Origin of the sequence: Stenotrophomonas maltophilia group sp. Smal17 (assembly GCF_030237045.1) — a bacterium.
GTDB classification, from domain to species: domain Bacteria; phylum Pseudomonadota; class Gammaproteobacteria; order Xanthomonadales; family Xanthomonadaceae; genus Stenotrophomonas; species Stenotrophomonas forensis.
The window spans coordinates 1-49,932 of the sequence record NZ_JASJSU010000028.1 but is presented as its reverse complement, the minus strand read 5'-3'; the positions used below and the strand labels follow the sequence as shown (position 1 = coordinate 49,932).

Genomic DNA, 49,932 nt, shown 5'->3' with positions numbered 1-49,932 from the left:
CACCATGACGTTGCGCTCCTTCTCCGCAACGGCCTTGGGAGCCACGGCGGGAATGAGGAGCATCATGAAGGCGGCCAGATGCAGGGCAATTACAAACGCGATGCCGACGATGCGAGGCCAGCTCAGCCCCTTGTCATCGGGTTGTTCGTACCGGTGAACGACTAGTTGTTCCGTCATGCGCCAAGAGCTCAATAGTGGGGCCGGGATGCCGGGGGCGGAATCCCTGATCAGCGGTGCATGACACCGCAGGAACCTCCAAGCTTATACCAATCCTGAGCGCCTGCGCATCAACTGAGCAGGCATTCAGGCGTTATTCCTACTTACTTCAGGTTGATGATTTTTTTGGCATCAGCCTGGTTCTTCACACCCTTCGCCAGCGCCTGCTGGGCGGCCTGCTTGGCCTCCGGGATGCGACCTTCGGCATGCAGGACGCGTGCCAGGTTCAGGTAGGTCTCACCGTCCTTGGAGAGCGGGGCAGCCTTCTGCCACGCATCGATCGCCTGCGGCACCTGGTCGGAGTAGTAGTAGGACTGGGCCAGCGCCAGGTAGACCTGGTAATCCGGCTTCAGGATGCCCTTCTGCAACCCTTCGTTGATGACCGCGATGACGTCCTTTTCCTTGTGCTCGGTGTTGGCATAGATCGAGTACAGCTGCTTGTACTCGCGCTCGTCGGTGAGCTGGCCGCTGCTGCGCAGCTTGTCCATCACCGCAGCCGCCTTGTCCATCTGGTCGGCCTGCATGTACATGCTGGCCAGGTTCAGCTGGGTCTTCTTGTCGTTCGGGTTCTTGGCCGCCAGTGCTTCGGCTTCCTTGACCGCCTCACCGGACTGGCCGGCTTCGGACAGGGCCGCCATCAGCAGCTGGTTCCAGTTGTCCTTCGGCTCGGTGGCGCCGGCGATGGCCTGCTTCAGCACCGGGATCGCTTCCTGGTAGCGCTCCAGCTGGTACAGCGCCTGGCCCTTGGCGATCAGCTCTTCCGGCTTGGTCGACTTGCTCTCGGCGAAGTACTTGTCGAGGGTGGCCAGGCCTTCGGCGGTCTTGTCTTCCTGCAGCTGCAGCTGGCCCAGCATCAGCATCGACTGGAAGTGGCCGTTGTTGTCCAGGCCGTTGAACTGCAGGACCTGCTTCAGGTAGGCGATCGCCGCCGGGGTGTCGTCGGTCTGGTAGGCGGCCTGCGAGGCCAGCTGCGCGGCCAGCGACTTGTCGTACTCGTTCGAGGCACTGTCGGCCAGGATCGCGTCAGCCTGCGTGCGCGTCTCCGGGAACTTTTCCTTGTTGTAGCTGTCGATCATTTTCTGCAGCTTGCTGCCCATCTTGGCCGAGGCCTTGACGGTCGGCTCCTCGCGGGTCGCGTTCGGGTACAGCGCCTCGGCCTTGGCCTGCTTGCTGCTGCCGCCACGGTTGCCGCGCTCGGACGAACGCGAGGACTGCGCGAAGGCATCGGTGACCACGGCGCCGGTCAGGGCGGTCGCGACGAGGACGGAAAGCACAGCTTTGTGGTTACGGAAAATCATCGTTCACCTCGATCGAACCGCCGGTTAGCGGCAAAGTCGGACTGTCAGAAAAATCTGAGCCGCCAAACGTATCAGAAACAGATGGCGTGAGAAATCGTTTTATGTGCTGCAATACAGCATAGAAGTGCGCACTCATCCGCACTTTGGCCGCAGCCCGGCCGCCTGCGCCTGCTGGTAGACCGGCGTCAGCGCCGGTGCGTCGCGTCGCAATTCCTGGATCCGGTTGGCCGGGTCGGGGTGGGTGGACAGCCATTGCGGGCTGCGACCGCCACTGGCGGCCATCATGTTCTGCCACAGATCGACCGCCTGCGCCGGGTTGAAACCGGCCTGGGCCATCAGCCGCTGGCCTAACTGGTCAGCCTCGGTTTCCTGGACGCGTGAACCCGGTAACAGGAACATCGTTTGCGCGCCCATCCCACCAAACTGGTTTAGTACGTTGGCTGCCGACTCACCTGCATAAGCTCCAACCAAGGCACCAGCAACCGCTAAGCCGGTCTGCGCGCCCATCTGGCGGGTAATGCGCTCTTCGTGGTGGCGCGCGATGACGTGGCCGATTTCATGGCCGATCACGGCAGCCAGCTGGTCCTGGTTCTTCGCCACGGTGAAGATGCCCGTGTTCACGCCCACCTTGCCACCGGGCAGTGCGAACGCATTGGGTTCCTTGTCGACGAACACCGCGGTCTCCCACCGTACGCCACGGTATTGAGGCGGCAGCTGCGCGACCAGCGCGTTGACCACGCACTGCACGTAACCGTTCTGGCGGCCGTCGGTGCTGATCTTTTCCTTCTGCTTGGTTTCAGCAAACGCCTGCGCTCCCAGCTGGTCCAGCTGGGCCTGGGAGACGCCGCCCACCATCTGCCGGCGCCCGGTCGGGGACGTGGTGGTCGCGCAGGCGCTGACCAGGGTGGTGATGACAAGGGCCAGCAGCAGTTGTTTCATGGAAGCTCCCCCGTGTTCATGTCCGCAGTGTGTAGGGTACCGGCTTAATCTTTCGTCAAGCGGACACGGCGTTACGTTGACCCCAGGAACACCATCGCGGCAAGCGCAACGGCGTTGTTCAATGCATGTGCGGTGATGGCCGCCCACAAGGTGCCGGTACGCTGGTAGAGCCAACAGAACGCGGCCCCCATGCCTCCATACACCAGCCACAACTGGAGCATGCCCAGCAGGGAGTTCTTGCTCAGACCCGGCACTTCGTGCACGAGGGCAAATGCCAGGCTGCTGAGGATGATGCCCAGCCAGGGACGTCCCGCCTTCCACAGGCGCCCGAACAACACGCGGCGGAACAGCAGCTCTTCGTAGGCCGGCGCCAGCACCACGGCGAACAACACGAGGAACAGCGGGAAACGCGCAATCGCGTTCTGCATCAGTTCCACGTTGGTCGGCACCGGTTCGATGCCGAACTGCCTGGCCAGGAAGGCGATGCCATTGCTGCCGATCACGATCAGCGCAGCCACCAGCACGGTCCAGCCCCAGGTCGAGGGCCGCCGCAGCGCCTGGCGGGAAGTGGAGCGCTCGTCCGGCGTGGCCGGACGCCGCCAGAAGTACACCACCAGTGCGGCGCCGCCGGTGGCGATCAACGCCATCAGGATCTGCGCCAGTGCACCCGGCTGGCCAACCGCCGCGCTGATCGCGTCGGGCGACAGCCCGCCACCCTGGGCCTCCGCATTGGCACGGCCGACCACGATCGCGCGGTAGAACCCCCAGAACAGCCCGGTGATCAGGCTCAGGCTGAACAGGGTGACGATGGCGATGCCCAGGTCGATGAAGAAACCCGCCAACGGGGAACCGGCGCGCGGCGCGGCCGAGGCCGGCGGAATCGGGGGCGGGGCGGAAACCGGGGCGGAAGCGGACATCAGGTACCTGCGTTCAAGGGTCGAAGGCCGGCGCGCCTCCCCGCGCACCGGCCGTGTCCCGATTGTGTCAGATATCCAGGTTGGCGACCTTCAGCGCGTTGTCCTCGATGAAATCGCGACGCGGTTCAACCACATCGCCCATCAGGGTGCTGAAGATCTGGTCGGCGGCAACGGCATCTTCGATGCGCACCTGCAGCAGCCGACGGGTTTCCGGATTCACGGTGGTGTCCCACAGCTGTTCCGGATTCATTTCACCCAGACCCTTGAATCGCTGGATCTGGCGGCCGCGCTTGGCCTCTTCGAGCAGCCAGTTCTGCGCCTTGGCAAAGCTGTCCACTTCGATCGACTTGGCGCCGCGGGAAATGGTTGCACCTTCGCGGATCAGGCCATGCAGCAGCTTGGAGGCCTGGTGGATCGCGCGCAGTTCGCCGCTTTCGAAGGCCGACATCGGCAACACCTGGATGTGCTGCTCGCCCATATGGCGACGGGTCACCAGCACGGCGGCCGGGCGCTCGTCGTTGGCTTCCTGCAGTTCCAGGCTGAAGCGCGGGCTGCCCAGGCTGCCCTGGTTGAGGCGCTTGGCCAGTGCATCCAGGCCTTCGCCTTCGCCGGCAGTGCGCAGGCTGTCCATGTCCATCGGCACGAAATCGACCAGCGCCTCGAGCAGGTTGCGGTCGTAGCGGTGCGCGTTGCGTTCGATCGAATCCAGTGCAGCAGCATAGGCCAGCAGCAGCTTTTCCAGCGCCAGGCCTTCGATGCCCGGCTCGCCAGCGGCCGGCACCAGCGCCGCGTTTTCCACCGCGCTGCTGGCCAGGTAGCTGTCCAGCGCCGGGTCGTCCTTCAGATACAGCTCCTGCTTGCCCTGCTTGATCTTGTACAGCGGCGGCAGGCCGATGTAGACATAACCGCGCTCGATCAGCTCCGGCATCTGACGGTAGAAGAACGTCAGCAGCAGGGTGCGGATGTGCGCGCCGTCGACGTCGGCGTCGGTCATGATGATGATCTTGTGGTAGCGCAGCTTGTCCGGGTTGTACTCGTCACGGCCGATGCCGGTGCCCAGCGCGGTGATCAGCGTACCGACCTGGTCCGACGACAGCATGCGGTCGAAGCGCGCGCGTTCCACGTTGAGGATCTTGCCGCGCAGCGGCAGCACCGCCTGGTTCTTGCGGTTGCGACCCTGCTTGGCCGAGCCACCTGCCGAGTCACCCTCGACGATGAACAGCTCGGACAGCGCCGGATCCTTTTCCTGGCAGTCGGCCAGCTTGCCCGGCAGGCCGGCAATATCCAGCGCGCCCTTGCGGCGGGTCAGGTCGCGGGCCTTGCGCGCGGCTTCGCGTGCACGCGCGGCATCGACGATCTTGCCGGCGATGGCCTTGGCTTCGTTCGGGTTTTCCTGCAGGAACTCTTCCAGGCGCGCACCAAAGGCGTTTTCCACCGCCGGGCGCACGTCGGAGCTGACCAGCTTTTCCTTGGTCTGGCTGGAGAAGCTCGGATCCGGCACCTTAACCGACAGCACCGCGATCATGCCTTCGCGCATGTCGTCGCCGGTCAGGTTGATCTTGGCCTGCTTGGCGATGCCGTTCTGCTCGATGTAGTTGTTGAGCACGCGGGTCAGCGCACCACGGAAGCCGGCGAGGTGGGTACCGCCGTCCTTCTGCGGGATGTTGTTGGTGAAGCAGTACATCGTCTCCTGGTAGGAGTCGGTCCACTGCAGCGCCACGTCCACCACGATGCTGTTGTGCTCGCCGGTGACCGAGATGACGTTCGGGTGCAGCGGGGTCTTCAGCTGCGCCAGATGCTCCACGAAGCTGCGGATGCCGCCTTCGTAGTGGAAGTCGTCGCGACGACCGTCGCCGCGCTCATCGGCGAGCACGATCTTGACGCCGGAGTTGAGGAACGACAGTTCGCGCAGGCGACGGGCCAGGATGTCGTAGTGGAATTCCACGTTGTCGTGGAAGGCCACGGTCGACGGCCAGAAGCGCACGGTGGTGCCACGCTTGGTGGTGGTTTCCAGCTTGGCCAGCGGAGTCACGGCCGCACCGTTGCTGAATTCCTGCTGGTAGTGGAAGCCGTTCTGGAACACATCCACCAGCAGCTTCTGCGACAGCGCGTTGACCACGCTGACACCCACGCCGTGCAGGCCGCCGGACACCTTGTAGCTGTTGTCGTCGAACTTGCCGCCTGCGTGCAGCACGGTCATCACGACTTCGGCTGCCGAAACCTCACGGCCCAGCTTGGCGCTCATCTGCTCATGCTTGCCGGTCGGGATACCGCGACCGTTATCGGACACCGAGACCGAGCCATCGGTGTGGATCGTCACTGCCACGTGGTCGGCGTGGCCGGCCAACGCTTCGTCGATCGAGTTGTCGACGACCTCGAACACCATGTGGTGCAGGCCGGTGCCGTCATGCACATCACCGATGTACATGCCGGGACGCTTGCGGACAGCCTCCAGGCCTTCCAGGGCGGTAATGCTGTTGGCGTCGTAATTGCCGTTGTTTGCCGGGGTGTTCTGTTCGTCGCTCATTGCGCTTGCCGTAGGCTCCGCAGGTCGGTCACCGCGTGGAGCGATGCGCCGAGAATGAAAGGATTCCAACCCGAATTATACCAGCCGGGGTCGAGCGGCCCTGGTGTGACCACTATGGCACAGCCACGATCTGTGCATGTTCCACGTGGAACCGGGTGATGTCGGCCAGGTCCTGCAGTGCCGACGGGGTTTCGGTGGCCGTAATGAAGATCTGCGCCGGGCCATCAAGCAGGCGCTGCAGCACACGCGCCTGGTGGGTGCGGTCCAGCTCCGAGGCCAGGTCGTCGAGTGCGATCACCGGCCACTCGCCGCGCTGTTCCGCATAGTCCTCGGCCTGCGCCAGCAGGCACGCCAGCGCGGTCAGCTTGGCCTGACCACGTGACAGTGCGTCGCGACCGGGAATACTGTGGAAATCCACGCTCCAGTCCGCGCGGTGCGGGCCCACCGAGGTGTAGCCGGCCTGGCGGTCCCGCTCCCGGGCCAGAAGCAGGGCGTCGGCCAGAGGAAGTTCGTGGCGACGCCAGCCTGGGCTCAGTTCCAGCCCCTGGATTCCGAGTTGCGGAGCAAGGGTGGCTGCCAACGACACCGTGCGCTGCTGCAGTCGCTCCAGGTAGTGCTGGCGGCGGCTGGTCAGCGGTTCTCCCGCCTCGGCCAGCTCGTGATCCCAGGTATCGAGCATCCGCGACGGCCCGCCCTGTTTGAGCAGCGCATTGCGCTGCTTCAGTGCCCGCGAGTAGCGGCGCCACAAAGCGAGGAAATCAGGTTCCACGTGGAACAGGCCCCAATCGAGGTAGCGACGACGGGGTTCACCTCCACCGCTCACCAGCGCATGGCTGCCTGGCTCGAAGGTCACCACGGCCAGGGCGGCGCAGAGATTCCCGAGCTGCGCGACATCCTCGCCGTCCAATCGCCCTTTCCAGTCCTGACCGCTGTGGCGCAGGCCCGCCTTGCGGCGATGCGGCGGGTGATTGGCGCGCTGCTCGTCCCATTCAACGAAGATTTCCAGCGCCTCCTGGCCCTGACGGACCAGGCCATCGCGAACCCGGCCGCGAAAGCTGCGGCCATAGGCCATCAGGTGCAGGGCCTCGAGCACGCTGGTCTTACCGGCACCGTTGTCGCCGGTCAGCAGATTCAATCCTGGCTGCGGCAACAGGTCCACCGCGCTGAAGCGACGCAGTTGGTGCAGGGCGAGGCGGCGGATCTGCATGGGGCGCGAAGGACCATCCGCACTGGGCGGTAGAAGGGTGGGTAATCCATCAGCTTACTGCATCGGTCAAGCCGGTCGTGTTGCGGGCACCATCCGCCCCGGAACGCGACGGCTGCCGGCCACTGCTCGCTCGTTTCACGTGGTGTGCGGCTCATGCCTGCGGCCCCGCCGCAATCGGGAAGGGCGCGAATTCCTTCAAATCTGGGCACGGCACCACTCCGTAGGCCCACAGATTTCAGCAGTTTCACGGCCATCCAGTGGGAATCGCGGGATGCCTCAACGGCGATGCCAGCGGCAAACCACCCGGATTCCTTCAATTCTGCGGTCCAGGACCCTGGAGGGTTCCACAGAATTCAACGAATTCAGACCGACAGTTCCACGCTATCCACAGCGGGACGGTATGACTTATACACAAGGTATGGGCAATCTGTGGATAAAAAAGCCCTTCTACCGTGCCGGCGAAACTATCCACAGGTTCCCCCCCAGCCCGAAGGCCCTCTATACAGGGGGTTTCAGCCTCATAAACCTTTTTAAAATCAAACAGATAAGGCGTTTCTCCACGAAATCTGGCCCTACCATCACCACCATGCTTAAGATTTATACCCAGATTTAGAAGCTAGGCCCAGCCCGATCTGCCTCGAACGGGCCCTGTGGACAGTGGCGTCTGCAGCAACTGCAGTCATTCCTTCGCAGACGATCGCGAGGCCTGCTTCACCTGGGACAAGAAGGCCATTCGACTGAGCATGACGATCCAGCAGCCGGAATCCTGATTGCCTCCAATCCGAGAGCCCACTCGCACCGTCAATGTTGGAACCCAACGACGGGACAGCAGAGGTCCCCGTTCCAAGGCGTCGAATCTGCGCCTGTAGCAGGACGAACACTCATGCTCCACGTGGAACAAAAAAACGCCCGGGAAAATCCCGGGCGTCATTCGGTTCCACGTGGAACAGCGCTGGTGTCAGAGACGCAGCGGCATCACCACATGACGCGACTTCTCGCTGCTGGATTCACGCACCAGCGCCGAGGAGTTGGAGTCGCGCAGCTGGATGATGACTTCCTCGTCGCGCAGCGCCGAGAGGGCATCCAGCAGGTAGTTCACGTTGAAGCCGATGGCCAGATCGCTGACCGTGGTGTCGGCTTCGATCTCTTCCTGGGCTTCTTCCTGTTCCGGGTTGTGCGCGCTGATCTTCAGGTTGCCCGGCGAGACCTCCACGCGGATACCGCGGTACTTCTCGTTGGACAGGATCGCGGCACGCTGCAGCGAGGCACGCAGGGCTTCACGGTCAACCTTCACTTCGCGGTCGGCGCCGATCGGGATGACAGCCTCGTAATCCGGGAAACGGCCGTCGATCAGCTTCGAGGTGAAAGTGACATCGTCGCGCTTGACGCGCACGTGGCTGCGGCCGACTTCCAGCTCGATCTCGCGATCACCGCTTTCCAGCAGGCGCTGCAGTTCGGTCACGCCCTTGCGCGGCACGATGATCTGGCGCTTGGACCCGCTGGGCTTGGCCAGATCGGTTTCACACAGCGCCAGGCGATGACCGTCCGTGGCGACGGTACGCAGGGCGTCACCGCGCAGATCGAACAGCAGGCCGTTGAGGTAGTAGCGCACATCCTGCTGGGCCATCGCGAACGCGGTGCGTTCGATCAGCTCCTTCAGGGTCGCTTCGCCGATGGCGACGCGCTCGGTGGCTTCCACTTCGTCCACCGACGGGAAGTCGTTGGAGGGCAGGGTTGCCAGGGTGAAGCGACTGCGACCGGCCTGCACGGTGATCTTGTCACCGGTCTGCGAGACGGTGATCCGGCTGCCATCGGGCAGGGCGCGGATGATCTCGAACAGCTTGCGGGCGGGAATGGTGGTTTCGCCGTCCTGGGCATCTTCAACCGCGATCCGCGACACCATCTCCACTTCCAGGTCGGTACCGGTCAGCGACAGCTGGCCGTTCTGCACCTGGACCAGGAAATTGGCCAGAACCGGAAGGGTCTGGCGGCGTTCGACCACGTTGACGACCTGTGCCAACGGCTTGAGAAAGGCTTCGCGCTGCAGTGTGAAACGCATGTGGTTCCGTGCCCCTATGCTTTAAAAAATGTGGAATAAATCAAAAGCTTGGTGGTGCTGGTAGAGACAGAATCGCTGGAAAACAACGCTAAGTCTTTGTAAATAAAAGAATTTCAGACCTCGAAACCCTCTGTATTACCGCCCCCCAGGGGGTGGGGAAAGTTGTGGATAGAATCGGCGCGATTTCAGACGCCATTTTTATCCACAACGTGTCCCGCGCTTGCTACCGGATTCTGCACCGTTTTGTGCGATGACGCCTCATCGGCATCCGTGCATCATTCGCTCAGCTTCCGGATCAGCTTGTCCCAGTCCTCGCGGAGCTTGCCGTCGGTTTCCATCAGGGTCCGGATCTGGCGGCAGGCATGCAGCACCGTGGTGTGATCGCGACCGGCAAAGGCATCGCCGATCTCGGGCAGGCTGTGCTCGGTCAGTTCCTTGGTCAGGGCCATGGCGACCTGGCGCGGGCGGGCCAGCGAGCGGGTCCGACGCTTGGACAGCAGATCCTTGATCTGCAGGCCGTAGTAGTCGGCAACGGTTTTCTGGATGTTGGGAATGCTGATCGCCTGCTGCTGGGCACGCAGCAGGTCGCGCAGGGTTTCCTGGGCGAATTCGGTGGTGATCGCGCGGCCGGTGAAATTGGCGCGGGCGGTCAGGGTATTGAGCGCGCCTTCGAGGTCGCGCACGTTGGAGCGCATCTTCTTGGCGATCAGGAACGCAACGTCATCGGGAATCTCGGCACCGCGTTCGCGCGCCTTGGCCAGCACGATCGCGGCACGGGTCTCGAAGTCCGGCGGTTCGATCGCGACCGACAAGCCCCAGGCAAGCCGCGACTTCAGGCGCGCTTCCAGGCCTTCGACTTCGCGCGGATAGCGGTCGCAGGTCAGGATGATCTGCTGCTTGCCATCGAACAGCGCGTTGAAGGTGTGGAAGAACTCTTCCTGGGTGCGGTCCTTGCCGGCGAAGAACTGGATGTCATCGATCAGCAGCGCGTCCACCTGCTGGAACTGGCGCTTGAACTGATCCATGGTCTTTTCCTGCAGGGCCCGGATCATCGCGCTGAAGAACTGCTCCGAACGCAGGTACAGCACCTTCGCCCCTGGGTTGGCCTGGCGCATGGCGTTGCCGGCGGCGAACATCAGGTGGGTCTTGCCCAGGCCGGTGCCTCCGTACAGCAGCAGCGGGTTGTGCGCACGGTCGCCCGGCTTCTGCGCCGCCTGGAAGGCAGCGGCCAGGCCCAACTGGTTGCTGCGGCCTTCGACGAAGTTGGCGAAGGTGTAGTGGTTGTCCAGGTTGCCGGCGAACGGCACCTGCGGTTCGCTGGAGACGTGCGCCGACGGCGTGGAAACCGGCGCGTTCTGCGCCTCCACCGGGCGTGGGCGCGAGCCGATTTCAAGAAAAACGTCGCTGAAACCGGCGAAATGAGCCAGCAGTTCGCGGATCCGGGCCAGGTACAGCTCGCGGACCTGGTCGACGATGAAGGCATTCGGTGCATACAGCACCAGGCTGTCCACGCGCAGATCGGCCTGCAGCGGCTTCAACCAGGTATGAACGTCTTCCGGCGGGAACTCCGCTTCGAGGCGCTCGAGACTACGGGACCAAGCATCCATCAGCAATAATCGTCCGGTGGCCGGGGCGTGGACGCGACAAGGCGCCCAAACACAGGCCGGAAAGGGGGGAAATGGATGGCTCAGACTACCACCGAGCGCCCGCCTTCGGAATGCTTGTCCCCTACTTATTCACAAAAACATCCACAGCTATTGCACAGGGCAGTGAATTGGCGTAGCTGCCAGGGCTTGACTTGGGGCGGGGTACCTCTCTAGAATTTCCGGTTCTTTCCGTCCCATTCATACGAGAGGCCCCCAATGGCCACGAAGCGCACCTACCAGCCCAGCAACCTCAAGCGTAAGCGCGACCACGGCTTCCGTGCCCGTATGAAGACCGCTGACGGCCGCAAGATCCTGTCGCGTCGCCGCGCCAAGGGCCGCAAAGTCCTGAGCGCCTGATTGCCATGCCGCACCTCGCGGCAGACGCAATCCCTTCGACAGTGAATACTGCAGACCCGCGCAAGCGATTCCCTCGCTCTGCGCGGGTTCGCACGCGTGCCGAATACTCAACGGTCTTCAACGGCGCCCGCCGTGTGTCCGATCCGCTGATGACCCTGCACTGGCTGCCGGCTGACCGGCCGGCCAGGCTGGGTCTGGCGGTTTCCCGCAAGGTTGATCCGAACGCCGTCGGGCGTAACCGGATCAAGCGCGTCCTGCGCGACATCCTGCGTCAGACACGTACCGAAATCCAGCCAGGCGACTTCGTCGTCGTGGCTCGTAGTGCTGCGCGTTCCGCCAGCAACGACGAGATCCGCCAGGCCTTCCTGCGCCTGCTGCGTCGCCTGCGTGCATTGCCCACGCCGGGCGTGGACGGCACAATGCCGCCGCCTGATGGCATCGCAACTCCTTCTTTGACCGAGCCGGCATCGCGTCCCGGCCCCGCCGAGCCTGCCCGCTGATGAACCAGACCCGCGTATTCCTCATTTTTGCCTGGCTGATGGTGGCCGTGCTGCTGTGGATGGAGTGGAGCCGTGAAAAGGCTGCTCCGACCCCGGCCCCGACGACCACGTCGGCCCCGGCCGCCGCACAGAGCGTTCCGGGTGCAACCCCGGGCGCCATCCCCAGTGCCCAGGTTCCGGGTGCCCCCGGCCAGGCCGCCGTGCAGGCCCAGGCCAGTGCCACCCCGGCCAGCCAGCGCGTGACCGTTACCACCGACGTGCTGCGCATGGTGCTCGATGGCGGCCGCGTGCTCGATGCCGAGCTGCTGCAGTTCCCGCAGACCAAGGACGAAGGCAGCCCGCCGGTGCGCCTGCTGACCGAAGACCCCGCGCATCCGTACAGCGCGATCAGCGGCTGGGCCAGCGAGGACAAGAACACTCCGGTCCCGGGCGCTGACGGCTTCAAGCTGGTCGGTGACACCAACGACTTCGTGCTGGCCAAGGGCCAGAACGAGCTGCAGATCCCGTTCGTGTGGACCGCCGACAACGGCGTGACCATCAAGCGCACCCTGACCGTCTCGCGCAACGAGTACGCCGTGCGCTTCAAGGACGAAGTCAGCAACACCGGCACCGCGCCGTGGAACGGTTACGTCTACCGCACCCTGGACCGCACCCCGACGATCCTGTCGCGGAGCATGACCAACCCGGACTCCTTCAGCTTCAACGGCGCCACCTGGTACGACAACGACAAGAAGTACCAGCGTCGTGCGTTCAAGGACTACCTGGAAGACGGCACGCTGAACCAGAACATCACCGGCGGCTGGCTGGCGATGCTGCAGCACCATTTCTTCACCGCCTGGATCCCGCAGAAGGACCAGACCGCGCACTACGTGCTGTCGCAGGTGGCCGGTCGTGACCTGATCGAAGCGCGTGGCCCGGCCTTCACCGTGGCCCCGGGCCAGTCCACCAGCACCGAGGCCCGCCTGTGGGTCGGCCCGAAGCTGGTCAACCTGATCGCCAAGGAAGACGTGCCGGGCCTGGACCGCGTGGTCGACTACAGCCGCTTCTCGATGATGGCGGTGATCGGCCAGGGCCTGTTCTGGGTGCTGAACCAGGTGCACAAGCTGGTCGGCAACTGGGGCTGGGCGATTGTCGGCCTGGTGGTGCTGCTGAAGCTGGTGCTGTATCCGTTGTCGGCCGTGCAGTACAAGAGCGGCGCCAAGATGCGTCGCTTCCAGCCGCGCATCGCGCAGCTGAAGGAACGCTATGGCGACGACCGCCAGAAGTTCCAGACCGCGATGATGGAGCTGTACAAGAAGGAAAAGATCAATCCGATGGGCGGCTGCCTGCCGATCCTCATCCAGATGCCGATCTTCTTCGCCCTGTACTGGGTGCTGGTCGAGTCGGTCGAGCTGCGCCAGGCGCCGTGGCTGGGCTGGATCCAGGACCTGACCGCACGCGACCCGTACTTCATCCTGCCGGTCATCAACGTGGCGGTGATGTGGTTCACCCAGAAGCTGACCCCGGCACCGGGCATGGACCCGATGCAGCAGAAGATGATGCAGTTCATGCCGCTGGTGTTCGGCGTCATGATGGCCTTCATGCCGTCCGGCCTGGTGCTGTACTGGGTGGTCAACGGCGGCCTAGGCCTGCTGCAGCAGTGGTGGATGACCAAGCGCCATGGCGGCGATCCGGTCCCGGCCACCACTGCCCCGGCCCCGGTCAAGAAGAAGTAACGCCGACCTGTAGAGTCGACTGTTAGTCGACTGGCGTTGGGGATGGAGCAGTCGACCAAGGTCGACTCTACCCCCCGGTCGATGAAAAGCCCGCCGCAAGGCGGGCTTTTCGCATGCGGCGTTAGAATTCCCGGCACACCGTTCCTCCCACCTTCGAGTCCACCATGCCGCGTGCGCTGTCGTTCCGCCTGTTCCTGCCCTCGCTGTTGTTGACCCTGGTCGTGGCCGGGTGTGGCGACAAGGATGCGAAGGCACCGGCGGCCGCCGTCACCCAGCCCAGCGCGCAGGCCGCGGCCGCCGCTGATCCGGCCGCCGCACCGCTGCTGGCCGCGCTGCAGAAGCAGCTCGACGGCTACCGCCGGATCATCGTGCTGCTGGCCGACGAGGAACAGCAGTCGGCCGCAGACCGCGGTACCTCCACGCGTGTGGGGCAGCAGCTGTTCCACGATGGGCTGGAACAGCGCACGGCCATCGCCGCGCAGTTCGACACCCTGTTGCGCGGTTCCAGCCCGCAGCGCTTCGCCACCCTCGGTACCGTTCTGGACTACATCGAATCGGCACCGGAACTGTTCGATGCCGACCGCCTGGCGTTCCGCGAAGTGCTGCGTGATCTGCACGAACGGGTCGGTACCGATTCGTCGCTGCCGGCGGTGAAACTGCACCAGCGCATCGGCGAAGACCTGGAAGCACTCGATGAAATCGAGCGCAACTACAACCAGGAACTGACCCGGATCTTCAGCCGCTTCGAGCGCACCCGTGCCATCGAACTGAAGCGCGAGAAGTGGGACGACTACATCGCCCACCTGCACAAGGACTACAGCCGCGAAGCGATCCTGCGCGACTACGGGGTGATCGAGCCGTACCCGATGTCGATGAAGGACAGCGACCGGGAGATCTTCGGCCGCGACCTGCCGCCGAAGACCGTGGTGCTGACCTTCGACGACGGCCCGCACAAGGCCTACACCGATGAAGTGGTGGCCATCCTCAAGCGCTACGACGTGCCGGGTGTGTTCTTCGAGGTGGGCCGCAACCTGGGCAAGGTCGAGGCGGACGGCAAGGTCAGCCTCGGGCCGATGGCGAAGATCAGCCGCAGCCTGATGGAAGAGGGCTATGCGGTCGGCAACCACAGCCTGACCCACGCCCAGCTGTCGCGCACCACCGGCGACGCGCTGCGCCAGCAGGTACTGGACACCGATACGCTGCTGAAGGACGTCGACAGCAAGCGCGCGCCCCTGTTCCGCTTCCCCTACGGTGCACGCAACGCTGAAGGCCTGCAGCTGCTCAACGAGGCAGGGCTGAAGTCGATCATGTGGAACATCGACTCGATGGACTGGGCCGATCCTGTGCCGGAGTCGATCGTGCAGCGCGTGCTCGACCAGGTGAACAAGGAACAGCGCGGCATCATCCTGTTCCACGACATCCACGACCGTGCGGTGAAGGCGCTGCCGCAGATCCTCGACCGCCTGATCGCCGACGGCTACCAGTTCGCCGGCTGGAACGGCCGCGACTTCACCGTCGCTCGCGCGCGCAAGGGCGCGGCCAGTGATGCCACCGTCACCACCGGCTACGAGAAGTCGTGGGCGATCGTGGTCGGCATCGACAGTTACGCCAAGTGGCCGAAGCTGGAGTACGCCAGCCACGATGCGCAGGCGGTGGCCGACACGCTGACAGGGCAGTTCGGCTTCCCCTCTTCGCAGGTGATCGTGCTGAAGAACGAGCAGGCCACCCGCAACAACATCCTGGCCGCCTTCCACGACCGCCTGGCGGACGACCGCACCGGAAAGAACGACCGCGTGTTCGTGTTCTTCGCCGGCCATGGTGCGACCCGCCAGCTCGCCTCCGGGCGCGACCTTGGCTACATCATCCCGGTGGATTCGGACCCGAAAGAGTTCGCCACCGACGCGATCGCGATGACCGACATCCAGAACATCGCCGAGAGCATGCAGGCCAAGCACGTGATGTTCGTGATGGATGCCTGCTACAGCGGCCTGGGCCTGACCCGAGGTGGCCCGTCGTCGTCGTCGTTCCTGCGCGAGAACGCACGCCGCAGCGCGCGGCAGATGCTGACCGCCGGCGGTGCCGACCAGCAGGTGGCCGATGCCGGCCCGAACGGCCATTCGGTGTTCACCTGGGTGCTGCTGCAGGCGCTGGCCGGCAAGGGTGACCTCAACGGTGATGGCCTGATCACCGGTACCGAGCTGGCCGCGTACGTGGCGCCGGCGGTTTCGGCGGTTTCGCACCAGACCCCGGCCTTCGGCAGCCTGCCCGGTTCGCAGGGCGGCGAGTTCGTATTCCAGGTGCCGGACAGCCAGGAGTTCCTCAACGCCGGTACGCGCCAGCTGACCGCCGATGCGATCGCGTTGAACAACAAGGTCGATGCGGCCAGCGAAGCCAAGGGCAGCCAGGCGCCGGTGACCGTGGCCGACCTGCAGGGCGGCAAGGCCAGGCTGGTGGTGCCCAGTGCCGGCCCGGCCTCGGACCGCCAGCGCGCGCAGCAGGCCAATGACCGTGGCCTGCAGCTGTATCGCGAGAAGCAGTACGACCAAGCCGCTGCCGAGTTCACCGAAGCACTGAAGCTGCGCCCGGACTTCGCGCAGGCGGCGAACAACCTCGGCTTCGTCTACTACCGTCAGCAGCGCTATGCGGAAGCGGCGCGCTGGCTGGAGAACACGCTGAAGATCGACCCGTCGCGCGCGGTGGCCCATCTCAACCTGGGCGATGCCTACTTCAACGCAGGCGACAAAGCCAAGGCCAGGCAGGCCTATACCACCTACCTGGCGCTGCAGCCGCAGGGCAGCGGCGCCGCGCAGGCGCGCGCGCAGCTGGAGAAGCTCTGAGCCATGGACACCACGATCCACACGGACACCATCGTAGCCATCGCCAGCGCTCCCGGTGCCGGGGGCGTCGGCCTGCTGCGCCTGTCCGGCCCGCGCGCGGCGGCCATCGCCAACGCACTGGGTGCGCCTGCACTGCGCCCGCGCCATGCGCATTACGCGCGCCTGCGCGACGCCGACGGTGAGGTGATCGACGATGGCATCGTGCTGTGGTTCCCGGCGCCGAACAGCTTTACCGGCGAAGAAGTGGTGGAACTGCAGGGACACGGCAGCCCGGTGCTGTTGCAGCTGCTGGTCGCGCGCTGCATCGCGCTGGGTGCGCGCCAGGCGCGGCCGGGTGAGTTCAGCGAACGGGCGTTCCTCAACGGCAAGCTCGACCTGGCCCAGGCTGAGGCCATCGCCGACCTGATCGCCGCCGGTGACAACCGTGCCGCGCGCGCTGCACGACGTTCACTGGACGGAGTGTTCTCGCGCCGCATCGAGGCCGTGGTCGAACAGCTGGTGCTGCTGCGCATCCACGTGGAAGCGGCCATCGACTTCGCCGACGAACCGCTGGATACGCTCGGTGGCGCGCAGGTGCGGCGCGGGCTGGAACAGGCGCGCAGCGATCTGGCCCTGTTGCGCCGCGACGCCGAGCGCGGCCGTCGCCTGCGCGATGGCCTGCACGCGGTGCTGATCGGGCCACCGAATGCCGGCAAGAGTTCATTGCTCAATGCGCTGGCTGGCAGCGAGCGAGCGATCGTCACCGACATCGCCGGTACCACCCGCGACACCCTGCGCGAGACCATCCGCCTGGATGGCCTGGAGCTGACCCTGGTCGATACCGCCGGCCTGCGCGACGGTGGCGACGCCATCGAGCGCGAAGGCATGCGTCGAGCGCATGTGGAAATCGAGCGCACCGACCTGGCGCTGATCGTGCTGGATGCACGCGATCCGGCGGCCGGTGAAGCGGCCCTCGGTGATGCAGTGATGGCGGTGCCGCACAAGGTCTACATCCACAACAAGTCGGACCTGCTGGATGTGCTGCCGACGCTGGACGATCCGGATCGCGTGTTCGTTTCGGCCGCGACCGGTGCCGGGCTCGATGACCTGCATGTGCGCCTGCGTTCGATTGCGTCGGCCGGGGCAGGCGAACAGGTGGACGGCGAATTCTCCGCACGCACCCGCCACGTCGATGCGATCGAGCGCGCGCAGGAACATGCGCAGCGCGCCGACGGTGAGCTGGCCCACGAACACCTGGAACTGGCCGCCGAGGAACTGCGGCTGGCCCACGATGCACTGGGCCAGATCACCGGGCAGATGAGTGCCGATGACCTGCTGGGGCGGATCTTCTCCAGCTTCTGCATCGGCAAGTAAGGCCCGGGGCAGATCCCCGAACGGGCTCACGCTCTGGTGGGTGCCAACCTTGGTTGGCACAGGGCATCCGGGGTCATGGACGCCGGCCGGCAGAGCGCCGACCAAGGTCGGCGACTACCGGACGCGTGGGGTCCCCCGCCTGTCACATTGCCGCCGCATACTGACGCCCATCACATACCGCTTGGGGAAGTCGCAGTGAAGTCGTGGGGTTGTGCGTTGCTGTTGTCGCTGGCCGTGGCACCATCGGTGGCCATGAGTGCTGAATCCTCCACCCCGGCCGCACACAAGGTGTCGGTCTATGGCCACCGAGGCGCAAGCGCGCTGCTGCCGGAGCACACCCTGGCCGCCTATGCGCAGGCGATTGCCGATGGCGCCGACTACATCGAACCGGACCTGGTGATGACCAGGGATGGGGTGATGGTGGCCCGCCACGAGAACGAGATCAGCGGCACCACCGACGTGGCCTCGCATCCCGAGTTCGCCAGCCGCCGTACCAGCAAGGTCATCGACGGGCAGAAGGTCGAGGGCTGGTTCACCGAAGACTTCACCCTGGCCGAGCTGAAGACGCTGTACGCGCGTGAGCGCCTGCCGGAACTGCGCAGCACCGCCTACGATGGCCAGTTCCGCATTGCCAGCCTCGACGAGATCCTGGCCTTCCTGGTGCAGCAGGCGGGCCGTGCCAACCGTGGCATCGGCCTGGTGCCGGAGATCAAGCACCCGACCTACTTCCAGTCGATCGGCCTGCCGATGGAAGACAAACTGCTGGCGGCGCTGCGCGGCAATGCCTATACCAACGTCGGCCCGGTCACCATCCAGTCGTTCGAGACCGCCAACCTGCGCTACCTGCGCGGCAAGATCCCGCGCGACAGCAACATCCGCCTGCTGCAGCTGCTGTGGAAGGGCGATACCCAGCCGGCCGACGTCGCCAAGGCCGGTGGCAGGCTGACCTACGCACAGATGATGACCCCGGCCGGCCTGAAGGACATCGCCGTCTACGCCGACAGCATCGGCCCGGAGCTGCGTTCGATCATTCCGCTGGATGACAAGGGCGCGCTGGGCACACCCACCTCGCTGGTGCGCGATGCGCATGCGGTGGGCCTGATGGTGATCCCGTACACCTTCCGCCCGGAGAACCACTTCCAGGCCAGCGACCTGCGCAGGGGTGCCGACAATGCACGCAACGCCGAGGGTTCGATCGCCGAGATGCGCGCGTACCTGGCCACCGGCATCGATGCCTTCTTCACCGACGACCCGGCGCTGGGCCGGCAGGCGGTGGATGGGATGGGCAGGGCGGGGAACGCGGCCAACTGATCCGTCCGATCGCCGAATGTCGTGCGGTAGTGGCCAACCTTGGTTGGCCCCATGGGAACAGCGCCGACCAAGGTCGGCATCTACCACACCTCAGCCGCGCGGATCGTCCGGCCGCCGGAATGGAATCACCACGTAGTCCTGGCCCTCGCGTGGCTGCCACAGCACCGGCACGCGCTGCGGTGACGGCGGCTCCAGCTCGTCGTCGGCCAGCGGTTCGGCCTCATCCTCTTCGTCTTCCCAGCTGTAGCGCTGGCGCGGCGGCAGGGGGTCGGCGTTGCGGAACAGCAGCGCGGCAATGATGCCGGCGAAGGCGCCGCCCATGTGCGACTGCCACGACACGCCGTCGGCGTGCGGCAGGACGGTCATCAGCATGCCACCGTAGAACAGCATGCCGATCAGGCCGGTGGCGATCGCCGCGCGGTCGCGACGCAGCAGGCCGAGGCTGGCGAGCAGGAACATCAGGCCGTGGGTCACGCCACTGGCGCCCAGGTGCACGCTGCCCGGATTGCCCAGCATCCAGGCACCCAGGCCCGAGCCCAGCCACAGCAGGGGCAGGGCGCGCACGGTGGCTTTTGGATAGACGCTGCCGGCCAGGGTGCCGAGGATCAGGATGGCGATGCTGTTGGCGGCGATGTGCTCGACCGAGGCATGCAGCATCGGGCCACCGACCAGGCCGAGCAGGCCCTTGGCTTCCAGCGGCGCTACCGCCCAGAGGCGCCAGTCGAACGTGCCCTGCAGGGCGAACACGGCCACCAGCACCAGCACGGCGGCCAGGCTGACATTGAACGCCCGCAGGATGCGCGAGCGGTCATTGCGGGGGGCCGGTACGTCGCCGGCGGGCAGGGGCGCGTTGTTGTCCATACCTCAGCAATGGCGGTGGTTGCCGCGAAACCAAGGCCGCCGCGGCGGGAGAGTGGAGACGGCCGGCGGGATAATCCCGCCGGCCGTGCCGTTCAGCGATTCAGCTTCAGGCGTGGCCCGATCCTTCCTTCGGCGGGTACTTCAGGCTCAGCACCACGGTGGCGGCGATGATCACCGCGACCACGCCCAGCGACACCGGGGTCGGGATCTTGAACAGGTCGATGATCATCATCTTGATGCCGATGAAGCCCAGCACCAGCGCCAGGCCATACGGCAGCAGGTGGAAGCGGTCGGCCATGCCGGCCAGCAGGAAGAACATCGCGCGCAGGCCCAGCACCGCGAACACGTTGGAGGTGAGCACGATGAACGGGTCGGTGGTGATCGCGAAGATCGCCGGGATGCTGTCCACGGCGAAGATCACGTCGGTGACCGCGATCAGGATCAGTACCGCGAACAGCGGGGTGAACCAGCGCACGCCATCGCGCTTCACGCTCAGCGCGTTGCCGGCGTAGTCCGGCAGCAGGCGCAGGTGCTTGCGCATCCAGCGCAGGGCCGGATTGGTCTCCAGATCGGGCTCCTGGCCGGCGGCGAACCACATCTTCCAGCCGGTGAACAGCAGGAAGGCACCGAACACGTAAAGCAGCCAATGGAACTGGCTGATCAGCACGCTACCAGCGAAGATCATGATCGTACGCAGCACGATCGCACCCAGGATGCCGATGATCAGCACCTTCTGGCGCTGTTCCTCCGGCACCGCGAAGTAGCTCATGATCATCAGGAAGACAAAGATGTTGTCGACCGCCAGCGCCTTCTCGACCAGGTAGCCGGTCAGGAATTCGAGGCCGACCTTGTTGGCCACGACCTGGCCGGCGGTCTCATTCAGGTAGTACCAGAGGCCGGCGTTGAACAGCAGGGCCAGCGCGACCCAGCCGATCGACCACCACAGGGCCTCCTTGAAGGTGACCTTGTGCGGTCCACCATGGCGCATCAACACGAGGTCGACCAGCAGGGCGATGACCACCACCGCTGCGAAGCCGCCCCACAACCACACGTTACCGATCGTCTGCATTGGGAATGTCCGTTGGAAAGATGAATGCCAGGCCGGACGGCGAGGATCTGCAACGGAGGATCGGGTGGGGATCCAGGGACAGAGCTTCGCCAGTACGGCGAAGGTCTCGCTCGCAGTTCCAATGGCTGGAACTGCCGTTGCACCGGAGCCTGCGGGCTCGAATTGACGGCGACAACGTCTGGGAGCTACTCCCCTTCTGGCGCCGATTCTGCCGTCTGCCCGGGCCGCCGTCAAATGCCGCGCCCGTCCTGGATTTCCGGCCCCCGCCGCCCCCCGGCTACAATGGGCGGATGAATACCCCCCTTCCGATTGTCCGCCTCAAGAACGCGTGGCGTTCCAGCCACCCGTGGATCTTCCAGAAACTGGTCGAGAAGCCGACCGTCCGGCCCAAGCCCGGCTCCATCGTCGACGTGGTCGGCATCGATGGCGAGTTCATTGGCCGGGGGTTCTACAACGGGCATTCGCGCATTGCCGTGCGCATCCTCGAAACCGACCCGAACGTGCCGGTCGATGCCGGCTGGTTCTCGCGCAAGATCGCCCAGGCGGTGTCGCTGCGCCGTGAGGTGCTGAAGCTCGATGCGGTGTCCGATGCCTGGCGCGTGGTGCACAGCGAAGGCGACGGCCTGTCCGGCCTGGTGGTCGACCGCTACGGCGACCTGGTGGTGGTCGAGTTCTTCGCCGCCGGCATGTTCCGCCACCGCGAGTGGATCTACGACGCGCTGCGCGAGCAGTTCCCCGGCTGCCGCTTCCACAGCTTCGCCGACGAGCACGTGCAGAAGCAGGAAAGCTTCGACTTCCACGGCAATACCACCACCGAAGCAGCGGTGATCACCGAGTACGGCATCAAGTTCCGCGCCGACCCGGCCGGTGCCCACAAGACCGGTTTCTTCGCCGACCAGCGCGAGAACCGCGAGTGGCTGAGCCAGCAGGTGGAAGGCAAGAGCGTGCTCGACCTGTGCTGCAACACCGGCGGTTTCGCGGTGTATGCGGCGGCGCGTGGCGCCTCGGACGTGGTCGGCATCGACATCGATGAAGACGTCATCCAGATCGCCAAGGGCAATTCGCGCCTGAACAACGTGCGCCCGAAGTTCGTCCAGTCCGACATCTTCCCGTGGCTGCGTGATGCCGCCAACCGCGGCGAGCAGTACGACGTGGTGATCCTGGACCCGGCGAAGATGACCCGCGACCGCGACCAGGTGATCACCGCGCTGAAGAAGTACCTGGACATGAACAAGCTGGCGCTGGGCGTGGTCAAGCCCGGTGGCCTGTTCGCCACGTTCTCCTGCACCGGCCTGGTGGCCGAGGACCAGTTCCTCGACATGCTGCGCCGCGCGGCGTATTTCTCCGGCCGCACGATCCAGATCCTGAAGGTGGCCGGCGCCGGTCCGGACCATCCGTTCATGGCCCACGTGCAGGAATCGCGTTACCTGAAGGCGGTGTTCTGCCGCGTGGTGGATTGATGCCTGCCTGTAGAGTCGAGCCATGCTCGACTCGCGGTGCCTGATCAGTCGAGCATGGCTCGGCTCTACAAATCAGCGGGCCGCAGCGCTATGGTCGGGCTCTTCCCAATGCCGGTGAGAGCCCATGCCTTCGTTGCGCCACCTGTCCGTCGTGCTTGCCCTGGCGCTGTGCGCGCCGCTGTCCGCCCACGCCGTTGAGTTCAGCGCGCAGGAGCTGGCCCGTGCCAAGGTGCTGCAACAGCGCCTGGTCACCCTCGACAGCCATCTGGATACGCCGGCCAACTTCGGTCGCAGCGGCTTCGACATCGAGCAGCGCCACGACCGCAACGCGCTTTCGCAGGTGGACTACCCGCGCATGGTCGAAGGGGCGCTGGACGGCGGCTTCTGGGCGATCTACACCGACCAGGGCGACCGCAGCGCAGCGGCTCACCTGGCCGAGCGTGACCATGGCCTGCAGCGGTTGCTGGAAATCCGCGAGATGCTGGCGGCCAATCCCGAGCGCTTCGCGCTGGCGCTGACCGCCGATGATGCCGCGCGGATCAAGGCCGCCGGCAAGCGCGTGGTCTACATCAGCATGGAAAACGCCAGCCCGCTGGTGGCCGATCCCAGCCTGCTGTCGTTCTATCACCGCGCCGGCCTGCGCCTGCTCAGCACCGTGCACTTTGCCAACAACGAGTTCGCCGATTCGGCCACCGATCCCAAGGGGGCGGAGTGGAAAGGCCTGAGCCCGGCCGGCAAGGAGCTGGTGCGGCAGGCGGTGAAGCTGGGCATCGTGATCGACCAGTCGCATGCCTCCGACGCAGTGTTCGACGACCTGCTGGCGATGATGCCGGTGCCGTTCGTGCTCTCGCACAGCTCGGCCAAGGCGGTCTACGACCACCCGCGCAATCTGGACGATGCACGCCTGCGCAAGCTGGCCAAGGCGGGCGGCGTGATCCAGGTGAATGCCTACGGCGGATACCTGATCGACACCGCCAAGACACCGGAGCGCAAGCAGGCCGAAGAAGCGCTGAGCAAGCAGCTGGGTGGCTGGGAAGGAATGGGCATCGAGCAGGGTGTCGCCCTGCTGAAGGCCGAGCAGGAACTGGACCACGAGCATCCGGTGCGCCATGCCAGCCTGGACGATTTCTTCGCCCACTTCGAGCACATCCTCAAGGTGGTCGGCCCCGAGCATGTGGGGATCGGCCTGGACTGGGATGGCGGCGGCGGCCTGAGCGACCTGCCCGATGTCAGCCAGCTGCCGAAGATCACCGCCTGGCTGCTGCGCAAGGGCTACACCGAGCAGCAGATTGCCGGCATCTGGGGCGGCAACCTGCTGCGGGTGATGCGCCAGGCGCAGGATTACGCCGCGGGCAAGTAGAGTCGAGCATGGCTCGACTCTACAAAGCGGCCCTTATTTCGCGATCAGCGCATGGCGACGGCTGTACAGGAAGTACAGCACCAGGCCGGCCACGTTCCACAGCAGGAAGTACAGCTGGGTGCGGTGCGGCAGGCTGATGAACAGGTAGATGCAGCCCAGCGCCGCCAGCGGGCCGACCACGAAGGCCAGCGGGGTGCGGAAGGTGCGCTCGCGGTTCGGTTCGCGCAGGCGCAGCACCACCAGGCAGATGCCCACCGCGGTGAACGCGGCCAGGGTACCGGCGTTGGCCAGCGCGGCGATCTCGTCCAGGCGCGCTACACCGGCCAGCGCCGAGACCACCACTGCCGTGAACAGCGTGGTCGCCACCGGCGTGCCGGTACGGGCGTTGACCTTGGACAGCCCGCGCGGCAGCAGGCCATCGCGGCTCATCACGAAGAAGATGCGGCTCTGGCCATACAGGAAGGCCAACAGCACGGTAGGCAGGGCGATGATCGCGATCACGCCGATCACCATCGCCGCGGTCGGGTGGCCCAGCTGGCGCATGATCAGCGCCAGCGGCTCGGCGCTGTGGCCGAACACCGCGTAGCTCATCGCACCGACTGCCGCCAGCGCCACCAGCACGTAGACGATGGTGCAGCCGATCATCGAACCGATGATGCCGATCGACAGGTCGCGGCCCGGGTTCTTGGTTTCCTCGGCGGCGGTGGAGATCGCATCGAAGCCGTAGAACGCGAAGAAGATGATTGCCGCCGCGGCCATCACGCCGTGCTCGACGCCATCGGGGCCGATCGACTTGGCGAAGCCATACGGCATGAACGGCTGCAGGTTGGCGCTGTCGAAGGCGGGCAGGGCGACGGCGACGAAGATGGCCAGCGCGATCAGCTTGAACACCACCAGGATGGCGTTGAGGGTGGCGCTCTCCTTGGTACCGGCCATCAGCATGCCGGCCACCAGCCAGGTGATGACGATCGCCGGCAGGTTGATCATGCCGCCTTCCACGTGCGGGCCGGCGGCAAGCCAGGCCGGCAGGTGCACGTTCCAGCCGAACTGGGTGTGCACCCATTCCAGGAAGCCGACGAAGTAGCCGGACCAGCCCACCGCTACCGTACTCACCACCAGCGAGTACTCCAGGATCAGGCTCCAGCCCACCACCCAGGCGAACACCTCGCCCAGCGCACTGTAGCTGTAGGTGTAGGCGCTGCCGGCGGCCGGCATCATCGTCGACAGCTCGGCATAGGACAGCGCCGCGCAGGCGCAGACCGCGCCGGCGATGGCGAAGGAGATCAGCACGGCCGGGCCGGCCAGGTTGGCGCCGACGCCGATCAGCGTGTAGATGCCGGTACCGACGATGGCGCCGATGCCCAGCGCGATCAGGTGTGGCCAACTGAGCGTGGGGATCAGACGCCTGCCGGCTTCGTGGACGGTGACGGAATCTAGGGACTTGCGCCGGAACAGGGACATGCAGGCCTCGGAAGGGGTGACTAAGAACGACAAGTTCCCGAGTGTGACCGAACGCAGCGCAGCATTACCACTGACGGGGGTCGTGCATGTGTTGAATGCGTCAGCGATGGTGGCTCGCCATCAGCTGAAGTGACGAAATCAGCACAATTGCGGGCAAAAATCGAATTCGTACGAGGGCCCTCCGGTCGGCAGAGCCGATTCAGCGGGCGGGCGTCCAGCGCAGTGGGGTCAACGGGTCGGCCGGTTCAACCATTCAGCCCCAGGCGGATACCGAACCCCACCAGGAACAGGCCGGCCACGCGGCGCAGTGCGTCGCTGATCCGCGGGTGCTGGATCAGGCGGCGACGGGCCAGGTTGCCCACGCCGATCAGCATCGAGCAGTAGGCGATGCTGACCACCAGGATGATGCCGGCCAGTGCCGCGAAGGTGGCGATGCCCTGGTGCGCCTTCGGGTCGATGAACAGCGGCAGGAACGCCATGTAGAACAGGATCGCCTTCGGATTGAGCAGGCTGACCAGAATGGCCTGCTGGAAGTAGCGGCCCGGCTGCATGCGGATCGGTCCGGCGTCACCCCCATCGTGCTTCGGGGTCCGCAGCAGGCTGATGCCGACCCACACCAGGTAGGCCGCACCGAGGTACTGCACGGCATGGAACACCAGCGGATTGGCCTTCAGCAGTGCGGCCACGCCGGCCAGGGCCAGCCACATCAGGATCTGGTCGCCGACCAGCAGGCCGGCCAATGCGGTGTAGCCGCCACGCACGCCGCCACGGCCGGTGGCGGTCAGCAGGGTGAAGGTACCGGGGCCGGGCAGGGCGAGGAACACCAGCACGGCGACCAGAAACGTCCACAGGTCCTGGATGCCCATCCACGGCATGGCGGTGTTCTCTTGTTACGGGGGGCCGCCATTGTCGGCCAGCGCCGCGCTTGGCGACAGAGGGCTGGCGGGGCCGCCGGGCATGCCAGACAGCAGCGGTTGCAGGTGCTGGCGCAGCTGCGCGTGCAGCTGCCGCACCGCCGGCGAGAACTGCTTGCGATGCGGGCACACCAGCTGCAGCGGAATGCTGCTGCCAACGCCGTCGAGCAGCAGCTGCAGGCGCCCGGCCTGCACATCCTCGCGCAGGTCCAGCCAGGACTTGTAGGTGATGCCTTCGCCGGCCACGGCCCAGCGCCGCACCACATCGGCGTCGTCGCAGACCAGCGGACCGCGCACCGGAATCACGCTGCGGCGCCCTTCGACGTCGAATGACCAGCGATCGTAGGCGCGGCCACTGAGCTGGTAGACCAGGCAATCATGCTCACGCAGGTCCTCCAGACGGCCGGGTGTGCCGCGCCGCTGCAGGTAGTCGGGCGAGGCCGCGAGCACACGCCGGTTGCCTTCCAGCAGGGGCAGCGCGACGTAGTTGGCGTCGTCGAAGTGGCCGATGCGGATCGCTACGTCGACGGGATCGCGGAACACATCAGCGACTTCGTCGGACAGGCGCAGGTGCAGCCGCAGCCGCGGATGCGCGGCGCGGAAGGCGCTCAGCCAGGGCAGCAGCAGGTTGCGGCCGAAGTCCGACGGCGCCGACAGCTGCAGGGTGCCGTGCAGCTCGGTGTCCTCGCCCTGCACGCGCGCCTGGCCCTCGCGCAGGGTGGCAAGCACCTCCTGCGCATACGGCAGGTACAGCGCACCCTCGCCGGTCAGGCGCAGGCTGCGGGTGGTGCGCACGAACAGGCGCAGGTCCAGCTCGCGCTCCAGCCGCGCCACGGCGGCCGCGACCTGGCCGGGCAGCAGATCGGCCTCGCGCGCGGCCTGCGAGAAGCTGCCCAGCGCAGCCGTGCGGACGAACAACTGCAGGTCGTCGAAACGGATCATTTTCATTGCCGGAGTGAAAGTGCTGCCCGATTCTGCGCCTTTCTGCGAGAGCGCGCGCGGCGCAACCTGTCACCTCCTTCCCCACTGGACCGCTGCCATGCGCGCCATTGCCTACACCCAAGCCGGCCTGCCGATCGATGATGCCCAGGCCCTGATCGATATCGAACTGGAGCTGCCGCAGCCCGGCCCGCGTGACCTGCGCGTCGCCGTGCGCGCGGTGGCGGTCAATCCGGTCGACACCAAGGTGCGCCGCGGCGTGGCCACCGATGGCCCGCGCGTGCTCGGTTGGGATGCGGTCGGCATCGTCGACGCGGTGGGCAACGAAGTGACCCTGTTCCAGCCTGGCGATGCGGTCTACTACGCCGGCGTGATCGACCGCCCCGGCAGCAATGCGGAGTACCAGCTGGTGGACGAGCGCAGCGTCGGCCGCAAGCCGGCCAGTCTCGACGATGCCGCCGCCGCGGCGCTGCCGTTGACCGCGATCACCGCCTGGGAACTGCTGTTCGACCGCCTGCGCATCGCCGAGGGCGGCGGCGAAGGCCAGACCCTGCTGGTGATCGGCGCTGCCGGTGGCGTCGGATCAATCCTGGTGCAGCTGGCGCGGAAGCTGACCAAGCTGACGGTGATCGGCACCGCCTCGCGCCCGGATACCCAGGACTGGGTGTATGCGATGGGGGCGCACCATGTAATCGACCACAGCCTGCCGCTGGCCGAGGGCCTGGCGCGGCTGGGCATCAGCGAGGTGCAGCACGTGGCCAGCCTGACCCATTCCGATCAGCACTACGCGCAGATCGTGGAGCTGCTGGCGGCGCAGGGACAGCTGGGGCTGATCGATGATCCCGGCCAGGTCGATGTGATGGCGCTCAAGCGCAAGGCGTTGTCACTGCACTGGGAGTCGATGTTCACCCGCCCGCTGTACAAGACCGCGGACATGCAGCGCCAGCACGACCTGTTGAACCGGGTGGCCGAGCTGATCGACGCCGGCGTGTTGCAGACCACGCTGGGCGAGCACTTCGGGCGCATCGACGCGGCCAACCTGCGGCGCGCGCATGCGCTGCTGGAGAGCCATCGCGCCAAGGGCAAGATCGTGCTGGAAGGCTGGTAAGGCCGGGTCGTTCCCGCGCCCCTGCCTCAGGCCACGCCGTTGTCGACGTGTTCGGCAAAACCGGGTTGCTGGCGCAGGCGTTCGAACCAGGCCCCCACGTTCGGCAGCGCAGGCGTGCTGCCGGGCGTGCTGCGCCAGCGCTGGGTCGACAGGCCCAGCACGACATCGGCGAGGGTGAAGGTGTTGCCCGCCACGTAGCTGTCCGTAGCGGCGAGCTGCGCATCAAGCACGCCCATCAATCGATTCCACTGCACCAGGCTGGCCTCGGCGCGGGCATCATCCGGGTAGTCCGGGTGTTGCCGCACCCGGGCCATGAACACGTGGCGCCAGGCGCTGTTGAGGTCGCTGGCCTGCCAGTCCATCCACTGCTCGACGCGGGCCCGCGCCTGAGTGGTGGCGGGCAGCAGGTCGTCGCGCCCGGCGCGTGTGGCCAGGTAACGGCAGATGCTGTTGGACTCCCACAGCACGAAGCCGCCGTCGCGCAGTACCGGTACCTGCCGGTTGGGGTTCAGCGTGGCCAGCAGGTCCGGCGCCGGCGCCGGTTCGTGGTGCAGCGGCAGGTCGAGCCCGGCGCACAGCCACAGCACCTTGCGGACATTGATCGAGGTGGGCTTTCCGTACAGAGCGAGCATGGTCCTGACGCAGCGGCTGAGACTCGGCCAGCCTACACTTGCCACATGCAAACCGAATTCCTGCTCATTGGCGGCCTTCTATTGGCCGTGCTCATCCTGCAGCTGGTCGCCCTGCTGCGCCGCCCGCCGCATGACCGCCTGGAACAGGCCGTACGCGAGGAGGCCCGCTCCGGGCGCAGCGAACTGCGCGAGCAGCTCGATGGCTTCGCCCGCGCGCTGACCGACCTGTCGACCCGCACCGACCAGCGCCTGGACCTGCTGCGCGAAGCGCTGGGCGAAGACGCCCGCAAGGCGCGCGCCGAGGCCGCCGACAGCCAGCAGCGTGGCGCGGCGCTGATGGGGCAGCGCCTGCAGGAACTGCGCGGCCAGCTGGAAACCTTTGGCCAGCAGCAGGAGGCACGCATCCACGCCTTCGGCCAGCAGTTGCAGGAGCTCACCGCGCGCACCGATACCCAGCTCGGTGCACTGCGCCAGACCCTGGTGGACGACGCGCGCAAGGGCCGCGAAGAAGGCGCGCAGTCGCAGCAGCGCCTGACCGAGAGCCTGGGCCTGCGCCTGCAGGAACTGACCCAGCGCAACGAGCAGCGCTTCGCCGAGATGCGCACCACGCTGGAAGAACAGCTGCGCGCGCTGCAGAACGACAACGCGCAGAAGCTGGAGCAGATGCGCCACACCGTCGATGAGAAGCTGCAGTCGACGCTGGAAACGCGGCTGGGCAACTCGTTCAAGCTGGTTTCCGAACGGCTGGAACAGGTGCAGCGCGGCCTTGGCGAGATGCAGCAGCTGGCCACCGGCGTGGGCGACCTCAAGCGCGTGCTCACCAACGTCAAGAACCGCGGCAGCTGGGGCGAAGTGCAGCTGGAGAACATCCTCGAGCAGACCCTGACCCAGGAGCAGTACGCGCGTGCGGTGAAAGTGCGTCCGGACAGCGGTGAAATGGTCGATATCGCGGTGCGCCTGCCGGGGCGCAGCAGCGACGACACGCCGGTGTGGCTGCCGATCGACTCCAAGTTCCCGCGCGAGGACTACGAACGTCTGCTGGATGCGCAGGAGCAGGGCGATGCCGAGGGCGTGCGCCTGCAGGGCATCCAGCTGGAACGCGCGGTGCGCGTGCAGGCCAAGTCGATCTGCGACAAGTACATCGCGCCGCCGCACACCACCGACTTCGCGGTGATGTTCCTGCCCACCGAAGGCCTGTATGCCGAGGTGATCCGGCGCCCCGGCCTGGTCGACCTGCTGCAGCGCGAGCATCGCGTGGTGGTGGCCGGGCCGACCACGGTCACCGCGCTGCTCAACAGCCTGCAGATGGGTTTCCGCACGCTGGCCATCGAACAGCGCTCCAGCGAGGTGTGGAGCCTGCTGGGCGCGGTGAAGAGCGAGTTCGGCAAGTTCGCCGGCATCCTCGAGAAGGCCGAAAAGCAGATCACCACCGTCGGCCGCAGCATCGGCGAGGCCAGCCGCAAGACGCGCACCATCGAGCGCCGCCTGCGCGGCGTGGAATCGCTGGCTGCCGAACAGGCGCAGTCGCTGCTGGGCGACCTGGCCGAGGGGGACGCCACGGGAGAGGCCGAGGACGAGGGCAGCGACGGCGAGGAGGCCTGAGCCGCGCTGACACGCCGCCTGCATCGTCGGTGCGTATGCTGGCGGCCTGTCCGTTTCGATCAGGTATCGCCATGCGCCTGCGCTTCTATACCAGTCTTGTCCTGACCGTGCTGCTTTCCGCCTGCAGCAGCGCGCCACCGGTCGTGGCCACGGCGGGGCAGGCCGGCGCGGCCGCCACGCCCGAAGCCACCGAGGCCTACCGCGAAGCACGCGACGTCGACTGCCAGGCCGCCGGCGGCACCCTGCAGCGGCTGGGCCGCCTGCAGCGCGAGCAGTGCGTGATTCCCTATGCCGATGCCGGCAAGGCCTGCAGCGGCAAGAGCGACTGCACCGGCCAGTGCCTGGCCGGGGGGGAGGTGGCCGCTGGCAGCGCCACCACCGGTACCTGCCAGCGTGATGCCAGCCAGAACTTTGGTTGCCGCCAGCGCATCGAGGACGGCAAGGCGCAGGGCACGATCTGCGTGGACTGATCGTAGTGCCGGCCGCTGGCCGGCAACCGCATGAACCGCTGGGAACGATCGCAGCATTGCCGGCCGGCGGCCGCCACTACCGGCATCGCACGGCGCTATGCTGGTGGGCCATTCCCCGCTGTAGCCGGAGCCCCCCGCGTGAGCACTTCGATCCAGGACATTTCCCTCACCACCATCGACGGCCAGCCGTCCTCGCTTGCCGACTACCGGGGCAAGGTGCTGCTGCTGGTCAACGTCGCCTCCAAGTGCGGCCTGACCCCGCAGTACGAAGGCCTGCAGGCGCTGTATGCGGAAAAGCATGCACAGGGCCTGGAAGTGCTGGGCTTCCCGGCCAACAACTTCCTCGGCCAGGAGCCGGGCAGCGAGGCGGAAATCCAGCAGTTCTGCCAGCTCACCTACGATGTCAGCTTCCCGATGTTCTCCAAGATCAGCGTGGCCGGCGACGACGCCCACCCGCTGTACCAGCAGCTGACCGCCGCACAGCCGCAGTCGATCGGTGAAGGCCCGTTGCGCGAGCGCCTGGCCAGCAAGGAGATTCCGATTCATCCGGCACCGGCGGTGCTGTGGAACTTCGAGAAATTCCTGGTCGGCCGCGACGGCAAGGTCGTCGCGCGTTTCGCCCCGGACGTGGCCGCCGACGATGCGCGCCTGCGCGAGGCCATCGAGGCGGCGCTGGCGGCCTGAGGAAGCGTGCCAACCAAGGTTGGCACCTACCGGAAAGAAACGTCGCCGGAAAAGAAAAACCCCGCCGAGGCGGGGTTTCTCATGCGCCGATGAAACGACTCAGTGGGTCCACTGCGGCATCGGCATTGCATCGACCGGGATCGGCGAATTGGCATCGTCGTGGCCACGGTCGCGCTTGCTGCGCAGGTCGTTCTCGATCTGGTAGTTGCGGCGCTGCATCCACGCATCGCGGACCAGCGAGTACTCGTCCACCGCGGTGTCGCGCAGGTCGTCGATCGCCAGCAGCTGCGCGCGGGTGTCGACCAGCTGCAGGCCCTGCAGGCCGATGCGGACCTTGTCTTCTTCGATGCGGCGGATCGGCGACAGCGGGATGTCACCGGCCAGGCCGAACACATCACGCACGGTACGCGGGCCGAAGAACGGCAGTTCCACGTACCGCGAGCGACGCCAGCCCCACACGCCCAGGGTCTGGCCGAAGTCTTCATTGCGACGCGGCACCATCGCCTTGCTGGCCGGATCGAACAGGCCGCCGATACCCAGCGTGCTGTTCATCAGGAAGCGGCCCAGGCTGTCCCATGCATCGGCCCCGCGGCCCTGCAGCAGCTGGTTGGTGATGGTCACCGGCGCACGCAGGTTGCTGAAGAAGTTGCTGACGCCGGTACGGGCGAAGCGCGGCACCACATGGGTATAGGCGGTCGCCAGCGGACGGGCGATGCCGCGGTCGACCGCGTTGTTGAAGGTATGCACCTTGCGGTTGAACGGTTCCCACGGATCGTAGGCCGCCGCGTTGGTGGTATTGCCGGCGCCGCCATAGAGGGCGTCGAAATCATCGTCGCCGCCGGGTGCGGTGGCTGCTGCGGTGTTCGCTGCATTGCCATCAACGGGCGCCGCCGGAGTGGCCGGCGATGGTGCCGTGGCAACCGGCGCCTGCGCCGCCGGAGCGGCCACGGCAGGGTCGACCGTTCCGCCATCGGCAACTGCAGCGGGGGCTTCGGCAGCGGCATTGGCCGGAACCACAGTGCTGGCCGCCGGTGCATCACTGCGTGCGGGCTTGCCGGCGCAGGCGGTCAGGGCGGTGGCCAGGACGATCAGGGGGAGAGTGCGTACGACGTTCATGTCAGCTCGCAGCAGAAGTAGCGTTGAAATCCAGGTCGGGCGACAGCCGGTAGGCCGCGCTCAGCTCGTTGTAGCCGGCCGGCGCGCCGGAGATCGCCAGCGGGTGGCCGGCTTTGCGTGCACGTGCCGCCAGTTCGGCCAGCAGGGCCAGGCCGGCGCTGTCCACGCGCTCGACCTCGCCCAGCTCCAGCCGTGCCAGCTGGGCGGGCAGCGCCTGCAGCTGCGGCCACAGTGCGATCACTGCGGCACGATCCAGCACCCCGCGCAGGCGCAGGGTGTCGCCTTCCAGCAGTGCCAGTGCGTTACTTGCCATTGCCCGCGGGCCCGGCCTGCATGCTGCCGCTGTGCAGCTCGCTGGCCACCTGCTTGATGCCCTTCTGGCGCAGCGGGGTGTCGAACTGGTTGCGGAAGGTCTGCACGTAGGAGATGCCTTCGATGTTGACGTCGAAGATCTTCCACTGGCCGTTGACGTTGCGCATCCAGTACTCGACCGGGGTCGGCTCGCTGCCGGCACGCACCAGTTCGGTGCTGACGCGCACGCCGCGGTTGCCCGGCAGCGGGCTCTCGCCCTTCAGGCGGAAGCTCGGCTTGCCCTGGATGTTGAGCAGGGTCGAGCCGTAACGTTGCATCAGGCTGTCGGCCATGGCATCGGCGAACAGCTTGATGTCGGCATCCGAAGCGCCGCGGGCGTGCGGGCCCAGCACCAGGCGCGCGGCATAGTCGCGGTCGAAGGTGCGGTTCAGTTCGCTGTCGATGTAGCTGCGCAGGCTGGCCGGGTTGCTGCTGAACTCGCTCCGGCGCTGCTGCAGGGTGGTGAGGATGCGCGTGCTGGCATCGATCACCACCTTGCCGGCCTGGCCCTGGGTCGCGGCTGCGGCGGGGGCGGTGGCCTGGGCCTGGGCGAGGAACGGAGTAGCTGCCAGCAGCGCCGAAGCGAGCAGGGCCGGGATCAATTTCATCTTCATGGTTGCGGTTCCGTTGCAGGCGCCTGCGCGCCATCGTTGGGCTTCTGGCCAGCGCCGCCACCGGCGCCGCCACTGAACATGTACTTGCCGACCAGCTGGATCAGGTCCACGGCCGGCTGGGTGAAGACGATCTCGTCGCCGGCCTTCAGCACGTCCGGATCACCGCCCGGCTGCAGACCGATATAGCTCTCGCCGAGCAAACCACTGGTGAAGATGCCGGCCGAGGTGTCTGCCGGCAGGTCCTTGACCTTGCTGTCCATGCGCAGGGTCACGATCGATTCGAACTTCACCGGGTCCAGGTCGATCGAGGCGACCTGGCCCACGGTGACGCCGCCGATCTTCACCGGGGCCTGCTTGCGCAGCTGGCCGACCTGGGAGAAGCGTGCTTTCAGCTCGTAGCCCTGGCTTCCCCAGCTCCAGCGCTGGTTGGTCGAGGCCACGGCCAGCACCATCAGCGAGGCCAGGGCCAGCAGCAGGAAGGCGCCGACGGAGAATTCGAGTCTGGGACCGCGGATGGCCATGTGGATTACCTGATCGAGTCGTAGTGGCCGCGCGCGCCTGCGCACCGCCGGTGGAGGGGTTAGGTGAACAACATTGCCGACAACACGAAGTTGAACATCAGCACCAGCAGCGAGGCGTTGACCACCGCACGGGTGGTCGCCACCGAGGTGCCCTCGATGGTCGGCTCGGCGTGGAAACCAACGTAGGCGGCGACCAGCGCGGCGGTGCCGCCGAAGATCGCCGACTTCAGCATCGCCACGCCGAAGTCATCCCAGAAATCGACGCTGTTGCGCAGCGCCGACCAGAACACGCCGTTGTCCAGGCCCAGCACATGCACCGCTTCGAAGTAGCTGGCACTGATCGCCAGCGAGCAGAAGATGCCGGTCAGCAGCGGCACGGTCAGCACCGCCGCCCAGAAGCGCGGCGCCACCGCCTTGGCCACCGGATCGATCGCCATCAGTTCCAGCGCCTTGATCTGGTCGGTGGCTCGCATCAGGCCCAGTTCGGCGGCGATGGAACTGCCGGCGCGACCGATGAACAGCAGCGCGGTCAGCACCGGCGCCAGTTCGCGGTACAGCGACAGGCCGAGCAGGGTCGACAGCGCGTCGGCCGCACCGAAGGTGGTCAGCGTGCGGTAGCCCTGCAGGGTCAGCACCAGGCCGACGAAGGCGCCGCCGACGGCGATGATCGGCAGCGAGCGCGCGCCGATCTTGTAGATCTCGCGGGTCAGCTCGGCCAGGAAATCACGCGTGGGCAGCGAACCGCGCAGCACGGTCAGCGAGAACAGGCCGGCGCGGCCCAGCGAACGGGTGGCTTGCACGAACGGCATCAGGCAACCCTCGCGCGCGGCGCGGCATCGAACGGAATGGGGCCATCGGGCTGGCCATGCAGGAACTGCCGCAGCAGCGGATCCTGGCTGGATTGCAGCGCCTCGGGCGTGCCCTGGAACACGATGCCGCCATTGGCGATGGCGATCACCTGGTCGCAGATCGGCAGGGTCTCGTGCACGTGGTGGCTGACGATGATGCTGGTCAGGCCCAGGCTGTGGTTGAGGCGCTGGATCAGGCTCATGATCACCCCCGAGGCGATCGGGTCCAGCCCGGTCAGCGGCTCGTCGTAGATCATCAGCGGCGGGTCCAGTGCCAGCGCGCGGGCCAGTGCCACGCGGCGCGCCATGCCGCCGGACAGCTCGCGCGGCCAGGCCTCGGCGGCGGCCAGCAGGCCCACCGCGTGCAGCTTCATCTGCACCAGCCGGCGCAGCACGACCGCCGGCAGGCGGGTATGGGTGCGCAGCGGCAGCGCCACGTTCTCGGCCACGGTGAGGTCGGTCAGCAGGCCGTTGCCCTGCAGCAGCACGCCCACGCTCTTGCGCATTTCCAGCAGCGCGCTGCTGTCGTGCGGGATCGGCTTGCCGAACAGCGTGACCTCGCCGGCGACCGGGCGCAGTTCGCCGGTCAATGCCGCCAGCAGGGTCGACTTGCCGCTTCCGGATGGACCCAGCACGGCGGTGATGCTGCCCTTGGGCACCTGCAGCGACACATCGCGCAGGATCGTGCGCCCGCTCCGGTCGATGCGGACGTTGGATAACTGCACCAGACTGGAGGCGGAAGCCGACATGGGCACCATTAACGTTTTTTAGACATCGAAGGATCGGGCCCGTCGGCTGAACATAAGCAGACTGGACGGTCCAGTATTGTTGCACGACAAGGCTTGGCGCTGGCCGGGACAATCGGTGCGTACCCCGGAACAATCCGTACCGGTGGCGGGCCGACCATTGAATACTGCCTGCCGTCCTGCACACTGTGCATGATGAGTGACCCAGGCAGCGATTTCCGCCTCTACCATTCCAATTCCCTGGACGTGCTGGCCGCGCTGCTGGCGCGCAATGTGCGTGCGCCGGTCGCGGGCCAGCCGCTGTTGGCACCGGAAGTGGTGCTGATCCCGCAGGTGGCGATGCGGCGCTGGCTGCAAGCGACACTGGCCGCCGAGTTCGGTGTTGCCGCCAACCTCGAATTCCTCACCCCGGGCGAGTTCGTGGCCCGCGCGCTGAAGGCCAACGTCAGCGGCGAGCAGGACGACCTGGACGCGGCCGGCCTGCACTGGAAGCTGTACCAGGCACTGCGCGATCCGGCGCTGCTGGCACAGCCACCGATGCGCGCGCTGCAGTCCTACCTTGCCGGTGGCGACGCATTGAAGCCGTGGGCGCTGGCTGGCGAACTGGCCTCGGTGTTCGAGAAGTACCAGGCCTGGCGCCGCGACTGGCTGCTGCGCTGGGCGGCCGGTGCCGATCCGGCCGATCCGCAGGCGATCCTGTGGCGCACCATCACCCATGGCCACGACTACCGTGCGCGCCGCATCCAGGAATACCTGGACCGCTTCGAAGGGGCGGGCCAGCCGTTGCCGAAGGGCTTGCCGCTGCGCATGTCCGCGTTCGCGACGCTCAACATCTCCCCCGACGTGCTGCGGGTGATGGCCACCCAGGCACGGGTGGGCGAGCTGCATTTCTACATGCCCACGCCCGTGCAGTCGTACTGGGGCGACCTGCAGACCCTGGCCGAACGCCTTCGCAGCGGCGCGCCGGATCCGTTTGGCGAGGCCGCCGGCGAGAACCGTCTGCTCGAAGCCTGGGGCGCCGCGGGCCGCGACTTCATGGCGGTGCTGGGCAGCTACGAGGTGGTGCACCCGGCCGGTGAGATCGCCGCCTATTCCGATCCGGAAGAAGACACCCGGCCGACCCTGGACGAAGGCGGCCTGTCCGACAGCCTGCTGCATCGCCTGCAACGCGATCTGTTCCACCGTCGTGCACTGCCTTCGGGCGAACTGCGCGATGGGCTGCGCAGCGACGACCCCAGCCTGCAGGTACACGCCTGCCATACCCGCCTGCGCGAACTGCAGGTGCTGCACGACCAGCTGCGCAGCCTGCTGCAGGACGCGCGTTTCGACCCGCCGCTGCAGGCACGCGAGATCGCGGTGCTGGCGCCGGACATCGATCCCTACGTGCCGTACCTGGAAGCCGTGTTCGGTGGCCGTGGCGGCGAGGAAGAGCACATTCCCTATGCGCTGGCCGACAGCAGCCCGCTGGCCGGCGAGCCGCTGGCCGATGTGTTCGTGCATCTGTTGGGCCTGCCGGTCTCGCGCTTTGGCCTGAACGAAGTGCTGGACCTGCTGGCCAGCGCACCGCTGGCCGAAGCGGCCGGCCTGGAAGCGGTGGACTTCGACCGCCTGCATGGTTGGCTGCAGCAGGCGGGTGCGCGCTGGGGCCTGGACGCGAAGCATCGCGACCAGCACCAGGCACCGGCCGACGATGCCTACACCTGGCAGTTCGCGCTGGACCGGCTGGTGCTTGGCCATGCCACCGGCAGCGAGGCCGACCTGGCCGGCGTGGCGCCGTGGATCGAGCTGGAGGGCGGTGCGTTGGAAGCGCTGGACCGGCTGCTGCGCCTGTTGCGCGTACTGGCGGTCTACCAGCGTCGACTCGGCGAACTGCTGACCCCGGCGCAGTGGCGGCAGCGCCTGCTGTCGCTGCTGGACGCGCTGCTGCCGACCGCGCCCAGTTCGCCCAACAGCCAGCGCGCGCTGGAGCGCCTGCGCAAGCTGCTCAACCAGTTCGCCGAGGACGCTGCCAAGGCCGGCTTCAACGAAGGCGTGCCACCGGAGGTGGTGCGTGCGCACTTCGCCGGGGCACTGGGCGAGGCCGATACGCGCGCACCGTTGCTGACCGGTGGCATCAGCTTCGGCCGCATGGTGCCGATGCGCCTGCTGCCGTTCCGGGTGATCTGCGTGCTGGGCCTGAATGACGGCGATTTCCCGCGTCGCGACCCGGCCGCGGGACTCAACCAGCTCACCGCCGAACTGGATACACCGCGCCGCCGCCCGGGCGACCGCTCCACCCGCGAGGACGACCGTTTCCTGTTCCTGCAGCTGTTTGCCGCGGCGCAGGAGGTGTTCTATCTGAGCTACCTGGGTGCCGATCCACGCGATGGCAGTGTGCGCGAGCCATCAGTGTTGGTCAGTGAACTGATCGATGCCGCCGCTGCCTATCACCTGGATCCGACGATGGCGGTGCGCGACTTCACCGTGCGCCATGCCTTGCAGCCGTTCTCACCGGCGGCGTTCGGCGATGGTGATCCGCGCCGCTTCAGCTATCGCCGGCAATGGCATCCGGCGGCCGGTCGCCTCACCGGCCAGCGTGGCGGCCTGCTGCCCTGGTTCGACGCGCCGTTGCCGCCACCGCTCGACGATGCCGTGGAGGACGAGGTTGCACTTGATACCCTGCGCCGCTTCCTGTGTGACCCGGCCGGGCAGTTCCTGGCGCAGTCGCTGGGCCTGCGCCTGGCCGACGAGGTCGAAGAGGTGGATGACCTGGAGCCGCTGGTGCTGTCCTCGCGCGGCCCGGAAAAGCGCAGCGTGCAGGCGGCGGTGGTACGGGCCACGCTCAATGGCGACAGCGAGCCGCTGTATCCGCGGTTGCGCGCGCGTGGGCTGTTGCCGTCCGGTGCACTGGGTGAGCGCCAGTTCGAAGTGGAGCAGCTGAAGACCCGTCCGTATGCCAGCGCGCTGCTGGGCTGGATGCAGGGCGAACCATTGGAAAGCCGCCGGTATGAAGTCGATATCGACGGCGTGCGGCTGCATGGACGGGTGGCCGATCGGCATCCCGAAGGGCTGGTGCGCCTGCGCGCCGGCACCCTCAACGGCAATGCGGTGATCCGCCAGGGCCTGGACTGGCTGTTGGCCAACGCCGCCGGCGATGCCCTGCCGTTGGTGCAGTTCCATGATGGCGGCGATGCCGGACCCGGTCCGCATGTGCTGCCGGCGCTGAGCGTGCCTGCTGCCCGCACCGCGCTGCGTGCGCTGCTGCAGCTGCGCCAGCGTGGCCTGCGCGAGCCGCTGCGCTTCGCTCCGTATACCGGCTGGGTGCTGTACAACACGGCCGGCGAAAAACAGCGCAGCGAAGGCTGGAAGCAGTGGCATGGCAGCGACCGCAGCTGGGGTGAATCCAGCAGCGACGCCTGGCAGCTGCTGCTGCGCGGTGCCGACCCGTTCGCCACCGATGCCGGCTATGCCGATCTGCTGCGCAACAGCCAAGTGGTCTTCAGCGCGGTGCGCGAAGGCCGCACGCTGGGCGCCGAGGCAGGCCAGGAGGGCCGCGCATGAACAGCAACATCGCCGACGAGGGCATCGACGCCACCGGTCACGACCCCTATCTGGCCCTGCCGCTGGAGGGCATCCGCCTGATCGAGGCCAGCGCCGGTACCGGCAAGACCTTCACCCTGGCCACGCTGTTTACCCGCCTGGTGGTGGAGCAGGGCCTGCGCATCGGCCAGATCCTGGCGGTGACCTTCACCGACGCCGCCACCCAGGAACTGCGCAAGCGCATCCGCGAGCGGCTGGCGCTGGCCGCGCGCCTGGTCGATCTGGAACCGGCCGAGGGCGAGGCGCCGGATGTGCGCTTGACGCGCGAAGTGCTGCAGCGCCATCTGCAGGGTGACACCGAGAGCGCCGCTGCGCTGAAGCGTCGCCTGCAGGTCGCCGCCGACGAGATCGATCTGGCTTCGATCTTCACCATCCACGGCTTCTGCACCCGCGTGCTGCGCGAGCATGCGCTGGAAAGCGGCCATACCTTCGACCCGCCCGAGTTGCTGGCCAGTGACCGCGAGCTGCTGGAGGAACTCGCCGCCGACCTGTGGCGCGTGCACGCCAATGATCCGGCCACGCTGGAGCCGCTGACCTGGCTGTGGTCCACCCCGGACGCCCTGGCGGCCGATCTGCGCGCGCTGCTGGCCGCGCCGCCCTTGCACCCGTTGCCACGGCCGGTGACGCTGGCCGATCCACACCCGGCATTGCAGGCCAACGCCGCCGAACTGCAGCAGGCGCTGCGCGAGCATGGCGAGCAGTTCTTCATCGACCTCTGCGATGCGGTCGACAACAAGTGGATCAACGGCGTGTCCTACAAGCAGGGCTGGCTGCACCCGCTGGGCCGGCAACTGCTGGCCTGGGCCGAGCGCGCCGATCCGCGCGAGCTGCTGGCCAACGAGCGCCTGCCGGCGCTGCTGCCGGAGGCGCTGGCCGCCAAGACCAACAAGAAATTCGCCGAGCGCACGCCGTCGTCGCCATTGCAGGCGCCGTTGGCGCGCCATGTCGCGCTGCTGGCCGAGCGTGATGCCTGGCTGCGTGCCACCGCGCTGAACTTCCTGCACCGCCTGCGCGACGAAGCCACCCAGCGCCTGCAGGCGCTGAAGCGCACGCGCCGGGTGCAGACCTACGACGACCTGATCGATGGCGTGGCACTGGCCCTGGAAGGGCCGCAGCGCATGGCGCTGGTCAGGCAGCTGCGCGCGCAGTACCGCATCGCGCTGGTCGATGAGTTCCAGGATACCGACGACCGCCAGTGGGGCATCTTCCACACCGTGTTCGGCGATTCGCCGGAGGTGCGCGAGCTGGGCCTGGCGCCGGCGCTGTTCCTGATCGGCGATCCCAAGCAGGCGATCTACGGTTTCCGCGGTGGCGACATCCATACCTACCTGACGGCCAAGCAGGTGGCGCAGCAGGCGCCGGTGCTGGACCAGAACTTCCGTTCACGCCCGGCCGTGCTGCGTGCCCTGCAGGCGCTGTACGACAACGGCGGCGAAGACGCGTTCCTCGAGCGCGACATCCAGTTCGAACCGGTGCGCCCCGGTGGCGTGCGCATCGACGCGGACTACCTGCGCGACGGCCGCGCCGCCGTGGCACTGACCCTGCGCGTGCTGCGCAGTGGCGGCGACAAGGCGATGAGTGCCGACGCCTCGCGTGATGCAGCGACCCAGGCCTGCGTGGCCGCGATCCACCAGACCCTGGTCGATGCGCGCGCCGGTAACGCCGTGTTGCGCGGGCGCCCCGTGCAGCCGGGCGACATCGCGGTACTGGTGCGCTCGCATCGCGAGGCCACCCTTGTACAGCGCGCGCTGGCAGCGGTCGGTATTCCTGCCGTGGCGGCGGGCAAGCAGAGCCTGTTCGCCACCAGCGAGGCACGTGATCTGCGCGCACTGCTGCTGGCACTGCTGCAACCGGCCGATGAAGGACGCCTGCGTGCGGCGCTGGCGACCGTGCTGCTTGGCCAGCGGGCGAGTGCGATCGCGGCGATGGAACGCGAGGGCGACCTGCAACGTGGGTTCCAGGCGCAATTGTTGCACTGGCGCGAGCGCTGGCAGCGCGGTGGACCGTTCGCGGTGATCGCCGATGTCTGTGCCGAACAGGGCGAACGCCTGCTGGCGCTGATCGATGGCGAGCGTCGCCTGACCAACTACCTGCAGCTGGGCGAACTGCTGCAGGAAGCCTCGGCGCAGGCGCTGGGCATGCATGGCCTGCTGGACTGGCTGCAGGGCCAGATGGCCAGCGCCGACCAGGATGACGAGCAGCAGCTGCTGCGCCTGGAATCGGATGCACGCCGCGTGCAGATCATCACCCTGCACAAGAGCAAGGGCCTGGAATACCCGCTGGTGTTCCTGCCGTTCGTCGGCATCGACGGCGGCGCACCGAACACCGCTTCGCACTGTACCGTGCACGTGGGTGGGCAGCGCCAGCTGCACTGGAAGCTGGACAAGGACGAGGCCTGGGAAACGGCCAGCGCCCAGCGTGAGCGTGAGCAGCGCGCCGAGGACGCGCGCCTGCTGTATGTCGGCCTGACCCGCGCCGAGCACGCGCTGTGGATTGCCGTGGGCGATCTGGCCGGGCTGGCAAAGACGCGGCTGGCGCCGCTGCTGGGTGACCTGCAGGCGCTGCGCGCGCATGCCGATGTGCACATCGATGACAGTGAGGCACCGGCCGCACTGCCGCAGCTGGCGGCCGAAGTGGAAGGTGAGCTGCCGGCCGTGCGTGCACTGACCCGGCGCGTGCCGCACGACTGGTGGGTCTACAGCTTCACCCAGCTGGCGCACGCCGATGCCGGTGCCGGCAGTGATATCGAAGCCGCCGCCACCGAGCTGCCGGCGCCCGCCGCCGACGAACCGGTGGGCCCGGAACTGCCGCTGGAACCGGCGCTGCCGGAACCCGCCGCGGCCGCCGAGGACAGCACACCGGTCGATCCGCGCTTCATGGGCAGTCGCTTCGGTAACGTGCTGCACGAAGCGATGGAGAACGTCGACTTCGCCGCCTGGGGTGGCTGGCGACCGGGCCTGGAAGCCCCTGAAGGCCAGGCCGAGGTACTGCGCAAGGCGCTGCACGACGAGGGCTACGCTGACGCCGACCTTGCGGATGGCGTGGCCGTACTGGTGCCGCTGGTCGGTCACACGCTGACCGTGCCGCTGCCGGAGGGCGGTGCGCTGCACAGCCTGGATGAAGGCGAGCGCCGTGCGGAAATCGACTTCCATTTCGCCATCGAGCCGACCGCGGTGCCGGCGCTGCTGCAGGTGCTGCACGCACATGGGGTTTCCAGCGCGCGCCGCGGTTTTGGCCAGCGCCGCCGCCTGGAAGGGCTGATGACCGGCATGATCGACCTCACCTACGTGCGCGATGGGCGCTGGTACGTGCTCGACTACAAGTCCAACCGCCTGCCCGGCTACAGCCCGGACCTGCTGGCCATTGCCATGCGCCACAGCGAGTACGACCTGCAGGCGCTGATCTATACGGTGGCGCTGCATCGCTGGCTGCGTTTCCGGCTGGGTGCGGCCTACGACTACGAGCGCGACATGGGCGGCATCCGCTACCTGTTCTGCCGCGGCCTGGATGCCGCCGGCAACGGCGTGCATGTGGACCGCTTCCCGCTGGCGCTGGTCGATGCCCTCGATGCGTTGTTCGCCGGTGGCGAACAGGCCCAGGCCGAACTGGCCGCACGTGCCCGTGGAGCCAGCGCATGAGCCTGCTGAAGGAACTGCACCAGAAGGGCCAGCTGCGCACCCTCGACCATGCGTTGGCGACCAGCCTGCAACGACTGCGCGACGACACGCCCGAGAGCGTGGCGCTGGCGGCCGCGTTGGCCTCGCTGGCGGTATCGCAAGGCCATGCCGCGTTCGACCCCGCGCAACCGCAGCGGTTGCTGGAAGGCGTCCCCGAGTGGCCTGCCGCGCAGGACTGGCTGGCGCAGCTGCGTGCGTCGCCGTGGGTGGCGACGCCGGAGCAGGCCGATGCCATCGCCGAGGATGCGCCGCTGGTGCTGGAAAACGGATTGCTCTACCTGCGCCGCTACCGCGAGTACGAACGCCAGTTGGCCGCCGGCCTGCAACGCATTGGCCGGCATCCGCTGCCGGCGCCGGACATGGCAGCGCTGGCACCACTGTTCGCGCATCTGTTCCCGCAGGCGTCCGGCAGCGAAGATCACCAGGCGCGCGCGGCCGGCGTGACCCTGCGCCATCCGCTGGCGCTGGTCACAGGCGGCCCCGGTACCGGCAAGACCACCACCATCGCGCGCCTGTTGCTGCTGCTGGCCGCACAGGCCCGGCAGGCCGGCCAGCCGGCGCCCGAGGTCGCGCTGGCCGCGCCCACCGGTCGCGCCGCCGAGCGCATGGCCGAGAGCCTGCGCGTCGCCGTGCAACGCCTGCAGGAACAAGGGCTGGACCCGGCGCTGTGCGCGGCATTGCCCAGTACCGGCACCACCCTGCATCGCCTGCTCGGGGTGATTCCCGATTCACCGCGTTTCCGCCACCACGCCGACAATCCGCTGCCGGTGGACGTGGTGGTGGTCGACGAAGCCTCGATGATCGATCTGCCGATGATGGCCAAGCTGGTCGATGCGATCGCCAGTGGCACCCGGTTGATCCTGCTTGGCGACCCCGACCAGCTGCCGTCGGTGGAAGCCGGCGACGTGCTCAGCGCGATCCTGCGTGCCAGCGGCGATGGCATCGGCACCCGTGCCGACGATGCGCAGGCGTTGCATGGCCTGCTGGCGCCGGCCACGTTGCAGCCGCAGGCCACACCACGCGCTTTTGCCGGGCGCCGCGTGCAGCTGCAGCGCGGTTACCGGCAGAGTGATGCACTGGACCTGGCACCGCTGGCGCATGCCGTGCGCGAAGGCGACAGCAGCGCCGCATTGCAGCTGCTGCGCAGCGGTGAACTGGCGGGCGTGCACTTCCACGAAGGCGAAGCCGATCCGTTGCGTGGCCAGCGTGAGCACCTGCTGGGCCACTGGCGTGCGCTGGCGGATGCCGCCGATCCGATACTGGCCCTGCAGCAGGCCGGACGCCTGCGCGTGCTGACCGCACTGCGCGAAGGCCCGCAGGGCGCACGCGGGCTCAACAGCCGCATCGAACAACTGCTGGCCGGCAATACACCGGGCTATTTCCAGGGCCGGCTGCTGCTGGTCACCGAGAACAGCTACCGTCATCGCCTGTTCAATGGCGATATCGGCATCTGCCTGCGCGATGGCAGCGGCGCGATGGTGGCCTGGTTCCCCGGCGACACCGTCGACCAGCCACGCGCCTTCCACCCGGCCGCACTGCCCGCGCACGAAAGCGCCTTCGCGATGACCGTGCACAAGGCGCAGGGTTCGGAGTTCGACGAAGTGTGGTTGCAGCTGCCGCGCCAGGACAGCCGCGTGCTGTCGCGCGAACTGGTCTACACCGGCCTGACCCGTGCCCGCCAGGTCCTGCACGTGGCCGGCAGCGCCGACGTGCTGCAGGCCGCGCTGAAGCGCCACGCCAGCCGGCTGGGTGGGTTGGCCTGGCGGCTGGGTGCGGAAGCGGTGGCCGAAGCACCGGCGCGTATCAAACAGCCCATGGTGCAGGGCACGCTGTTCTGACGCGGGCGCGATGCGCTTCCTGTAGAGCCGAGCCATGCTCGGCTGATGGACCCTGGAGTCGAGCATGGCTCGACTCTACAGAAGCGCGCTTCGATCGTTTCGGCATGGATCTACGCGATCAGGACCAAGCCATCGGGGAACACGATCGCCGCTTCATCGGCGCTCACATCAAAGAAGCCCACGCCGTGCTTCTCGGCCAGATCCTGCACCCGGCCATGCGCATGCTCGGCCACCGTGTACGCGAACGCGCCGTAGATCACCTGACTACCGATGCTGTACTCGGTCACCTCGGCACGGTCGTCATCGTCATTGCTCAACGGCCCGTTCATTGGCGGGAATTCCTGTGCCATCTCCGCGAACCACGCCTGCAGTGCCGGGCTGCTGACCGCCGGGTCATCGTACTCGTGCCGCTCGTTCCACTGCGTCTGCTTCTCGAACCAGGCGATGAAAGCCGCGGCCTCGCGCGGGGCGGCACTCGCCTCGAAGACCATCATGTCGTAACTCATTGAACCGTCCTGTTGCCATGGCGAAAGGCCGCCGGGAATGGGCCGGCGCTGCCGGGCATTATCAAGCCGATGCAACGCCGGCGTCCGCCCACCCTGGCGCCAATGCCTTCGCCTCCGGGAACAGCGCGAAGCGCAGGCCGATCAGGCCCATCAGCGCCTCGTCGCGGGCCTTGCAGGCCGCCACGCTGCCAACCCGGCCCAGCGAGGTATCCAGCCGCTCGCGCAGCGCCTCGGCCGCCACCATCGGCCTGCGCGCGGCAATCTGCCGCCGGTAGTGCGCGGCGATCTCCTCCAGGATGTGTTCGACCGCTTCGCGGCTGCGCTCGGGCAGTTCCAGGCGGGCGCGGCGCAGCTGCAGGATGTTCAGGCCGATGCGTGCCTCGTTGAGCATGTCCACCGATGCGATGTCGCTGCCCTCCGGTGTCGCCGCCAGGCGCGGTGCGAGCAGGCCCAGCAGGTCGAGCATGCGCGCGGCAAAGCGCTGGCGGTCCTGCTGGCCGCGGCCTTCGGCGGCTTCGGCCAGCGTAGTCCAGCCCTGCCGCACCAGCCGGCGTGCGGTCCACTCGGCACCCACCGAACGGAACAGGCGGGTCATCACCACCGCAAAGCCAATGCCGATGAACATCGCGATCGACGAATTGAGGAAGGTCTGGATGTTGGCGCTGTAGGTGTTCTGCAGGCTCAGCAGCGCGGCCAGGTTCACCGTCAGCGGCAGTGCGAACAGCGCGCTCTTCGGGTGATGCAGCATCAGCCCCAGTGGCAGGAACACCACCGCCAGCACCAGCGCCAGCAGGCCGAAGTCATGTACGGCCGGGAACACGCCGAACAGGTACACGCCGGCCACCACCGAAGCGACCATCGCCCACACCAGGAACGACACCATGCTCGGCGCCGGATCATCCTGCGCGGCGAAGAACGCGGCGGTCACCGCGGCCATCATTGCGCCGTTGCCGCCGCCTTCCCAGCCCAGTGCGATCCACAGCACGCAGTAGCTCATCAGCGCCACGCCGGCACTGAGCGCGGAGAACAGCGCCATGCCGTAGTCGACGTGCTTGTCAGCGGCCACCCGTTCGGTGCGGATGCGGTAGTGCGCGCGGTCCAGCGGTGCGGTGCCATGATCGATCGCATGCTGCAGCGTGCGGCAGTCCTGCCACAGGTCCACCAGTTCCTCCAGGTGCAGCAGCAGGCTGGCCAGCTGCAGGTGCTGCAGATCGCGGTCCACCTGCGGTTTCAGCGCACTGATGCGCGCGCGCAGGCGGGCGTACTCGCTGGCGCTGGTCGGCCCGTCCAGCCAGTCGTGGAGGTCGTCGATCAGTTCCGGCAGGCCCTCCGGCAGCGCCTGGCCATCGCTGCGCAGCGCACTCAACCGATCGGCGATCGACGACAGCACCGGCAACAGCAGCAGCATGCGCTCACGCAGGCGCTCCATCGACACCGCCGAACCGGCATGGCGCGGATCATCGCGGCGCAGGAATTCAATCAACGCCTCGAACTGCACCAGGTCGGCGGCCAACCGGTTGCGTGGCGCGTGCGCGCGGCCGCGTTCAAGAATCTGCCGGCACCACTGCGCGGCGTCCTCCATCCAGGTGCCGATGCGTGCACGCAGCATCGGCCGCACCGGGGCCGGGAACAGCAGCGAAGCAAACAGCACTGCCACCACCGTGCCGAGGATGATCTCCTCGCTGCGCGCCACCACGGTGTCGAAGATGGTCTCCGGCGAGGTCACTGCCGGGAAGCCGATGAAGGCGGTGGTGTAGCCGGCCAGCAGGAACGCGTAGCCGCGCGGACCGCGGTTGAGCAGCGCCATGAACAGGCAGCCGGCCAGCCAGATCGACATCGCCGCGCTCAGCACCAGCGGAGTCTCCACCAGCGCCGGCAGCACCAGCAGGGTGGCCAGGCCGGCCACCAGCGTGCCGACGATGCGATACACGCCCTTGGCCCGGGTGGGGCCCAGCAGCGGCTGGCTGACGATGTACACCGTGCCCATCGCCCAGTACGGGCGCGACAGGTTGCCGGCCATGGCGATGTACAGCGCGGCCACCGCGGCCAGGTAGGTCTTGATCGAGAACAGCCAGGCCTGGCGGTCGGTCAGCGCGTTCATGGCTTACTTCGTGGCAGTCGTGGTGGCGGCCGGGGTGGCACTGGCCTGCCAACCGCCACCCAGCACCAGGAACAGGTGGATCTGGTCGCGCGACACCTGCGCTTCGGCCGCGGCCAGGGTGGCATCGCTGGTGGCCAGGCTGCGGTCGGCATCCAGGCTGGACAGGTACGGCGTGCGGCCACCCTGGTACAGCCGGCGGTTCTGTTCGGCGGCCAGCGCGGCCTGTTCCTGCGCGGTGCGCAGCGACTGCAGCCGGCGCAGGTCCTGCGCGTAGCGGTCCAGCGCGGTCTGGGTCTCGCGCAGCGCCTGCAGCACGGTGTGGTCGAACTCGGCCAGCGCCGCATCGGCACCGGCTTCGGCGGCGTGAATGCGTGCGTGGGTGCCGGACGACGGCAACGTCCACGAGATCAGCGGACCGATCGACCACTGCTGGGTCATCGGCGTGCCGAAGTCTTCCAGCAGGCCGGCGGCACCGAGCGAGGCACCGAGGCGGATATCCGGGTACAGCTCGGCGGTGGCCACGCCAATCCGCGCGGTGGCCGAGGCCAGCTTGCGCTCGGCCTGGCGCACGTCCGGGCGACGCTGCAGCAGCGCACGACCATCGCCCACCGGCAACGGCTGGGCCAGGGCGGGGGCGTGCGCGCAGTCGATCACGCCGGCCGGCAGCTGGCCCGGGGTCTGCCCGAGCAGCGCGGCCAGCGAATAGGCGGCCGCCGAACGCTGCGCATGCAGCGGCGACAGTGCAGCTTCCAGCACCGCCACCTGGGCATTGGCGCGGGCCAGCTCCGGCGGCGTGCCACGACCGGCATCGATCAAGCGCTGGGTGACCGAACGGCTGCGCTGCTGCAGTTGCAGCGAATGCTCGGCCACATGCAGCTCGTGGTTGGCATGGCAGATTTCCAGGTAGCTGTCGGCCACCTGCGCAACCACGCTGACCTGGGCCAGGTCGCGTGCCGCTGCCACAGACTGTTCGTCGGCGCGCGCCGCTTCGGCACCGCGCTTGAGCTTGCCGAACAGGTCGAACTGGTAGCTGACCGCGAACTTGCCGTCGGCCAGGTTGATCACCGGCAGCTCGTGTTCCTGCAGGAACGATTCGGCCGACAGCTGCGCGCGGCTGACGCCGGCCTCGGCCTCGTACTCGAAGCCACCGGCGTCCAGCGCCTGCTCGTATACGGCGGCGGCACGGCGCAGATGCGCATCGGCGGCCTTAAGTTCCACGTTGTCGCGCAGCGCCTGGGTGATCAGCCCGTCCAGCACCGGGTCGTTGTACAGCGACCACCAGCGGTCGGGCAGCGCCTGGTTGGCGGCCACCTGCGGGTTCTGGGTGTCAATGAAGGCCGCATTGGCCTGCGGGCGCTTGAACGCCGAGTCTTCCGGCAGGGCGTAGTCGGGACCGACGGTCCTGCACGCGGCCAGGCTGGCCAGCGCGACGATCAGGCCGAGACGGGGCAGGGTGGTGTTCACAGGCCCGCCTGTGTCGGCGCGGTGCCGGCCTTGCCTGCGTGCTTCGTGCTGCTGGTCTGGACGGTCACCGTGGCGGTGCGGCCGGCGATCAGTTCCACGCCCTTGGGCACCTCGTCGATGCTGATGCGCACCGGGATACGCTGCGCCAGCCGCACCCAGTCGAAGGCCGGGGTCACGTTCGGCAGCAGGCTGCTGCCGTTGCTGCGGTAGCGGTCCTCGATGCCGGCAGCGATGCTCTCGACATGGCCGCGCAGCGGCACGGATTCGCCCATCAGGCGGATGTCGACGCTCTGCCCCGGCGCCACGCCGCGCAGGCGGGTTTCCTCGAAGTAGCCATCGATGCGGAACGAACCGGTATCCAGCAGCGCCAGTACCGGCTTGCCGGCCACCACGTAGTCGCCCACGCGCAGGGTGCGGTCGTTGACCCGGCCATCGGCCGGTGCGCGCACCTCGGTGCGGCCCAGGTTGAGTTCGGCCAGGTCGACTGCGGCCTGTGCGGTGGCCAGCGCGGCCTGTGCAGCCTGCAGCTTGGCGCGGCGCACTTCGGCGTCCTCGGCGGCGACCAGGTCCTGCAGGCTGCGGTCGCGGCCGATCTCGCGGCGCAGCTGCGCCACCGAGGCCTGGCGCTCGGCCAGGCTGGCCTTGGCCTGCTCCAGTGCGATGCGGTAGCGCGCGCGGTCGACCACGAACAACAGGTCGCCCTTCTTCACTGCCTGGTTGTCGGCCACGTCCACCGTTTCCACCAGCCCGGACACATCCGGCGCCATCTGCACCACGTCGGCGCCGACATGGGCGTCGCGGGTCCACGGCTCATCCATGTAATAGACCCACAGCTGGCGCAGCACCAGCAGGGCCACGATCACGGCTGCGCTGGTGAGCAGCACCGGCAGGGTCTTCTTCACGATCTTGTTCACGATTGCATCCAACGCAGGAGGTGGAACAGCAGGCCAAGCACGATCCCGTACAGCGCCAGGTTGAACAGCGCCGGGTGCCATACATGGCGGTAGGCGCCGGCACGCTGCAGCAGCGCGTGCAGGCCGCTGTTGACCAGATAGGCCAACACCATCAACCCGAGCAGGGTCGGGACGAACACTCCGTGGAGACTGAATTCACCGGGCATCGGTAGGGG

General features: G+C 67.2%; 39 protein-coding genes and 1 pseudogene. 15 read left to right on the top strand and 25 right to left on the bottom strand.

Annotation, left to right across the window (positions count from 1 at the left end; all coding sequences use genetic code 11):
- The 8 genes and pseudogenes from QRO93_RS09885 to dnaA all read right to left on the bottom strand — a co-directional run.
- Positions 1–177: pseudogene (locus tag QRO93_RS09885) on the bottom strand (energy transducer TonB); the annotation flags it as partial.
- 143 nt (positions 178–320) lie between these two features.
- Positions 321–1,514: a lipopolysaccharide assembly protein LapB gene (locus tag QRO93_RS09880; RefSeq protein WP_180878542.1), complete on the bottom strand. Its 1,194-nt coding sequence runs from the start codon at positions 1,512–1,514 to the stop codon at positions 321–323.
- Between the two features lie 132 nt (positions 1,515–1,646).
- Positions 1,647–2,453, bottom strand: coding sequence for a M48 family metallopeptidase (locus QRO93_RS09875; RefSeq protein WP_053508116.1), 807 nt, complete (start codon positions 2,451–2,453; stop codon positions 1,647–1,649).
- Between the two features lie 71 nt (positions 2,454–2,524).
- The gene (locus QRO93_RS09870) at positions 2,525–3,370 is read right to left on the bottom strand and encodes a CPBP family intramembrane glutamic endopeptidase (RefSeq protein ID WP_180878541.1); all 846 of its coding nucleotides are present in this window, start codon (positions 3,368–3,370) and stop codon (positions 2,525–2,527) included.
- Between the two features lie 67 nt (positions 3,371–3,437).
- Positions 3,438–5,897, bottom strand: a complete 2,460-nt coding sequence (gene gyrB, locus QRO93_RS09865; RefSeq protein ID WP_180878540.1) for a DNA topoisomerase (ATP-hydrolyzing) subunit B — start codon at positions 5,895–5,897, stop codon at positions 3,438–3,440.
- 112 nt (positions 5,898–6,009) lie between these two features.
- Positions 6,010–7,104 carry a DNA replication/repair protein RecF gene (gene recF, locus QRO93_RS09860; RefSeq protein WP_180878539.1) on the bottom strand — a complete coding sequence of 365 codons (1,095 nt, stop codon included), beginning with the start codon at positions 7,102–7,104 and terminating at the stop codon, positions 6,010–6,012.
- Between the two features lie 958 nt (positions 7,105–8,062).
- Positions 8,063–9,163 (bottom strand): DNA polymerase III subunit beta, encoded by a 1,101-nt coding sequence (gene dnaN, locus QRO93_RS09855; RefSeq protein WP_005411731.1) that lies wholly within the window; start codon positions 9,161–9,163, stop codon positions 8,063–8,065.
- Positions 9,164–9,438: 275 nt separating this feature from the next.
- On the bottom strand, positions 9,439–10,770 hold the full coding sequence (gene dnaA, locus QRO93_RS09850; protein ID WP_005411730.1) for a chromosomal replication initiator protein DnaA: 1,332 nt from the start codon (positions 10,768–10,770) through the stop codon (positions 9,439–9,441).
- 255 nt (positions 10,771–11,025) lie between these two features.
- Between dnaA and rpmH the strand changes: the two genes are divergently transcribed.
- From rpmH to QRO93_RS09820, 6 genes are all read left to right on the top strand, one after another.
- The gene (gene rpmH, locus QRO93_RS09845; protein ID WP_005411729.1) at positions 11,026–11,166 is read left to right on the top strand and encodes a 50S ribosomal protein L34; all 141 of its coding nucleotides are present in this window, start codon (positions 11,026–11,028) and stop codon (positions 11,164–11,166) included.
- Positions 11,167–11,171: 5 nt separating this feature from the next.
- Entirely contained in the window at positions 11,172–11,666 is a 495-nt protein-coding gene (rnpA, locus tag QRO93_RS09840; protein ID WP_180878538.1) for a ribonuclease P protein component, read from the top strand.
- Positions 11,666–13,381, top strand: a complete 1,716-nt coding sequence (gene yidC / locus QRO93_RS09835; protein WP_285304139.1) for a membrane protein insertase YidC — start codon at positions 11,666–11,668, stop codon at positions 13,379–13,381. The genes rnpA and yidC overlap by 1 nt, the downstream gene beginning before the upstream one ends.
- 164 nt (positions 13,382–13,545) lie before the next feature.
- A complete protein-coding gene (locus tag QRO93_RS09830; RefSeq protein WP_180878537.1) occupies positions 13,546–16,218 on the top strand; it encodes a polysaccharide deacetylase family protein in 2,673 nt (890 codons plus the stop codon).
- 3 nt (positions 16,219–16,221) lie between these two features.
- Complete coding sequence (mnmE, locus tag QRO93_RS09825) at positions 16,222–17,571, top strand: tRNA uridine-5-carboxymethylaminomethyl(34) synthesis GTPase MnmE (RefSeq protein WP_053451216.1); 1,350 nt, start codon at positions 16,222–16,224, stop codon at positions 17,569–17,571.
- A gap of 195 nt (positions 17,572–17,766) precedes the next feature.
- On the top strand, positions 17,767–18,882 hold the full coding sequence (locus QRO93_RS09820; protein WP_180878536.1) for a glycerophosphodiester phosphodiesterase: 1,116 nt from the start codon (positions 17,767–17,769) through the stop codon (positions 18,880–18,882).
- 90 nt (positions 18,883–18,972) lie between these two features.
- Here the strand turns inward: QRO93_RS09820 and QRO93_RS09815 are convergent, their stop codons facing one another.
- Together QRO93_RS09815 and QRO93_RS09810 are read right to left on the bottom strand one after the other, a co-directional pair.
- Positions 18,973–19,743 carry a rhomboid family intramembrane serine protease gene (locus tag QRO93_RS09815; protein WP_180878535.1) on the bottom strand — a complete coding sequence of 257 codons (771 nt, stop codon included), beginning with the start codon at positions 19,741–19,743 and terminating at the stop codon, positions 18,973–18,975.
- Positions 19,744–19,849: 106 nt separating this feature from the next.
- A complete protein-coding gene (locus tag QRO93_RS09810; RefSeq protein WP_005411722.1) occupies positions 19,850–20,812 on the bottom strand; it encodes a TerC family protein in 963 nt (320 codons plus the stop codon).
- 290 nt (positions 20,813–21,102) lie between these two features.
- On the opposite strand from QRO93_RS09810, the gene QRO93_RS09805 reads away from it, so the two are divergent.
- Positions 21,103–22,272 (top strand): class I SAM-dependent rRNA methyltransferase, encoded by a 1,170-nt coding sequence (locus QRO93_RS09805; protein WP_180878534.1) that lies wholly within the window; start codon positions 21,103–21,105, stop codon positions 22,270–22,272.
- Positions 22,273–22,396: 124 nt separating this feature from the next.
- Positions 22,397–23,632, top strand: coding sequence for a dipeptidase (locus QRO93_RS09800; RefSeq protein WP_180878533.1), 1,236 nt, complete (start codon positions 22,397–22,399; stop codon positions 23,630–23,632).
- Positions 23,633–23,665: 33 nt separating this feature from the next.
- On the opposite strand, the gene QRO93_RS09795 is transcribed toward QRO93_RS09800, so the two are convergent.
- From QRO93_RS09795 to QRO93_RS09785, 3 genes are all read right to left on the bottom strand, one after another.
- Complete coding sequence (locus QRO93_RS09795) at positions 23,666–25,093, bottom strand: amino acid permease (protein WP_053451211.1); 1,428 nt, start codon at positions 25,091–25,093, stop codon at positions 23,666–23,668.
- Positions 25,094–25,338: 245 nt separating this feature from the next.
- A complete protein-coding gene (leuE, locus tag QRO93_RS09790; protein WP_046983831.1) occupies positions 25,339–25,968 on the bottom strand; it encodes a leucine efflux protein LeuE in 630 nt (209 codons plus the stop codon).
- Positions 25,969–25,983: 15 nt separating this feature from the next.
- Positions 25,984–26,955, bottom strand: coding sequence for a LysR family transcriptional regulator (locus QRO93_RS09785; protein ID WP_080375914.1), 972 nt, complete (start codon positions 26,953–26,955; stop codon positions 25,984–25,986).
- A 91-nt stretch (positions 26,956–27,046) separates the two neighbouring features.
- On the opposite strand from QRO93_RS09785, the gene QRO93_RS09780 reads away from it, so the two are divergent.
- Positions 27,047–28,054, top strand: coding sequence for a zinc-binding alcohol dehydrogenase family protein (locus QRO93_RS09780; protein WP_180878532.1), 1,008 nt, complete (start codon positions 27,047–27,049; stop codon positions 28,052–28,054).
- 26 nt (positions 28,055–28,080) lie between these two features.
- Here the strand turns inward: QRO93_RS09780 and QRO93_RS09775 are convergent, their stop codons facing one another.
- The gene (locus QRO93_RS09775; RefSeq protein WP_053451208.1) at positions 28,081–28,686 is read right to left on the bottom strand and encodes a glutathione S-transferase family protein; all 606 of its coding nucleotides are present in this window, start codon (positions 28,684–28,686) and stop codon (positions 28,081–28,083) included.
- A gap of 45 nt (positions 28,687–28,731) precedes the next feature.
- Here QRO93_RS09775 and rmuC point away from each other — a divergent pair, with 45 nt between their 5' ends.
- The 3 genes from rmuC (at position 28,732) to QRO93_RS09760 (ending at position 31,442) form a co-directional block, all read left to right on the top strand.
- Positions 28,732–30,288 carry a DNA recombination protein RmuC gene (rmuC, locus tag QRO93_RS09770; protein ID WP_180878531.1) on the top strand — a complete coding sequence of 519 codons (1,557 nt, stop codon included), beginning with the start codon at positions 28,732–28,734 and terminating at the stop codon, positions 30,286–30,288.
- 71 nt (positions 30,289–30,359) lie between these two features.
- Positions 30,360–30,758 (top strand): hypothetical protein, encoded by a 399-nt coding sequence (locus QRO93_RS09765; RefSeq protein ID WP_053451206.1) that lies wholly within the window; start codon positions 30,360–30,362, stop codon positions 30,756–30,758.
- 138 nt (positions 30,759–30,896) lie between these two features.
- Complete coding sequence (locus QRO93_RS09760; RefSeq protein WP_053451205.1) at positions 30,897–31,442, top strand: glutathione peroxidase; 546 nt, start codon at positions 30,897–30,899, stop codon at positions 31,440–31,442.
- Between the two features lie 99 nt (positions 31,443–31,541).
- Here QRO93_RS09760 and QRO93_RS09755 read toward each other — a convergent pair whose 3' ends face one another.
- The 6 genes from QRO93_RS09755 to QRO93_RS09730 are packed head-to-tail and all read right to left on the bottom strand — an operon-like array spanning position 31,542 to position 35,641.
- Positions 31,542–32,558 (bottom strand): VacJ family lipoprotein, encoded by a 1,017-nt coding sequence (locus QRO93_RS09755; RefSeq protein ID WP_164086820.1) that lies wholly within the window; start codon positions 32,556–32,558, stop codon positions 31,542–31,544.
- 1 nt (position 32,559) lies between these two features.
- The gene (locus QRO93_RS09750; RefSeq protein WP_008266246.1) at positions 32,560–32,871 is read right to left on the bottom strand and encodes a lipid asymmetry maintenance protein MlaB; all 312 of its coding nucleotides are present in this window, start codon (positions 32,869–32,871) and stop codon (positions 32,560–32,562) included.
- Complete coding sequence (locus QRO93_RS09745) at positions 32,861–33,523, bottom strand: phospholipid-binding protein MlaC (protein ID WP_180878530.1); 663 nt, start codon at positions 33,521–33,523, stop codon at positions 32,861–32,863. Before QRO93_RS09745 ends, QRO93_RS09750 begins: the two co-directional genes overlap by 11 nt.
- Entirely contained in the window at positions 33,520–34,044 is a 525-nt protein-coding gene (gene mlaD, locus QRO93_RS09740) for an outer membrane lipid asymmetry maintenance protein MlaD (protein WP_014039020.1), read from the bottom strand. Before mlaD ends, QRO93_RS09745 begins: the two co-directional genes overlap by 4 nt.
- Before the next feature lie 59 nt (positions 34,045–34,103).
- A complete protein-coding gene (locus tag QRO93_RS09735) occupies positions 34,104–34,853 on the bottom strand; it encodes an MlaE family lipid ABC transporter permease subunit (protein WP_005414955.1) in 750 nt (249 codons plus the stop codon).
- Positions 34,853–35,641 (bottom strand): ABC transporter ATP-binding protein, encoded by a 789-nt coding sequence (locus QRO93_RS09730; protein ID WP_053451203.1) that lies wholly within the window; start codon positions 35,639–35,641, stop codon positions 34,853–34,855. Before QRO93_RS09730 ends, QRO93_RS09735 begins: the two co-directional genes overlap by 1 nt.
- Before the next feature lie 189 nt (positions 35,642–35,830).
- On the opposite strand from QRO93_RS09730, the gene recC reads away from it, so the two are divergent.
- Genes recC through recD form a run of 3 tightly spaced genes read left to right on the top strand, consistent with a single transcriptional unit; the run spans position 35,831 to position 44,732 of the window.
- A complete protein-coding gene (recC, locus tag QRO93_RS09725) occupies positions 35,831–39,178 on the top strand; it encodes an exodeoxyribonuclease V subunit gamma (protein ID WP_180878529.1) in 3,348 nt (1,115 codons plus the stop codon).
- Positions 39,175–42,855, top strand: a complete 3,681-nt coding sequence (recB, locus tag QRO93_RS09720; RefSeq protein ID WP_180878528.1) for an exodeoxyribonuclease V subunit beta — start codon at positions 39,175–39,177, stop codon at positions 42,853–42,855. Before recC ends, recB begins: the two co-directional genes overlap by 4 nt.
- Entirely contained in the window at positions 42,852–44,732 is a 1,881-nt protein-coding gene (gene recD / locus QRO93_RS09715; protein ID WP_180878527.1) for an exodeoxyribonuclease V subunit alpha, read from the top strand. The genes recB and recD overlap by 4 nt, the downstream gene beginning before the upstream one ends.
- Before the next feature lie 110 nt (positions 44,733–44,842).
- Here recD and QRO93_RS09710 read toward each other — a convergent pair whose 3' ends face one another.
- From QRO93_RS09710 to QRO93_RS09690, 5 genes are all read right to left on the bottom strand, one after another.
- Entirely contained in the window at positions 44,843–45,238 is a 396-nt protein-coding gene (locus QRO93_RS09710) for a hypothetical protein (protein ID WP_180878526.1), read from the bottom strand.
- A gap of 61 nt (positions 45,239–45,299) precedes the next feature.
- A complete protein-coding gene (locus tag QRO93_RS09705; RefSeq protein ID WP_285304132.1) occupies positions 45,300–47,339 on the bottom strand; it encodes an FUSC family protein in 2,040 nt (679 codons plus the stop codon).
- 3 nt (positions 47,340–47,342) lie between these two features.
- Positions 47,343–48,803, bottom strand: coding sequence for an efflux transporter outer membrane subunit (locus QRO93_RS09700; protein ID WP_180878524.1), 1,461 nt, complete (start codon positions 48,801–48,803; stop codon positions 47,343–47,345).
- Positions 48,800–49,717 (bottom strand): HlyD family secretion protein, encoded by a 918-nt coding sequence (locus tag QRO93_RS09695; RefSeq protein WP_053508192.1) that lies wholly within the window; start codon positions 49,715–49,717, stop codon positions 48,800–48,802. The genes QRO93_RS09700 and QRO93_RS09695 overlap by 4 nt, the downstream gene beginning before the upstream one ends.
- Positions 49,714–49,923: a DUF1656 domain-containing protein gene (locus QRO93_RS09690; RefSeq protein WP_025875651.1), complete on the bottom strand. Its 210-nt coding sequence runs from the start codon at positions 49,921–49,923 to the stop codon at positions 49,714–49,716. Before QRO93_RS09690 ends, QRO93_RS09695 begins: the two co-directional genes overlap by 4 nt.
- Positions 49,924–49,932: the final 9 nt, after the last annotated feature.

Coding starts and splice junctions, on each gene's coding strand:
- mlaD (WP_014039020.1), bottom strand. CDS start 34,044: ATGGCCATCCGCGGTCCCAGACTCGAATTCTCCGTCGGCGCCTTCCTG.
- QRO93_RS09815 (WP_180878535.1), bottom strand. CDS start 19,743: ATGGACAACAACGCGCCCCTGCCCGCCGGCGACGTACCGGCCCCCCGC.
- QRO93_RS09705 (WP_285304132.1), bottom strand. CDS start 47,339: ATGAACGCGCTGACCGACCGCCAGGCCTGGCTGTTCTCGATCAAGACC.
- leuE (WP_046983831.1), bottom strand. CDS start 25,968: ATGCCGTGGATGGGCATCCAGGACCTGTGGACGTTTCTGGTCGCCGTG.
- QRO93_RS09780 (WP_180878532.1), top strand. CDS start 27,047: ATGCGCGCCATTGCCTACACCCAAGCCGGCCTGCCGATCGATGATGCC.
- QRO93_RS09775 (WP_053451208.1), bottom strand. CDS start 28,686: ATGCTCGCTCTGTACGGAAAGCCCACCTCGATCAATGTCCGCAAGGTG.
- gyrB (WP_180878540.1), bottom strand. CDS start 5,897: ATGAGCGACGAACAGAACACCCCGGCAAACAACGGCAATTACGACGCC.
- recC (WP_180878529.1), top strand. CDS start 35,831: ATGATGAGTGACCCAGGCAGCGATTTCCGCCTCTACCATTCCAATTCC.
- QRO93_RS09830 (WP_180878537.1), top strand. CDS start 13,546: ATGCCGCGTGCGCTGTCGTTCCGCCTGTTCCTGCCCTCGCTGTTGTTG.
- yidC (WP_285304139.1), top strand. CDS start 11,666: ATGAACCAGACCCGCGTATTCCTCATTTTTGCCTGGCTGATGGTGGCC.
- rnpA (WP_180878538.1), top strand. CDS start 11,172: ATGCCGCACCTCGCGGCAGACGCAATCCCTTCGACAGTGAATACTGCA.
- QRO93_RS09795 (WP_053451211.1), bottom strand. CDS start 25,093: ATGTCCCTGTTCCGGCGCAAGTCCCTAGATTCCGTCACCGTCCACGAA.
- rpmH (WP_005411729.1), top strand. CDS start 11,026: ATGGCCACGAAGCGCACCTACCAGCCCAGCAACCTCAAGCGTAAGCGC.
- QRO93_RS09750 (WP_008266246.1), bottom strand. CDS start 32,871: ATGGCAAGTAACGCACTGGCACTGCTGGAAGGCGACACCCTGCGCCTG.
- QRO93_RS09870 (WP_180878541.1), bottom strand. CDS start 3,370: ATGTCCGCTTCCGCCCCGGTTTCCGCCCCGCCCCCGATTCCGCCGGCC.
- dnaN (WP_005411731.1), bottom strand. CDS start 9,163: ATGCGTTTCACACTGCAGCGCGAAGCCTTTCTCAAGCCGTTGGCACAG.
- QRO93_RS09880 (WP_180878542.1), bottom strand. CDS start 1,514: ATGATTTTCCGTAACCACAAAGCTGTGCTTTCCGTCCTCGTCGCGACC.
- QRO93_RS09730 (WP_053451203.1), bottom strand. CDS start 35,641: ATGTCGGCTTCCGCCTCCAGTCTGGTGCAGTTATCCAACGTCCGCATC.
- QRO93_RS09745 (WP_180878530.1), bottom strand. CDS start 33,523: ATGAAGATGAAATTGATCCCGGCCCTGCTCGCTTCGGCGCTGCTGGCA.
- QRO93_RS09805 (WP_180878534.1), top strand. CDS start 21,103: ATGAATACCCCCCTTCCGATTGTCCGCCTCAAGAACGCGTGGCGTTCC.
- dnaA (WP_005411730.1), bottom strand. CDS start 10,770: ATGGATGCTTGGTCCCGTAGTCTCGAGCGCCTCGAAGCGGAGTTCCCG.
- QRO93_RS09690 (WP_025875651.1), bottom strand. CDS start 49,923: ATGCCCGGTGAATTCAGTCTCCACGGAGTGTTCGTCCCGACCCTGCTC.
- QRO93_RS09765 (WP_053451206.1), top strand. CDS start 30,360: ATGCGCCTGCGCTTCTATACCAGTCTTGTCCTGACCGTGCTGCTTTCC.
- QRO93_RS09875 (WP_053508116.1), bottom strand. CDS start 2,453: ATGAAACAACTGCTGCTGGCCCTTGTCATCACCACCCTGGTCAGCGCC.
- recB (WP_180878528.1), top strand. CDS start 39,175: ATGAACAGCAACATCGCCGACGAGGGCATCGACGCCACCGGTCACGAC.
- QRO93_RS09710 (WP_180878526.1), bottom strand. CDS start 45,238: ATGAGTTACGACATGATGGTCTTCGAGGCGAGTGCCGCCCCGCGCGAG.
- QRO93_RS09755 (WP_164086820.1), bottom strand. CDS start 32,558: ATGAACGTCGTACGCACTCTCCCCCTGATCGTCCTGGCCACCGCCCTG.
- rmuC (WP_180878531.1), top strand. CDS start 28,732: ATGCAAACCGAATTCCTGCTCATTGGCGGCCTTCTATTGGCCGTGCTC.
- QRO93_RS09735 (WP_005414955.1), bottom strand. CDS start 34,853: ATGCCGTTCGTGCAAGCCACCCGTTCGCTGGGCCGCGCCGGCCTGTTC.
- QRO93_RS09810 (WP_005411722.1), bottom strand. CDS start 20,812: ATGCAGACGATCGGTAACGTGTGGTTGTGGGGCGGCTTCGCAGCGGTG.
- recF (WP_180878539.1), bottom strand. CDS start 7,104: ATGCAGATCCGCCGCCTCGCCCTGCACCAACTGCGTCGCTTCAGCGCG.
- mnmE (WP_053451216.1), top strand. CDS start 16,222: ATGGACACCACGATCCACACGGACACCATCGTAGCCATCGCCAGCGCT.
- recD (WP_180878527.1), top strand. CDS start 42,852: ATGAGCCTGCTGAAGGAACTGCACCAGAAGGGCCAGCTGCGCACCCTC.
- QRO93_RS09800 (WP_180878533.1), top strand. CDS start 22,397: ATGCCTTCGTTGCGCCACCTGTCCGTCGTGCTTGCCCTGGCGCTGTGC.
- QRO93_RS09785 (WP_080375914.1), bottom strand. CDS start 26,955: ATGAAAATGATCCGTTTCGACGACCTGCAGTTGTTCGTCCGCACGGCT.